This window comes from Solidesulfovibrio sp. (genome assembly GCF_029978005.1).
In the GTDB taxonomy this organism is placed as follows: Bacteria; Desulfobacterota; Desulfovibrionia; order Desulfovibrionales; family Desulfovibrionaceae; genus Solidesulfovibrio.
Map to the genome: position 1 here is coordinate 1 of NZ_JARKOZ010000021.1, position 57,157 is coordinate 57,157.

Here is a 57,157-nt window from a genome sequence, read left to right on the forward strand (position 1 = left end):
ATGACGGCCCGGCACAGGGTGTAGACGTCCTTCCACTCCTGGTCCGGCAGGTCCAGGAACACGTTCACGCGGTCCGCGCGGTAGTCGGCATAGGCCGTGGCCGCGGGCTTGGCCGCGGGCATGGGCGGGGCCGTGGGCGGCACGAGCATGAGGGAGGCGATGAGCCCCACGCCGAGCAGGCCGCACACCGGCGGCGGCAGCGGCTCCAGGATGAGCCCCAGGATGACCGCCATGAAGATGGCGAAGTATTCCCAGGCATTGGCGCTCAGGCCTTGGGGCACGGGCAGTACCCAGATGATGAGGCCGACCAACAAGGGGATGATGTACCTCAGAGACTTCTTCATGATCCGGCTCCGTTGGGAATGTCGTAGGTTGACTCTCCGTGCGACGCGGAAGGCGAGACCAAGGCAGTGCGATTCTCATGAAGGCCGTCTTGTCGGCCCGGGCCTGCGGACGGGCATGGCCGGGCGCAGCTTCTCCTTTCGGCGCGGCATGTTCGCGCGGCGCTCTCAGCGTTGGTGCACGGCCACCTCGAGGCCGTAGCCCTGGAGCAGCTCGGCGGCCAGGGTGGCGTCTGATCCCGCCAGGTCCCCCAGGGGATAGTCGCGGCCCAGGGCCGCGTACTTGGAGCGCCCGTAGGCGTGGTAGGGCATGATCTCCACCAGGGGGAAACGCAGCCCGCGCAGGAAGGTTCCGAGCCCCTCGAGGCTCTGCGCGTCGTCGTTGACGCCCGGGACGAGCGGCACCCGGATGATCGTCGGAAAGCCCCGGGCGCTGAGCCTCGCGGCGTTGTCCAGGATCACGGCGTTGTCCACGCCGGTGGCCTTCCGGTGGGCGGCGGCGTCCACCTGCTTGATGTCCAGGAGGATCAGGTCGAGGTGCGGCAGCAGGGCCTCCAGGGTCGCCCAGGGGGCGAAGCCGCTGGTGTCCAGGCAGGTGTGGTAGCCCAGGCCGTCGTGGAGCACGTAGAGCAAGGCGCCGAGGAATTCCGGCTGGGCCAGGGCCTCGCCCCCGCCCACGGTGATCCCCCCGCCGCTTTGGGCGTAGATGCGCCAGTCCTCCTGCACGATCCGGCAGACCGCGTCCACGGTCATGACCTCGCCGCTGCGGATCCGGGCCTCGTACAGGCAGGCGGCGACGCAGGTCCCGCAGGCCCGGCAAAGGTCTTGCCGCACGACCAGGGCGTCTTTTTCCAGAGCCAGCGCCCCTTCGGGACAGGCCTCCAGACACGCGCCGCATTGGCGGCACAGATCCCGGAAATACAGGATCTGCGGCCTGGGGTCCTGGGACTCCGGGTTGCTGCACCAGGCGCAGGACAAAGGGCAGCCCTTCAGGAAAACCGTGGAGCGCACCCCGGGGCCGTCGTGCACGCAGTAGCGCTGGATGTCGAAGACCCGGCCCGTGGTCGCGGACTCCGCCTGCGACGCCGTCATCTCAGGCCCCGCCTTTCCCGGGGCGCACCACGATGCCGGTCTCGCCGCAGTCGATGACGAGCTCACCGAGGCGCTTTCGCAGCAACGGGTCGATGAGCACCTCGATGCCGTCCACGTGCACGACTTCCTCGCCGGGTTCGGCCTCCTCGGCCAGGCTCACGCCGAGCTGGATCTTGGCGCTGCAGCAGCCGCCGAGCGACAGCTGGGCGACGCGCAGCTTGTCCTCGCCGGAACTTTCCATGAAGGCGACTATCTTCTCTCGGGCCTGGGGAGTGATGATCATGGCGCATCCTTTTGCATCGGCCGGGACCGTCGGCGTTTCGCCCTGGCCCCGGCCGGTCGGGGGTCGTTACATGGCGTGTTCGGTACGGGCGATGATCTCGTCCTGCACGCCCTTGTGCAGGCGGGTGTAGTAGGCGCTGAATCCCGCCACGCGCACGGTGAGGCCCTTGTGGTCCTCGGGCTTGGCCTGGGCCTCGCGCAGGGTGTTGGAGCTGACCACGTTGAACTGGATGTGGGAGCCGTCCATGTCCATGTAGGACTTGATCAGGGACAGCAGCTTGCGCGCCCCGGCGATGCCGGCCACCGAGGACGGGTGGAACTTCATGTTGAAGTGGTTGGAGCCGAAGCGCACGGTGTCGATGGCCTTGGCCGCCGAGCCGAGCAGGGCCATGGGGCCGTTTTTGTCCGTGCCGGGCGTGGCCGAGACGCTGCCGTCGGTGAGCGGCGTGCCCTTCTTGTGGCCATTGGGCAGCGCGCCGGTGAGCATGCCGAAGTAGTTGTGGATGGAGAGGGAGTAGGCTTCGATGTTGGCCATGTGCCTGCCGTAGAAGCTCTCCCCGGAGGCCTGGTACCGGTCCATGGAGGAGTCGTAGACGCGGCGCACCAGCCGGTCCATTTCCGGATCCCCATTGCCGTGCTTGGGAGCGCCGAGGCACAGCTGGCGGATCTCCTCGAAGCCCTCGAAATCGGCGGCCAGGGCCTCACGCAGCCGGGCCATGGTCAAAAGCCCGGCGTCGTAGACGAGGTGCTTGACCGCGGCCAGGGCGTTGGCCGCGTCGATGCCGGCCGTGCTGATGGAATAGTAGAGGTAGAAGCGGGGGCCGCCCTCGTACTCGTGCCGGCCGCTGTCCAGGCAGCCGCCGTACATGGTGGAGCGCAGGGGGCCGGGCACCGTGTCGCCCAGGGCCTTGTTGGAGATGGAGCCGTAGGGCCGGGCCTTGCGGAACATATGGCCGATCTGCGCCTCGAAGGCGGCGTAGAAGTCCTCGAAGGAGGCCATGGCGTCCGGATCGCCGGTGGCCGCGCCCACCCGCTTCTCGGTCATGGGGTCGAAGCCGTCGTTGAGGGCCAGCTCCACCATCTTGGCCAGGTTGAAGGTGCCCACCTCGCGGATGAAGGCCGTCTGGCCGGCCACGCCCGTGCCCACGCAGCTCAGGTTGGCGCAGTTGCGCGCGTCCTTGAGGGTGATGCCGCAGGGGGCGTGTCGGGCGAGCAGGCGTTCCATCACGATGCGGTTATTCAGCCACTGGGGCTGGCCCAGGCCGGTGCGCTCCAGCTCCACGGCCTTGAGCAGGAAGTCCTCCTTGAGCTTGTCGTGGTAGAGGATGGTCAAGGTGGGCTGGATGTTGCGCATGTCGATCTGGGTGTCCAGGAGCAGGTAGTCGAGTTCGGCCGTGGCGTCGCCGCCCTGGGCGTCGAGGCCGCCCAGGCTGATGGTGTGCCCGGTGTGGCCGGAGACGATGCGCGCGTAGGAAAGGCCCTGGTAGTAGCCGAATTCCAGGATCTTCACGAACAGGCACTTGAGCCAGGCGATGGCCTCAAGCTTGGTCAGACCGTTTTCGCCCTTGTCCTTCTGGTAGTAGGGTTCCAGGAACTGGCCCAGGCGGCCGGGGGAGGAGCCGCAGCCGGCCTGCTCGATCTGGATGCCGAGGTGCAGGAACCACCAGGCCTGCACCGACTCGCGGAAGTTGCGGGGGGGATTTTCCGGCACGTGGCGGCAGACCGCGGCGATCTCGGCCAACTCGGCGGCCCGGACCGGATCGGCCTCCTTGGCGGCCATGCTCTCGGCCAGGGCGGCGTAGCGGTTGGCCAGGTGCACCAGGGCCCGCATGGAAATCAGCGAGGCCCGGTAGAAATTGATTTTGGAGCTGGTCTCCACGGTCACGGGCGTGGACTTGAGGGTGGCCTCCACCTCGGCGATGACCGCCCCCAGGCCCTTGTCGATGAAGGTGGCGTAGTCCACGTTGCCCGAGCCCACGGTCACGGTGGTGCCGTCCCAGAACAGGCCGGCCTTGATGTCGTCGGCGGGGTCGTAGTCGTGCATCTGGCGGGACAGCGAGCGGGCCTTGAAGGTGGCGCTGCGGGTCTTGAAGAACTTGGCGGCCTCGACCATCAACTTCTGTTCCTCTTCGGAAATGTTCACCTCGCCGAGGTGGCTCATCATGGCCTGGTTCATTTCCTTGAGGATCCACTGCGAATCCCATTCGGGGTAGACGTACACGCCGGCGTGGTGGCCGGTGACCGTGCCCACAATGGGGTTGCTGTCGATGAAGATCTTCTTGTTGCGCAAGAGCTTGTCGAAAAATAGCGCCCGCAGGACGATGGTCGGCTCGTAATCGAACTCCTTGTAGGCCTCGAGGAGATAGGTGAGCCGCTGCGTGTCCACGGTCTGGGGGGCGTTGAGCAAAAACTCCTTCATCTCGGCGGCGGCTGCCAGGCAGCGTTCCATCTGCAACGCGCGGGAAAGCGGCGCGGCATCCGTTCCATTTCCTGCGTCGACGACGGGTCCTGAAGAGGTTTTCTCCTGCAGCGATTCTTCAGCCGTTCCCATGTTTCGCTCCTTGTGTTGGCGCATTTCGTACACGTCGTGCACAGTATTACTTTCTCCATATTGGTCTTATGGATTTTTCCCTGGCTGTGCTTTTCTTCTGGAGTTGCAATGCCTGTGCCACACATTTCATACTTGCAATATATTGATATAATTTACCTTATTCAGAAAAACCTGAGCCGGCCTGGACGAACCATCTCATCCATGAGATTGTTTTCTCGTTCCTGAAATACTGCCCCCAAGGGAGAAAACACATGGCCGAGGCCGCCCGCTGCAAGTTCGCCCTGGTCGTGCACTCCACGGAAGTCGTGCGAAAAGTCCTGGAATGCACCAAGTTCCTCAACGAAACCATCCACACCCGGGTCATCTCCTTCGACGAGGGCGAGCGGGTGGCCAGGGAGCTCCTGGATCGGGGCTACGAGGTCATCCTGTGCCACGGCGGCACCGGCGAGAGCATCCTGCGGGCCATCGGCCACTCGGTGGTCCTCATCCAGAAGACCGACGTGGACGTGATCCGGGCCCTGTCCCGGGCCAGGGCCCTGGCCAGCGAGGTGGCCATCACCGTGCACGCCAACGAGTTCAGGGACCTGGACTTCATGCAGGACATTCTCGGCATGCGCATCCGCGAGATCCGCTACGCCACCAAGGAGGAGCTCATCGACGGGGTCGAGGAGGCCTATCGCCAGGGCATCCGCTGCGTCATCGGCGGCGGCGTGAGCCGGACCTCCATCGAGGCCCGGGGCGGCCGGGGGCTCATCATCGAGCCCAACACCCACAGCATTCTGCAAGCCATCCAGCAGGCCCGGGTCATGGCCCAAGCCAAGCGGGAGGAATCCAAAAACCGCCAGCAGCTCATCGCCATCCTCAAGCTGCTCGGCGAAGGCGTCGTCTTCATCGACACCGACAAGAACATCGTCTTCAGCAACGCCAAGGCCAGGCAGTACCTGCGGCTTTCCCGCAAGGCCCAGGCTCCGGACCAGTTGCCCCGGCACTTCGGGGCTCTGTTCCTCGACGCCGTCCTGGTCGACGGCCAGCCCCGGCTCAACGCCGTGGTGACCGTCAACGGCGCCGAACTGGTGGTCAACGCCCTGCCCGTGTCCATCAACTCCCAGCTGCGCGGGGCGGTGGCCATGTTCCGGGACACGGCCTCGATCTACGACATGAGCAACCTGCTCCACGAGGAGCTGCGCCAGCGCGGCCTCACCTCGAGCCACACCCTGGCGGACATCAAGGGCGAAAGCCCGGCCATGACCAGGCTCGCGGCCCGGATCGAGCGCTTCGCCCGGACCTGCTCCTCCATCCTCATCCACGGCGAGACCGGGGTCGGCAAGGAGCTCGTGGCCCATGCCGTGCACGAACGCAGCGCGCGAAAGGACAAGGCCTTCGTGGCCATCAACTGCTCCGCCCTGCCCGAGACGCTCCTGGAGAGCGAGCTGTTCGGCTACGAGGAAGGCGCCTTCACCGGGGCCAGGCGCGGGGGCAAGGTCGGACTGTTCGAGCTGGCCAACCACGGCACGATCTTTCTGGACGAGATCGGCGACGTCAGCCACGGCCTGCAACTGCGCCTGCTGCGGGTGCTCGAGGCCAAGGAGCTCATGCGCCTGGGCGGGGACAGGATCATCCCCGTGGACGTGCGCATCATCAGCGCCTCCCACCGCGACCTCATGGCCCTGGCCCGGGAGGGGACGTTCCGCATGGACCTCTTCTTCCGCCTGGCCGTGCTGCGCCTGCAGGTGCCGCCCCTGCGCCAGCGCCTGGAGGACATCCCCCTGCTCGTCGCGGACCTGCTGCGGCGAAACGGCCTGGGCCCGGGCGACCTGACCCCGGCCATGCTCGCGGCCATGCGCGGCTACGCCTGGCCCGGGAACATCCGCGAGCTCCTGTCCTTTTTCGAGAGCTACCTGGTGCTGCTGGACGAAAAGCGCGTGGACGAGGAGCTCTTTCTGGAACTTTTCCGGGAACGGGCCATGCCGGCCCCGGGCGGGGACGACCGGGAGCAGGCCGACGGGACCCTGAAGGAGCAACTGCGCCATTGCCAGGAGCGCATCGTCGCCTCGACCCTGGAGCAAAGCGGCATGAACAAGCGGCTGGCCGCCCAACGCCTCGGCGTCAGCTACAACACCCTCTGGCGCTTCCTGTCCGGCAGGGACGCCCCGGACCGGGAGGGCTGACGCCCGCGCCGGCCGCCGCGCCCGGCCGTGGCGGCGTCGCCGCCGCGAGGGACATGCCGGACCGGGCGGGCGCGCGAAGGAAAGGACGCCGGCCCGGCCCCGCAGGCCCTCCCCGAGGCAAGGCCGGGAGGAACTCCGGCCCCACGGCGGCCGGCTACAGGAACAGGCTCGCCCCCACCACCAGGATGAGCATGAGCACGATGTTCCGGAAAAGCGCCGGGTTGACCCGCTTGTTGATGCGGTTGCCGAGGTTGCTGCTCAGGTAGATGACCGGAGCCATGGCCAGGATCAGAAGGTTGGACTCCATGTTCAGGATGCCGAGCTGCATGTAGGCCGCCAGCTTCACCAGGTTGCTGATGGCGAAGAGCAGGATCATGGTCGCCGTGAAGCAGCGCTTGTCCATCTTGCGGCCGGCGAAGTACATGGACCAGACCAACCCGCCCGCGTGGGCCAGCACCGTGGCCACCCCGCCCAGGGCCCCGATGCAGATCGAGGAGGCGATGCCGCCGCCGACCCGGGACTCCCTGGCCGCGGCCAGCAGCCCGGCGTCCCGGAGCAGGTGGTACAGGGCGAAGGCCACGGCGAAGCCGCCGATGCCGAGCTTGAAGATGTCGGCCGGAATGGCCTGGATGCAGTAGCTGCCGAGGGCGATGCCGACGGTCGCGGCCAGGACCACGCGCAGGATCTCCCGCCAGTCGCCCCACTCCCTCCAGTAGTTGCGCAGGCCCATGATGTCCGAGGCCAGCATGGCCGGCGCGCCGAGCCCGAGCGCGATCTTGGGCGGAAAGGCCAGGGCCAGCACGGGCAGCAGGAAGATGCCCGAGCCCACGGCGGCGCTGTTCTTGATGACGGAAGAGGCGGCCACGGCCACGCACAACACGGCGATCTGATACGGTTCCATGCGGTCCTCCCGACAACGGCGAAGGCGACGGCCAACGGCCGGCCGGAGGACCGCCGGGCCTCCCTTTTCGGGGAGGCCCGGCGGCGCCGCCGGCCGGCCGACGGGAGCCCGGACTCAGTGTTCCGGCTTGCCCGATCCTTTCCTGGGTTTGATTTCCACGAGATACAGGGCGACGGTCAGCAGCGCGATGCCGAGGATCACCTCGCCGGGGAAGGCGTAGTCCGCCATCCACTTGAGCTGCTTGAGCCCCGTAAGCGACTGGGGGGAAACGAGCATCCACGCGCCGGCGAGAAAGAGGATCCAGCCGAGGATCTTGCGCATTTACACCACCTCCTTCACAGGCACGGCCATGGGGTGGACGACCTCCTTGGCCGACTCCAGCAGATGCCCGAAGTGGTCCTGGAGGAACGCGCCGATCACGCCGTCGTCGGTGGTATTGCCGGCCGTGCTGAACATCGGGATCAGGCCGCTGAACACGGCCACGAAGGTCGTGACGTAGGTGGCCTGGTCGGGGACGCCCAGGAGCACGGCGATGATGGGCGACATGAAGTAGCCCGCGCCGCCGGGGATGCCCGGCGACTCCAGGCCAAGGATCATGACCGGCGGGATCATCATGATGATCTCGGTCAGGGAGATGGGGATGTTGAGGAGCTGGGACACGATGATGGTCACGATGAGCACGGACATGGTGCTGCAGTTCTTGTTGAGCACCGTGCCGAAGACGATGGAGACCTCGGCGATGTCCTCCTTGAGCCCGAGGTCCTGCTCGGCCGAGATGATGTTCACGGCCAGGGTGTCGTAGGAGCCGCCGGTGCCGAAGCCCGTGGGCCAGACCGCGCCGTAGTAGGACAGGATCTGCTTCCAGGTGCGCTTGGTCAGCAGGCGGCACGCAAACATCATGCACACGACCCAGATGCAGGTGGTGAGCATGACCCAGAGCACGCCCTGGCCGTAGAGCGCCATGCCCTTGGCGCCGAACTTCATGGGGATGCCGATGGCCAGACAGCCGATCATGATCGGGTAGTACCAGAGCAGCTTCTTGAAGAACCACAGGATGCCGTCGCCGATGGCCACGAAGCCGTAGGCGATGCGGTGCAGGCGCTCGAACTTGGCGCTGAGCCAACCCACGAACATGGCCCCGACCAGGGCCTGGAGCAGCGGCTGCTGGGTCAGGATGTTGGCGAAGGTCTCGCCGATCTGGGTGACCCAGGCCAGTGGGCCGGGCACCTCGACCCCGGGCAGGGTGAAGGGCACGGTCGCGAACAGCGCGATCCAGCCCGTGACGTAGAGCAGCGAGATGAGGCCCATGACCAGGTACATGGTGAAGATAAGCCCGAACATCTTGCCGGCCTTGTCCTTGTGAAAGAGCATGAGCTTGGCCATGGCCGCGCTCAGGAGGTTGAAGATCAGGAAGGCGGCGAAGGTGACGATGGTCTTGGGGAAGTAGGTGCCGCTGACGAAAAGCATGTTCACGGCTTCGTGATGCGGGAAGCTGAAGCCGAGCGCCAGGCCGACCACCAGGAATCCGACAACGCGTATGGGCAGTGGTATCTTTCCTAGATAATGCAGGGTGAATGCCATAAGCCCTCCATTTACGGTTGTTGCATTGACGCCTGTGAAGACCACCCCGGCCGCGCAGGGGCGAAGGACGCCCCTGGCCGGGATGCGCGACGCCTCGCGGGGCGGCGCGCGCCCTACACGCCGAGTTTTTCGTAGATCCCGGGAAGACGCGTGAGGGCCTCGACCTTGACCTCTTCGTAGAGGTTGCGGCCATGGCTATCCATGGCCACGGTCAGGGGGCCGAAGTTCTTGACCCTAAACCGGTAGAGGGCCTCGGGGTGGAGGTGCTCCCAGTAGACCTCCTCGATCGCCTCGATCTGCTGGGTTTCCAGGGCCGCCGCCCCGCCGACGATGGCCAGGTAGACCGCGCCGTGCTTTTGCATCGCCTTCAGGCTGCCCTCGAGGAGCCCGCCCTTGCCGATGATGGCGCGCACGCCGTACTTGCCGATCAGATCGGGCGAAAACCGCTCCATGCGCGTGCTGGTGGTGGTGCCGACGCAGATTTTCTCCCAGCGCCCGTCCACCTTGCGCAGGCTCGGGGCGGTGTGGATGCAGGGCGCGCCGGCCAGGCTCACGGGCGGCTCGTGGCCCTGGTCGAACATGTAGATCTGGGTCAGGTCGCGGATGCCGAAGAGCAGGCCGTCGAAGGTGACGATGTCCCCGGCGCGCAACTGGCGGATGTCTTCCTCGGAAAACGGGGAATTGAGGTGGAATGTCGCCATGGCGTGGTTCTCCTTTAGTAGCCGTAGGCGACCGCGCCGTCGGGGCTGATGACGGCCCTGGAGCGGCGGGCCGGCCAGCACTGGGTGTTCACGGCCACGGGGTTCTGGGTGATGTGGGTGTAGGCGGTCTCGATGTGCACGCCGAGGGTGGAGACGTCGCCGCCAAGGCCCATGGGACCGCGGCCGGTGGCGTTTATGGCCTCCTCCAGCTCCTCCTCCATGGCCGCCACCTGGGGATCGGGGTTGCGGCTGCCCACCGGGCGCATGATGGCGTCCTTGGCCAGCTTCATGACCAGGTCCGCCGTGCCGCCGATGCCGACGCCGATGACGCCCGGCGGGCAGGGGTTGGCCCCGGACTCGACCACCGTGTCCAAGACGAACTTCTTGAGGGCCTTGATGCCGTGGGCCGGGTAGAACATCTGCATGCGGCTCATGTTCTCCGAGCCCGACCCCTTGGGAGCCATGAGGATGTCCAGGGTGTCGGTGTCCCCGGCGAAGTCGAAGTAGATGACCGGCAGGCCCGGTCCCACCGAGGTCTGGGGATTGACCCGGGTCAGGGGATGGGTGGAGCTGCTGCGGAAGGGGAATTCCTGGGTGGCCCGCTTGGCCCCTTCGTGGAGCCGGGACTTGATGGCGAAGCCGTCCCAGGCGAATCCCGAGCCGATCTTGACCTTGTAGATGGGCAGGCCGGTATCCTGGCAGATCAGGGTCTTTTCCCGGTCCGCGATGTCGATGGCCTTGAACATGGCCTCGAAGACCGCCTTGGCCGTGGGATTGGTCTCCCGGGCCTGGGCCTTGCGCAGGGCCTGGCGCACGTCTGGGGGCAGGTCGCACAGCGCCCGGATGTAGAGCTGCTTGGCCGCCTCTTCCACGATGGAATAATCGAACTGACGCATCCCTCGTAGCCTCCTTTATTGTTGGGAATTCATCGCGACGGGCTGACGGGCCCCGTTTCGACCGTTGTCGGTCCCCGCCTGGGCGGAACCGCTTTTGAGGACGTCCTGGCCGCTGAGAAGCCGGACCGGGTGCTTGCCGAAGTCCAGGGCCAGGATGAAGTCGGCCAGCGCCCGGAGATCGGCCTCGGGCAGGTCGTATTTGGGCATGATGGACGTGGCGCTCACGGCCTGCGGGTTCTTGACGTAGTCGGCCAGGGAGGCCTGGGTCCGGTGCTTGGCCGTCATGTTGGCCATGTCCGGGCCGGTCCTGTGGCCGCCCTTGCCGTCGATCTGGTGGCAGTAGGCGCACTCCCGGTCGGCATAGAGGAAAAGGCCCCGCTTCTCGGACGCGGTCAGCGCGCGGTCGGGCACGGGGATGACCTTGCCGTAGGGGCGCACGCCCTCGAAGCCCATGAGCGTCAGGTAGACGATGGCGATGACGCAGGTGACGCCGACCCCGGTGCACAGGGGCTGGTTGGCCAGGCCCCGCAGCCGGCCCTTGCCGAGAAACGGCACGACGAAGAGGAGCGTGACGCCGAGAAACGGCACCGCCAGGCTGCCCACGACCTCCCAGGCCCCGGAGAAGTAGGTCAGGAGCTGGAACAGCCACATGTAGTACCACTCGGGCCGGGGCAGATAGGACTCGATGAGGGTGCCGGCGATCTCCTCCTTGACCACCCCGCTGCACACGGACAGGAGAAGGATGACGCAGAACACCCCGGCGAACACCAGGGCGCTGCGGAAGGTGTGCTCGGGATAGAAGCGGTACGGGCCGGCCTGGGCCGGGGCCTTGGCCGCGCCCGGATGCTCGGCCATGCCGTGCAGGCGGATCAGGTAGATGTGGGCCACGACGAGCACGGCCAAAACGGCCGGCAGGAACAGGGTGTGGATGGCGTAGAAGCGCGTCAGCGTCAGGCCCGACACGACCTCGCCGCCGAGCAGCGCCCGGGTGAGGACGTCGCCCACCACCGGAATGTCCCTGGGGATGTTGGAGCTGACCACCGTGGCCCAGTAGGCCTTCATGTCCCAGGGCAGGAGGTAGCCGGTGAAGCCGAGTCCCAGGGTGACCAGGAGCAGGCACACGCCGACGATCCAGGTGCCCTCGCGCGGGGCCTTGTAGGAGCCGGAGAAGAAGCAGTGCGCGAGGTGCAGGCACACGGCCAGGACCATGGCCCCGGCCCCCCAGTGGTGGATGCCGCGCAACAGCGCCCCCATGGGCACGTCGCGCATGATGAAGTCCACGGTCTGGTAGGCCTTGTCCGGGGACGGGTTGTAGTACATGGCCAGGAAGGCCCCGGAGACGACCAGGACCAGGAACAGCAGGGCGCACAGGCTGCCGAGCGTGGCCGACCAGCCCGTGCCGGCCGGCAGTTCCTTGTACAGAAACGGGCGCAGGCGCTCGTTCCAACCGATGCGGTCAAGCACGGTGCGCAACATTTCAGCCCACCTCCACGAAGAGTTGATCGCCCTCCAGGCGGAAGGCGTAGCGGTCCAGGGGGCGCGGCGGCGGACCGGCCACGACGTTGCCGTCGCGATCGAAGGTGCCGCCGTGGCAGGCGCACAGGAACCGGCCCGACAGGGCGTCCCAGCGCACGATGCAGCCGAGGTGCGTGCAGCTCGATTTGAAGCAGACGAGGCTCTCGCCGAGACGGGAGACGAGGACCGGCGCGGCGACCGGCTGGACGTAGGGGCCGGTCTTGAGCTCGTAGCGCAGCATGAGCGTGGTGATTTCGCCCTTGGGGATCTCCGACAGCTTGCCGAGCGGCGCCCACTGTTTCTGGCTTTTGGCCAGGGTCGGGCCCACGGCCACGCCCGTGGCGATGCCGCCGAGGACCAGGGCCGTGCCGAGGCCGATCACGCCCACGCCCACCTGGCGCAGGAAGGTCCGGCGGTCCACGGCCGAGGCGGCGTGGCGGCAAGCCTCGGGAGCGGCCTGGCCGCACGCCCCGGGAGCGGGCTGGGCCGTCGCCGGGGGGGCGTGCCTGGCCGCCGTCGGCGGCGCGGCTTCGTGCTCCCTGGGACTCGGCGCGGGCTTCGGCTCGCTGCGGGCGTGCTTGAGGGCCAGGCGCTGGATGTACTTGATGGCCCGGGTGCCGCTGATGTTTTTGGGGCAGACCTCGGTGCAGTTGAACTCGGTGCGGCAGCTGTAGCAGGAGGCGAGCGCCCGCTCGAGGCGCGGCTCGAACAGGGCGTCGCGGCTGTCGGCCAGCAGGGTGAAGGCCCTATTGAGGGCGGCCGGGCCGGCGTAGCCCTCGTGGTGGCGGCACATGGTGCAGCTCGACACGCAGCAGCCGCAGGCGATGCACTCCGTGGACAGGCCGATGTCCAGGCGTTCCCTGGAGTCCGGCCGGATCTGGGCCGGCTCGGCGTCCGCTCCCTTCGGCTCGAAGAAGGGCAGCGTCTCCTCGAACTTCTTGAAGAAGGCCTCCATGTCCACCACCAGGTCCTTGACGACCGGGAAGTGGTTGAGCGGCCGGATGGTGATCTCCTTGCCCGGGGGCAGCTGGGAGACGTTGGTCTTGCAGGCCAGGCCCTCCACGCCGTTAATGACCATGCCGCAGGAGCCGCACATGTTCACGCGGCAGGCGTAGCGGAAGGCCAGGCTCGGGTCCTGCTCGCGCTGCAGGCGCAGCAGCACGTCCAGGATGGTGGTCGTGGTCTCGTTTTCGATTTGCAGGGAAAATGCGTCGAAGTGCCCGCTGCCGCCCTTTTCGGGGTCGTAGCGGAAGATGCGCACGGTTCTTATGCTCATGGCCGTCCCCCGCTAGTAGGTCGAGAACCAGATGATGCCCATGACCACGAGGCCAAGGCCGGCCAGCCCCCAGACGAGGGCGCGCTGGTATTTGACGTCGACCAGGTTGAAGTCGAGCAGGATGACCCGCAGGCCCAGGGTGGCGTGGAAGGCGACGGCGAGCAGCAGCAGCAGCTGGACGAACGGTTTGTAGGTCAGGGTCATGTGCAGGGCCAGGAACACGATGATGGCCAGGGCCGAGATGCGTTGCCACAACCAGGCCCACATGCCGATTTTCGTGTTCTCGCGGCGGCCGGGATCCAGCTCGCCCCACTGCAACGGCTTGCGGCATTCGATCGACACGTTCCGTTCCATTTGCCTTTCTCCTTTGGATTCCAGACGCTGAAAGCCTCGGCCTTCCGTCCTTATTTCTTGTAGCTCTGGCACGCTTCCACCGACTTGTGCTTGAAGGCCACGGCCGTCTTCTCCATCCGGGGCAGACCGTCCTCCCCGCGACGCAGGAGGATGTTGAACAGGCCGTAGTCGTCGCGCTGCTTGGGGAAATCGGTGCGGAAGTGGGCCCCGCGCGTCTCGTCGCGCTGCCTGGCCGAGGCGGCCACCATGCGGGAGACGTCGATCATGCTGCGCAGGTCCAGGGCGACGGCGAACATCATGTTGTAGGGCCGCCCGCCCGTGACCCGGAGCGCGTCCACGGCTTCGGCCAGGCGCTCGATCTCCGTCGCGGCGGCGTCCAGGTCCTCGGCGTTGCGGGCCACGCCGACCTTGTTCCAGTTGAGTTCCTGGAGCTCCCGGCGCACCTCGAAGGGATTGACGCCCTTGTCGCGCACCAGCGGCCGGGTGAGCCGGTCCACGAGCTCCTCGACCTGGCCGCGCCGGGTCTCCTTGCGGGCAAGCTCGCTTCCGGTCAGGAACGCGCCCACGGACTTGCCGGCTTGCCGGCCGTAGACGCAGGAGTCGCAGATGCCGTTGCCGCCCAGGCGGTTGGCCCCGTGCACGCCGCCCGCGTCCTCGCCGGCCACGAACAGCTTTTCCAGAGAGGCCCGGCAGCCGGTGTCGATCACCGCGCCGCCCATGAAGAAGTGGGCCGAGGGCGAGACCGGCACCCGGGCCCGGGCCAGGTCGTAGTGGAACTGGCGGCAGCGCTCGGCCATGCCCGGGAAGTTTCGCAGCACGAAGTCCGCGCCCAGATGGGAGGCGTCGATGTGCACCCCGCCCTCGGGGCAGGCCCGGCCCTGCATCATCTCCAGGTAGGAGGAGCGGCTGACCACGTCCCGGGTGGCCCGCTCGGCCACGTCGGGCGCGTATTGCAGCATGTAGCGCTCGCCCTTGCCGTTGAAGAGGTGGGCCCCGGCCCCGCGCAGGCCCTCCTCCAGGAGCGCCCCGGCCACCACGCTGCCCGGCACGATGAGCCCGGTGGGGTGGAACTGGAGCATCTCCATGTCCTTCATGAGGGCCCCGGCCCGGTAGAGCATGCCCAGGCCGTCCACGGTCTTCTCCGGGCCGGGGGCATGGAAGCGGTAATGGGTGGGCCCGCCGCCGGTGCCGACCATGGTGGCGGCGGCCTCGGCCACCAGGAACTCGCCCCGCCGGATGTCCAGCAGGAGCGCTCCCGTGACCACCTGGCCGGACGCGTCGAGCAGGAGTTCCAGGGCCCGCACCTCCTCCAGCACCCGGATGCGCCGCTTCATGACCTGCTCGGCCATGCGGCTGACGATCTCGATGCCGGTCAGGTCGCCCTTGTGCACCGTGCGGTCGAAGGACTGGCCGGCGAAGGGCTTCTGGTGGATGGTGCCGTCGGGGTTGCGGTCGAAGAAGCAGCCGGACACGGTCTCCAGTTCCTTGACCGTGGGCGTGGCCTGCTCGACCAGGGTCAGGGCCAGGTCCTGGTCGTTGATGTACTGCCCCCCTTTCAGGGTATCCATGAGGTGTTTTTCGTGCGAATCCTTGGGATTGAGGACGACGTTGAAGCCGCCCTGAACCATGCGGCTGCAACCGCCCTTGCCGGCGATGGCTTTTGTGACGATGAGAATGTCGAGATTAGGGTTCTTGTCGTGGGCGTAGATGGCGCAATTCATTGACGCCGCCCCCATACCTATGATCAGTAAATCCGCCGTTACCTTCTGGACCATGGTTTTTCCTTCCATTGGCGTTCGTCCATCTTGGGGATTTCCCCACTGTCCTGCGTCGTTGCACCGGCGTCTGGGCGTTTAGCAAATGGCATGCCCGGGCATGTCAATGTCAACCTATTGATATTAAAGGATTCATTATTCAAGAAAGGGCTTCCGGCCGGCGCGGCGAATCAATATCCGGCCATCGACCCAATATTGGGCCGTCCCTGGCGACGCGCCCGGAGGCCGGGCCAGCGGCGCTTTCCTTGCTTGCCGGAAAGGAAGCGTCCCGGCGCGGGGCCAGGCGGCCCACAGTTGGGCCCTTGGGCGCGACAGCGTCGGCGCGGCCGGGGGAAAGGCCGGGAAAGGTCTTTTTTTACGCCGGGGTCCGCTCTTTTTTTTCGGCCCCGCAGGCGGGGATCGGCTTCCCGGCAAGCGGCGGGGCCCGGCCCGGAGGCCGGGGCACGGATCGTGCAAAGGTTGGACGCAAAACCAGAAGGGACGCGCCGGCGCGGACGGGACGCGCCCCCGGGCGAGTTGCCTCTAATGATCTTGCCGTGTAGGGATTTTTAAAGAAGATATGATTGTGAATTTCTGCCGGGGAAATCCATGGCGCACAAAGGCATCTCTTCAAGCGGCGACGGCGCGCAAGAACTCCTGGACATCGAGCCGAAGAAAGCGACCTGGGACTCGGAGACCCGCTACAAGCTCCTGCTCGACGTCAACAATTCCATCGTCAACCAGAACACCAGAGAGAAGCTTTTTTGGGGGCTGACCCGGGAATTGCGGCGCATCGTCGACTACGACCGGTTCAGCATCAGCATCTACGATCCGGAAAACAACGTGCTCAACTGGTTCGCCGCCGCCGACGGCATCTCCGTCAAGAGCATGGACGGCAGCTCGCGCTCCATCGACAAGGGGCCGGTGGCCCGCTCGGTCATCACCACCCTGCGGCCGCTGCTCATTCCGGACATGGCCGAATACAGGCACTGGCACACCATCCGCCAGATGATGGCCGAGGGCCTGACCGCCACCATGGCCTTTCCCCTCATCGTGCGAAACGCGCCCGTGGGCTCCATCAACTTCTCCTTCCGGAAAAAGCCGGACAACCTCGCGGAGCTGGCCGGCTTTCTGACCGAGCTTTCGGGCCAGGTCGCCCTGGCCGTGGACAACATGCTCTCCCATTCGCGGCTGGTGGCCCTCAACGCCGACCTGGAGCAGCAGCGCGACTACCTGCTGCGCGACGTGGACCCGCAGTACGACCCGGACAATTTCTACTACTCGAGCCCGGTCATGAGCGAGATCATGCGCCAGGTGGACATCGTGGCCGACAGCGACGTCAGCGTGCTGCTCACCGGCGAGACGGGCACGGGCAAGGACTACATCGCCCGCTACATCCACCACCGCAGCCGCCGCCGCAACGCCATGTTCGTCAAGGTCAACTGCCCGGCCCTGTCGCCGAGCCTGTTCGAAAGCGAGCTCTTCGGCCACGCCAAGGGGGCCTTCACCGGGGCCAACGCCAAGCGCGTGGGCCGCTTCGAGATGGCGAACGGCGGCACCCTGTTCCTCGACGAGATCGGCGAGCTGCCCATGCAGCTGCAAGCCAAGCTGCTGCACGTGCTCCAGGACCGGCGCTTCGAGCGCGTGGGCGAGAGCCAGTCCCTCAAGGTGGACTTCCGGGTCCTGGCCGCCACTAACAGCGAGCTGGAACAGGCCATCCAGACCAGGCATTTCCGCTCCGACCTGTACTACCGGCTCAACACCGTTTCCTTCAACATTCCGCCGCTTCGCGAACGCGCCGAGGAGATCGTGCCCCTGGTGCGCCGCCTCGTCGAGGCCCAGTCCCGGGCGCTGCACCGCGCCCCGCCCATCCTCTCGGCCGAGGTGCTGGCGCTTTTGCGCCGCCACCCCTGGCCCGGCAACGTCCGGGAGCTGCGCAACATCCTCAATCGCATGATCATCATCTACAGCGGCAGGAACGTGACCCGCCGCAACCTGGAGCCCCTGCTCAACGTCAAGCAGCACGAGGTTCCGTCCTCGACCGGGCCCCTCACCATGGCCGAGGTCGAGCGGGCCCACCTGATCAAGGTCCTGACCCTGACCAAGGGGCGGCTCAGCGGCAAGCAAGGAGCCGCCGCCGTCCTCGGCATGCCCAAGTCCACCCTCCAGTACAGGCTGCGCAAACACGGATTGACGCTTCGGGATTATTCCGGCCAGCGCGGCGGCCCCTGAAAGGATGCATATCTTTATAGGAATATGACTATTCCAGGATGGCGCCCGCGAAATTCGTCTGAACGGATGTCGGGAACGCGCCACGGGCCGGCGAACGGGGCCATGGCCCCGGGACAGGGAGGAAGCAGCAATGAGCGGTCGCAATGACGGAATGCCGGGCGACCCCTGGCCCGGACAAGGCCGGTGCCTGGGGGGATTCTGCGTGGATTCGCCGCTGTCGGCCGAACTGGTGGTCGCCGCGGCCGAGGCCGAAGGGACGCCCGTGGCCCTGTGCCTGGGCCCGGACCAGGCCGGACGCCCTCCCCTGCCCGCCGTGCGCCGGATCGTGTTCGAGCTGGCGCGCCAGGCCGCAGTGCCGGCGACGGTCGTGTACACGGGAGTCCGCGACCTGGGCGGGGTCGCGAACTCCCTGGACCTCGGCTGCGCCGCCATCGACTTCGACGGCTCGGCCCTGCCTTTCGAACGCAACGTCTCCCTGACCGCCGAGGCGGTGCGTCTGGCCGCCGGCACCGCCTGCCGGGTCTGGGGAGAGATCGGCGCGTTCGGCGACTTCGGCCGGGACGACCACGGCCACTGCCTCTACTACGACTATGCCGAACGCTTCGTCTGCGACACCGCAGTGGCCGGGCTGTCCATCGCCCTGCCCTCGAGCGACGGCGCGACCTCGGGCCAGGAGCGCCACCGCCTGGCCACGCTTCGGCGTCGCCTGGCCTGCGACCTGTCCCTGCACGACGCCAGCCTGCTTTCCTCCGAGGAGATCAGCGGCTTCGTGGACATCGGCCTGGCCCGGCTCACCTTTTCGCGCGGCCAGGCCCCGCCCTTTACCGGCCGCCCCCTGCCGGGCGCGAGCGCCTACGAGCAGCGCATCAACGCCATCCGTCTCCGGCTGCGCCTTTTAAGCCGGGCCGGCCTCGCCGGCGTCCCGGCCTGTCCAACGCCCGCCGGCCCCGAACGGCCCCGGCGGAAATCCTAAAGGAATCACCCATGCCCTACCCCCTGCGCCTGCTGTCCGAAGCCGGCCAAGCCGTGCTTACGGCCCACGGCGTCCCGTCCGTGGCCGCGGCCTCGGTCATGGACGTCCTGGTCGCGGCCGAAGCCCGCGGCTTTTCCTCCCACGGCCTGCTGCGCCTGCCCAGGATCGTGGCCGGCATCGTCTCCGGAGCCATCGTCCCGGCGGCCGAGCCGTCCATCGACTTCGCCTCCCGCTGCTGCCTGCGCGTAAACGGCAGGCAGGCCCCCGGGCCCTACGCCGCCCGGCTGACCATGAACGCGGTCGTTTCCTGGGCCAAGACCGACGGGCTGTGCCTGGCCTCGGCTTCGGGCATGTCCCACTTCGGCTTCGGCGGCTATTACGCGGACATGGCCGCGGCCGAGGGCCTGGTGGGCCTGGTCCTTTGCAACACCCAGCCCGCGGCCGGCCCCTTCGGCGGGCAAAGCAAAGTGCTGGGCACCAACCCCATCTCCTTTTCCTGCCCGACCGGCGAGCCGGGCGGCGTCCCCCTCAGCCTGGACATGGCCACCACGGCCGCGGCCCGAGGACTCCTCCTGTCCCACAAGCTGCGAAGCGAGCCGCTGCCCCCGGACATCGCCGCCGGCCCGGACGGCGGCATGACCACCGACCCCGACGAGGCCCTGGCGGGCTTCCTGCTGCCCCTTGGCGGAGCCTTCGGCTTCAAGGGCACGGGCCTGGCGCTCATGGTGGACATCCTCAGCGGCGCGCTTTCCGGCGCGGCCACGGGGCTTCGGGTCAAGGGCACCCTCGACGCCGAAACGCCCTGCACCGCCGGCTTCCTGTTTCTGGCCCTGGACCCGGCCTTTTTCTGCGGCAGGGAGCGGTTCCTGGCCGAGGTGGACCGGCTCGTGGCCGACATGCGGGGTGCCGGTCCAGACGTGCGCCTGCCCGGAGAACGGGGCCATGCCCGGGCCAAGCGGGCGGCCCGGGAGGGGGTGGAGCTGCCCCAGGCCCTGGTCGCGCGCCTGCGCGCCCTGGAGGCCGAGGCCGGGGTGTGCGTCCTGTCGCGGTCCGGCGACGCTTCGTGAGGTCTTCATGAGTCTCGGCGCCGTATTGGCCATCCTCGCCGGCTCCCTGGCCGGCGCGTTCGTGTCCGGGGTCTCGGGCTTCGCCTTCGGGCTGGTGGCCCTTTCCTTCTGGGCCTGGCGGCTCGACCCGCTGCTGCTTGGCCCCATGGTCGTCTTCGGCTCCATCGTCACCCAGGCCACCTCGCTTTCGGCCATCTGGGGCCGCCTGGACTGGCCCCGCCTGCGGCCGTTCCTGGTCGGCGGCGTGGCCGGGGTGCCTTGCGGGGTCATGCTGCTCGGGGTCATGGACATCCGGGTCTTCAAGGCGGCGGTGGGCGTGGTGCTCGTGGCCTACAGCGCCTACCTGCTGCTGGCCCGGACCCGGGCGGGCGTCCGTTTCGGCGGCGGGCTGGCCGACGGCGCGGCCGGCTTCGTCGGCGGGGTCATGGGCGGGCTGGCCGGGCTCAACGGCCCCGCGCCCGTTTTGTGGTGCATGGTGCGGGGCTGGGACAAGGACGTGCAGCGCTCCGTGGTCCAGTCCTACATCCTGGCCATCCAGATCGTCACCTTCCTCGGCTACGCCGTGGCCGGCAAGCTCACCCGGCCCACCTTCGAGGCCTTCGGCCTGATGCTGCCGGCGGTGCTGGTTTCGGCCTGGATCGGGGTGCGGGTCTGCGAGCGGATAAGCGAATGCCTTTTCCGGCGGCTGGTCCTCGTGCTGCTCTTCTTCTCCGGCGCGGCCCTGCTGGCGGGGTCCCTGAGCGGCGTCTAGCGCCCGCCTTCCTGTCCTCGGCCAAAAAGAAGGGCCCCGCTTCCGTCCAAGCGGGGCCCTGGGTGCCTACGGTCGCACGGTCGTGGGGCGTGTGTCCGTCAAGCGCTTTCGTAGTGGGGGACGCAGCCCGCCCGGGCCGACGCGCGGCCTTGCCGCAGGCCCCGTCGTCCCGCCTCCTCTTCTCTCACATTCCCCGGCGACCCCAGGGAACACGCCGACGCCTCGGCGCGCCTCCCCCTTAGCAACAGGCATGCCTTTCGATATCTGCTGGCAACTTACTGAAATAAAACATTATTCCAAAAACAGCCCAACCGCCTGAGCCCGTATGGAAACGACTATTGGGCAGGCGGACCACTATTGGGCCGCCGCCCCACGGGGGAGAGGCCGGCGCGCAGCCCTGGCTGGAGCCGCTTCGTCCGGGTCGGGGACGGCGCAAGAACCAATATTGGGCACAATGTTTCCATTGGCCGCGCGCAAACCCCGTCCCGGGGCGGCCGCAAGGCTCCGGCCGAGACGACGGCCGCCGGCCGGGCAAGGGGAACGAACACGCCGGGAGGAAGCAGGGGCGCAGTTCGGGAGTGCGGGCCCTTCCGCCGGACGGCCGCGAATCGCCGCCGCCGGGGAGGCATGGAACAGGAGTTGCTAAACGGCTGGACGCCGTGGAGTGGCCGCAGCGGCATGCCCGCGCCGTTTCTTGCCTGCAAGACACGGCGCGGCGCATCGGAAACGGAAGATCGGCCCGCCTGCGTCCCTTGCACCGCAACGCCCGGAGGAAGCATGAAAAAGCCGTTGCTGCGCAGCATCAACAGCGTCATGACCCTGCTGTTGAGCCTCGTTTTGATCGCGGCCGTCCTCTCCCTGGTCCTCTACGTCTCCCACACTTCCTATGAAGACATGGTCGCCGTCCAGACCCAAAACATGGCCGGCTCCTGCCGCAACGTCATCGAGAACATCAACGAACTCCTAGACGCCAACCTGGCCCTGACCAGGTCCCTGGCCATGGAGGACCGGGTCGTGGCCGCCCTGTCGGGCAAGCCCGCCGACCTGGACGCCTTCGTGGCCGGCCAGTTCAAGGTCCACCCCGGTCTGGACTCCCTGGTCGTCCTCGACGCCGCGGGAGCGCCCGTGGCCGTCGCCGTCAAGGGCAAGGCCGCGGCGGGCAAGGGCCTGCCCGGGGCCGGCTGCCTCAAGGAGGCCCTGGCCGGGCGGGACTGCCTCGGCGAAGAGGTGGAGCGCTCCCCCCTCACCGAGGACTACGTCCTGGCCCTGGCCGCGCCGGTGCGCGACCCGGCCTCGGGCCGAGTCCTCGGCGCGGTGCTGGCGGGCATCGACTGGGACCGCTTCCGGGCCAGGTACATCTCGCCGATCAAGGTCGGGCAGTCGGGCTACGCCTTCCTCTTCGACGCCCACAAGCGGCTCATCGCCCACCCCCAGGCCAAGCTCATGCTCGACGACCGCAGCGACAAGGCCAACGTGCAGGAGGCCTTCGCCAAAAGGCAGGGCGTCTATCGCTACGCCTTCGAGGGTCACGACAAGGTGCAGGTCTACGACAATGTGGCCCGAAACGGCTGGATCATCTGCATCACGGCCGAGGAGGACGAGCTGGCGGCCCTGGCCGTGCGGCAGCGCACGGTGCTGCTGGCCATCGGCCTGGCCGCCTACGTCGCGCTCATGGCCGCCATCCTGTGCTTGGTGCGCTGGGGGGTGCTCGCGCCCCTGCGCTCGATCATGGCCTTCAGCGCCGCCGTGGCCGGCGGGGACTACAACGCCGCCCTGGACGGCCGCTTCCGCTTCGAGTTGCGCGAACTGGCCGAGAACATCCGGAAAATGACCCACGAGCTCAAGCTGCGCCTGGGCTTCGCCGACGGCGTGCTGCGCGGCTTCGCCATGCCGGCCTGCGTCGTGGGCACGGCCGGCGAGCTGCTTTTCGTCAACCGCCAGATGCTGCGGGTCCTGGGGCGGGCCGGCCAGCCCGAGGCGTTTCTGGGCCTGCAGGCGGGACAACTCTTCGGCGGCCAGGGCGGCGCGGCCCTGGCGGACGTCCTGGCCGCCGAGGAGGACAAGACCGTCGAATCCCTGGAAACCCAGCTGCTCCTGCACGACGGCCGATCCCTGGTCGTCTCCCTCGACGCCGCGCCCATCCGCGACCTCGACGGCCGACGCCTCGGGGTCATCGTCACCCTGGTGGACCTGACCGAGGTGCTCGGCCAGAAAAGCCGGATCGAGGCCCAGCGGGACGCCATGGCCAAGGCGGCGGAAGTGGCCGAGACCATTTCCCTGCGTCTGTCCGTGGCCGCGGAACAGCTCTCGGCCCAGGTGGAAGAGGCGAGCCGTGGGGCCGAAAACCAGAAGGAGCGCCTGAGCGAGGCCGCCCTGGCCATCGTGAACCTCAAGGCCTCCATCGGCGACGTGGCCCAAAACGCGGGCAATGCCGCCCGAAACGCCGGCGAGGCCAGGGAAAAGGCCGGCACGGGCGAACAGGCCGTCGGCCACTCCACCCAGGCCTGTCGGCAGGTCGAGACCCACTCCGAGGTCATGAAGCAGCAGATCGAGCACTTAAGCCGCAAGGCCGTGGGCATCGGCTCCATCCTGCAGATCATCGAGGACATCGCCGACCAGACCAACCTGCTGGCGCTTAACGCCGCCATCGAGGCGGCCCGGGCCGGCGACGCCGGCCGGGGCTTCGCGGTCGTGGCCGACGAGGTGCGAAAGCTCGCGGAAAAGACCATGGGCGCGACCCAGGACGTGGGGACCAACATCGCGGACATCCAGGCCTCCATCGCCAAGGCCCTGGACCAGATGGCCGAGTCCGGCGCGCTGGTGTCGCGCACCGGCGCGCTGTCCACCGAATCCGGCCAGGTCCTTGGGGAGATCGTGCGCATCTCCGGCCAAAGCGCGGCGGAGATCCTCTCCATCGCCGCCGCGGCCGAGGAGCAGTCCGCGGCCAGCGAGCAGATCGCCCGCTCGGCCGAGGAAGCCAGCGCCATCGCCTCGCAGACGGCGGACAGCATGGTCCAGTCGGCCCAGGCCGTGGCCAACCTGTCCAGGATGGTCGGCGAGCTCAACGAGCTCATCAAGAGCATGCGGGACTGAGCCGGCTGCGGGCGCTGCCCTGCCCGGCAGGGCAGCGCCTTCGCCCGGGCGGGCAACGCGCCATGGTCGCCGCCCTCGATGCCACGGCGCGGCAGGCCACGGCGAGGCGTCGCCCCCCTCGCGCCCGCCGGCAACGGCCGAATTCCGCCTTTCTGTAATATGCTGAATAAATTAATTAAAATCTGAAACAACAGAACATGCCTCTATTTCCTCTTGCAAATTGTTCCACATACGTGGTGACTTTTGACCCAAAACAGCTTGGAGAGGGGTAAATTTTTCGCAAGGCTCTAACCTTTTGTTATGCCTGATTAGACATAGCAAAAACGACCCAGGCCATGCCCCTTGGTGGGCTCTCCCGGTTCCCTCCTGCCCGACCTGCCGGCTTCCCGCTCGAGGTCTTTCTCCCAACACTCCTGAATTACACACTTTCATTATTTGGATCGATAGTTGCTTTTCTTAACATAGGTCCATCCGGCGTCCGACCCGCCTGGGCTCCGGCCGGAACCAGGCAGGCGAGCCGATAGGGGACGCCTTGCCCAAGGAGGAGGAACGCATGGTCTTGCCGCACGCCCCGGCGGGACGGCCGCGACGCCGGCCGCCCGGCCCCGATCCCCCGATCCCCTTCCCCGGCGTCGCCTGACGCCGGGGCTCTCCGGTCCGCGCGGCGGCGGCCTTCGCGCCCCGGCCGCCGTCCCTTGGCACCGCATCGGCGGTGGGGCTTCGTTTTTGCCCGCGCCGCCCAAACCGCAAAGGAGCATCCGCATGAAACCGCGCCTCGACGAGTCCTACAAGCTCTTCATCGACGGGAGATGGGTCGGCAGCAGCTGCGGCAAGACCTTCACCACGACCAACCCCGCCACTGGCGAGGTCCTGGCCACCTGCGCCAACGCCTGCGGCTCCGACGTGGACATGGCCGTGGACGCCGCCTGGGCGGCCTTCCCGGCCTGGAAGAGGACCAGCCCCCAAGAGCGCGCCGCCATCCTCAACAGGATCGCGGACCTCATCGACGCCAACGCCGAGCACCTGGCCATGGTCGAGACCTGCGACAACGGCAAGCCCCTGCGCGAGACCAGGAACATCGACGTGCCCCTGTCCTCGGACCACTTCCGCTACTTCGCCTCGGTGGTGCGCACCGAGGAAGGCCGGGCGGCCATGATCGACGACCAGACCATGAGCATCATCCTGCGCGAGCCCATCGGCGTGGTCGGCCAGATCATTCCCTGGAACTTCCCCCTGCTCATGGCCGCCTGGAAGATCTCGCCGGCCCTGGCCTCGGGCAACTGCGTCGTCATAAAGCCCTCCATCGAGACGCCGCTGTCGCTTCTCGAGCTGACCAAGCTCATGGCGCAAGTGCTGCCGGCCGGCGTGGTCAACGTCATCACCGGCAAGGGCTCGCTTTCCGGCAACGCCATGCTGGAGCACGGCGGCTTCACCAAACTGGCCTTCACCGGCTCCACCGAGATCGGCTACACCGTGGCCGAATCCGCGGCCAAGCGACTCATCCCCGGCACGCTGGAACTCGGCGGCAAGTCGGCCAACATCTTCTTCCCGGACGCCCCCTGGGAAAAAGCCATCGAGGGCCTGCAGCTCGGCATCCTGCTCAACCAAGGACAGGTCTGCTGCGCCGGCTCCCGGGCCTTCATCCACGAAGACATCTACGACGCCTTCGTGGAAGAGGCGGTCAAGGCCTTCTCCGCCATCAAGGTCGGCCTGCCCTGGGAGGCGGACACGCAAATGGGATCCCAGATCAACGAACGCCAGTTGGAGAAGATCCTGGCCTACGTCCAGGTGGGCAAGGACGAGGGAGCCAAGGTGGCCGTGGGCGGCGAACGCCTCAACGGCAAGCTCGGCAAGGGCGCGTTCATGCGGCCCACGCTGCTCACCGACGTGACCAACGACATGCGCGTGGCCCGGGAGGAGATCTTCGGGCCGGTGGTGTGCGCCATCAAGTTCAAGGACGAGGACGAGGTCGTGGCCCAGGCCAACGACAACGAATACGGCCTCGGCGGCGCGGTCTGGACCAAGGACATCAACCGGGCGCTGCGCGTGGCCCGGGCCGTGGAGACCGGGCGCATGTGGGTCAACACCTACAACATCCTGCCCGCCCACGCCCCCTTCGGCGGCTACAAGAAGTCCGGCATCGGCCGCGAAAACCACCGCATGATGCTCGACCACTACACCCAAAGCAAAAACATCTTCATCAGCCTGTCCGAGGACAAGATCGGCCTGTACTGATCGCCCCCCCCCAAGGGCGGCCGTGTTCGCACGGCCGCCCGGCGCGCGAAGCACGAGGAGGCTTGCGATGATCACCAGGCATACCCCGGCCGAAGCCATCTTGAACATCCCCGGCGTCGTGGCCTACTGCATCGCCAAGGGGGTTTCGCCCTACTCCTGCTCCGGAGACTACGGCTTAAGCCTCGGCAGGCTCCTGACGCTTCGCGAAGTGGACGACCCGGACGGCTTCATCGCCGGGCTCAACAGGCTCGCCGCCAGGCGCAGGCCGCGCTGACGGCCCCTCGCGGGAAGGCTTCCCGCTATCGCCAAGGAGCACGCTTTCCATGACCGACACGATCCTGCGCAACCGTCGGCTCATCCCGGGCCAAACCAGCGGACTGGTCATCGAGGGCCGCACATCGCGGCCAAGGCCCGTCCCGGCAATTTCGTCATCCTGCGGGTGCACCCCCAGGGGGAGCGCATCCCGCTGACCATCGCCGATCGGCTCCTCGCCGGCTGACGCCCCACCCGCGCCAGGGCTTGGCGACGTCCGGCCGCCGCGCAGAAGCGAGGCCCCCCGCAACGTCCGAAGGGACCTCGACGACACGTCGTTTTGCAAGCAATACTTCGGTCGGCCGTTCACCAACCGGCAACACTTGATGGAGCGACTGTGCAAAAAGGCCGGGGTGAGGGAGTGCGGCTTCCACAGGACTGGATGCGTTGTTGGATGGACAATCGGAGGGGCCAAGCTCGAAAGGGCGTAAGCTCCTCCCTGTGGCACAAGACGCCGGTCGATTTGACCTCTTGTCAGGGGGAGGGATATGCACAAGGCACGCACCCCAGCAAAGACCTGCGCAGCTACTGAAGGGCTTGAATTTAATGGCACCATTCAATAAGTTTACCCTCGTTTCTTGCACGATGGTTCCAATGCGAGCACCCAAATAACGCCCATCCGATTTGGAAGGTCAGGATGACCCCCTCCCTCAAGACGAAACTGCATGTTACAACGGACAGTCGGTTTCTGCCCCTGCTTCAAGACAGCGTAAGGATATTGGCAGAGATTGGAGGATTATCCGGGCGAGACATACTCGCGCTTGAGCTGGCGACAGAAGAGGCTTTCTTGAACATTCGCGAGCACGCCTATCCTGACGGCACCGATGGTGGCGTCTTTGTGCATGGCGAAATTGCCGCTGACGAACTCAGACTTTCCTTTGGTGACGAAGGCTTGCCGTTCGATCCCACCCAATTTGAAAAGACGGCGCTTGAAACTGCCCCGGAGTCAACGGAAGGCCTCGGGTTGGGACTCAAGCTTATCCACCACGCGGTTGATGCGGTGCGCTGGATCAATCAGGGGAAACACGGGAAGGAGCTCCGCCTGGTCAAGCGTCTGCCCGGTAGCGGCGCCATCCAAGCCCCGCCCCCCCAGCCGATGGAAATGCCACGGGCCCCCATGCAACGGTACGCGATACGGCCGTTGCAACCGGACGACGCCTTGCCTGTCTCGCGGATGTTCTGGCTGGTCTATGGATACACCTACCGTTTCGAGCAGTTTTACCGGCCTGAAGGCTTGCTCGAACTGGTGCGGGACGGAAAACTCGTCAGCTATGTGGCTGTTGCGGAAAATGGCGAGGTGACGGGACACGCCGGGATGCTGCGTTCCGGCCAGGCGGCCATGGCTGAAATGGTCGCGCTGGCTGTATCGCCCTCCCATCGTGGGCGCGGGCTGCAAGCAGCGTTGACCGACGTCCTGGCTGCCAAGGCCCACGAAATGAACCTGTTCGGGCTGTCGTTCGGGGCCGTCACAAGCCATGCCATCAGCCAGCGGGAGGTGGCGAAGTTCGGCGCGCATCCCTGCGGGCTGGATTTGGCCACCATTTCCCCATTCGGTTTCAAGGGATTGGGGCTTGAGGACATGCCGCCACAACGTGAAACGTTCCTGCACTGTTTCAAGTATCTCGTCGATCCACCCCCTGCCTCCGTTCATGTCCCAGCCAGGCACAGGGAAATCATCGAGCGCATCTACGCGAACCTTCGACGGCCTTTGATCCCGGGCGAACCAGGGCGGCGCGGCATGCCTGGGCGTTATGCGGTTTCCTTCAACAAGATGGACAACAAGGGCATGATATCGGTCCAGGATGCCGACAGCCGACAGTGGCGGGAGATCCTGCGCGCCACCATCGACCTGATCGAAATCGCCGGAGCGGATCTGGTATGCCTCGACCTTCCCTTAATGCAGCCGGAAACCTCCCTGCTTTGTGAACAAGCCGAAAAGGCGGGATACCTTTTTGCAGGCATCTGGCCTCATGAAGCGGAAGATGGCGGCGACCTGCTTCGTCTGACGCGCCTTTCCACAACGATCGACTTTGACAGATTCCAGTTCTTCGACCCGTTTGCCCGTGAGATCGCGAATTATGTCGGCGCGGCAATGGAGCGGACCGGTGATGCCTCATCCGCCCTTTAGCGAACGGTCAGCGTGGTTGTGAACGAGTCCGCACAGACCACGACCCGACACTGCGGCCTCGGCCTCGAACAGACGCGGGACGCCCTGGAAGGGGTCATGGGAAGAAGAGGACCAGGGAAGGTGATCCCGTTCAAAACAAAAGAGGCAGTCGGGTCTAACCGGCTGCCTCCATATCCACCCGCCGTCTCCGACGGGCCAATCTAAGGGTGGGAGTTCGCGACTCCCTGATTTACTTGGCGTCCCCAAGGGGATTTGAACCCCTGTTAGCGGCGTGAGAGGCCGCCGTCCTAGGCCACTAGACGATGGGGACGGACGCTGCTGGTGGGCCGTGCTGGGCTCGAACCAGCGACTCTCTGCTTAAAAGGCAGATACTCTACCGTCTGAGTTAACGGCCCACACGGGAAGAATGCATTTATGCCCTTGCCGCCGTCCTGTCAATTTCTTTTTTAAAAACCGCAAAAAAAACCTCGCTCCCGGGCTTCCCAAACCCCGGGGGCCTGACTATAGCTGCGCCACCATGGACATCGCGCACCTCTGGCACTCCCTGTTGTGGCCCCTGCTCCGCCTGCTCGCTTCCCTGGCCCTGGGCCTGCTCGTGGCCAACCTCATCGAGGCCCTCAACTGGACCCGTTTCCTGGCCAGGCTGGCCGCCCCCGTCATCCGCCTGGGGCATCTCAAGGACGTGGTCGGCGCGAGCTTCTCCATGGCCTTCTTCTCGGGGCTGGCCGCCAACTCGCTCCTTGCCGAGGCCTACGCCGCCGGCAAGCTCACGGACAGGGAACTCGTCCTGGCCAACCTCTTCAACAGCCTGCCCACCTATTTCCTGCACCTGCCGCAGATGTTCTTCATCACCGTGCCCTTCCTCGGCCCGCGGCCTTCCCTCGTCTACGTCGGTCTCACCCTGCTCGCCGCCCTGCTGCGCACCGCCGCCATCCTGTGCTACGGCCGCATGCTTCTGCCGCCCCTGCCCGAGGGTTGCGTGGTCTGCCACCTCAAGGAGGACGGGTTTTCCTGGAAGAAGGCCGTGACCAAGGCGCTTACGCGCTTCAAGCGCCGCATCCGCTCCATGGTGCTTTTCACCGTTCCCATCTACATAGGCATCCACTATCTGGCCGTGCTCGGGGCCTTCGACGTCATGGAGAAGTGGCTTTCCCAGCACCTCTCCTTCCTGTCCTTCATGACGCCGCAGGCCGTGAGCATCGTCATGTTCCAGGTGGTGGCGGAATTCACCGCCGGCCTGGCCGCGGCCGGAGCCATGCTCGGGGCCGGCGACCTGAACACCCGGCAGGTGGTGCTGGCGCTTTTGATCGGCAACATCCTGTCCACGCCCATGCGGGCCTTCCGCCACCAGTTCCCGTATTACGCCGGCATCTTCTCGCCCAAAAACGCCGTGCGGCTCATCGTGCACAACCAGGCCCTGCGGGCGGCGAGCGTCCTGGCCGTGACCGTGGGCTACGGCCTGCTCGGCTGAGACGATGCCGGGATCGCCGCCCGGGGATTTCAGTAAAAAATTCTCTGCCGGCCAGCACATATTGGTTGTGTTTGTATCCCGTCCGTGTAAAATAAGACATTATCATCAACGCGCATGCTTTATTTTCGCCGCTTGGACCTGATGGAAGTCGATCCCCCAACCCGCCGATAAAGACCATGCCAAGACCGGAGCTACAGTACATGTCGAAGAAACTTTATGTTGGCAACCTGTCCTTCTCCTCCACGGAAGACGACGTCCGCGACCATTTCGCCCCCTACGGCGAAGTGATCAGCGTCAACCTCATCACCGACCGGGAAACCGGCCGTCTGCGCGGCTTCGGCTTCGTGGAGATGGATGACGCAGGCGCCAACGCCGCCATCCAGGCTCTGGACGGCAAGGAGCTGGGCGGACGCACCCTGAAGGTCAACGAGGCCCAGGAAAAACCCCGCTCCAGCGGCGGCGGCGGCGGTGGCCGTCGTGGCGGCGGCGGCGGTTACGGCGGCGGCGGCGGCCGCTGGTAGACCCTACTAACATCGGCTGGCGAACCTGACCACGTGCGCCCCGCGCATGCGCGGCACTGGGGTGTCGTGAAAGGATCGTCGTCGACCTCGACCAGCAAAGGCCGGGACTACAGTCCCGGCCTTTTTTCGTGCGGCGCGCCCGAGCCGGGCACAGCCAAGACGAACGCGGCCGCGTCCCCAGCCCAGGGACGCGGCCGCGGCGGGCCCCGCGCGAAATGCCCCGCCCTGGCGGGGCAGCGGAGCTAGAACTTGTAGGACAAGCCGAAGGCGGCCTTCCAGGTGTCCCCGTCACGGGACCGGCTGACCAGGCGATGCCCCCAGACGCTCTGCTGGAACTCGCCGTGAGCCCAGCCTGTCTCCACCACCGCGGCCAAGTTTTGGTAGATCATGTATTTCGTATCGAAGTTGACGCCGATGACGTGCTCGTCGACGGTCAGGTCGCGGCCCATCTGGAAGTAGGGATTGCTGCCCAGGACGTCGTTGAGCGAGCGGATGGCCCGGGCCGAGTTGGTGCCGCCCACGTAGGCGACCGTGAGACGGTGGGTCAGCCTCTCCACGAAGCTCATGTTGTCCAGGCTCGCCCCGAGGCCCCAGGAGCCCACCGGGCTCATGCCCACGTTGGAATCCTTGACCAGTTCCTGGCTGTCGTCGAACAGGAAGCCGTTGCCCGCACCCCAGTTGGGCCGCACCATGGGCATGCGCTCGGAGCCGTTCATGGTGGACTTGTCCTCCCCGGTGGACCACCAGCCGAAGACCTTGGGCGTGAGCACGTCCCAGCCCGTATATTCCGCGCCGAAGTCGAGAAACCAGCCTTCCCGGCGGTTCTTCTTGCGGTCGCTTTGCGCGCCGGCCCCGTAGATCACGTCGGCGTAGAACTTGACCGGATCCAGGGCGCTGACCTCGAAAGCGCCGCCGGCCCACCAGAAGGCGTTCTGGTCGTTTTCCCACAGGGCCGGGGCCAGGAGCGTCCCGGCCGACGCCAGGTTGTCGACATAATAGGACGAACCGTACTGGGAACTCTTGTTGGTGTAGTAGTTGGCGTTGCGGCCGGCCACGGCCACGGCGGCCCAGGGCGTGGCCGCAAAGCCGTCCACGGTCACGGGCAGGGCCAGGAAGTAGGCGTCGAGCTCGTCCGCGACTTGCGTGGTGGTCGGGTCGAAGGTGCGGTTGGTGTCGATGAGCCGCCCGAAGCCGGCCACGACCGAGAGCGTCTTGTCGTAGAGCGGGGACTTGACCACCAGGGCCGCCATGTTGTCGCCGAAGACCGGCGAAGCGTAGAAGAGCTTGCTGTGGGGCAGGTCCACCCGTTGCAGGCCGGCCGTGGCCGTGGCCTGGCAGCCCGGGACCTTGAACTGCAGGAAGGCCTGGTAGGGCATGACCGCCGCGCTCGGGTTGGCGGCGGTGAACGTGCCGTGGCCCCAGGTGTCCTCCACCTTGAGCGCCAGGCGAAACTTCACGGCCTCGCTGGCGATGAAGTCCGTGCGCACGCGGAAACGCTCCCAGATCTGGAAGCTCTCCTCGGTCTTGGTCCCCGCGCCCTTGTAGGCCGGAGAACCGGCCGAGGTCCAGGTGGCTGCGTTCCAGCCCGTGAAATTGCGATTGGAGTAATAGACGCCGTATACCAGGGCGTCGCCCACCATGCGCACTTCCGTGGCGGCGGCGGCCGCGGTGGCCAGCCCAAGGATTCCGACGAAGGCCATTGCCAGGACGAACAGTCTTTTCATGCTTTCTCCCTCACGCGTGTTGCATTGCCAGCCAAGGGCGCGTTGCCGATGCGGGGTCTTGGCTGTCCCCGGGGAGAAAGATTACAAAATGGTCATACTGACAGCAAAGCCGTTTTCCTTTTTGATAGTCAATCAATTCAGCGAACTAGATCTTTGCTTCCTGGCATGGCACGGACACGGCGTTTGCTGAAACCATGCCATGAATGAAATATATCATACTTGACAACCATGAAAAACAGATACTGAACATATCATGTCATTCAATACCTATATAATATGAAATAATGGCGGAGCAGCCTCTCGGAATATCTCAGACGATCCGTATAGGGAGTCTTTTCAACGTTCATTCCTTCTGTACTGAACAACTCAAATTTCTCCACAATACTCACCCCTCCTTTCTCAACACCTTGATCTTTCCCAACCCTTGCACCTCCACCCATGATCATCGACAAGGCTTGCCGCTGGGTCCCCACGGCATCGAACGCCCGCATTTCGGACTTTCCGTGACAGCCACGCCCTGAAAATGTGCTTTCATCCTCCCGGAATAACAGAACAAAGGAAACCACTGTCCCATTGCCCGGCCTCCTTGGATCGCGCTATCCTTTCCGGCATCCCGCGCGGCCAGGCCGCCGGAGCACGCCTCGACCAAGGAAACGCCCATGCGCCAGTCCGTCGTCCGCCTCGCCCTGTTCCTGGCCCTGCTCGCCGCCCTGGGCGTCCCCGGCCGGGCCGAAAGCCGGACCCTCACCGACATGGCCGGCCGCAAGGTCGCCCTGCCAGGCGCGCCGACGCGCGTCTACGCCCTGTCCCCGCCCGACGCCCTGCTCGTCTACGCCATCGATCCCTGCCTGCTGGCCGGCTGGAACTATCCGCCCTACCCGCCCACGGCCGGCTACCTGCCGCCATGCGCCCAAGACCTGCCCGTGCTCGGCGGCTTTTTCGGCAGAAACGAGACTCCGAACAAGGAAGCCATTCTGTCGGCCAAACCCCAGCTCGCGGTCAGCGGCTCCATGGCCAAGCCACACGAGGCCATAAACGCTTTTTTCAAGGAACACCGCATCCCGGTCCTGACCATCCAAAGCGAGACACCCGGGCAGTATCCGGCCGCCCTGCGCCTGCTCGGCGCGGCGCTTCACCGCCGGGAGCGGGCCGAGAAGCTCGCCGCCTGGGCCGACGACGCCCTGGAACAGGTGCGCCGGGGGCTGGCGGCCATCCCCCAGGACAAGCGCCCGACCGTCTACTACGCCGAGGGCGGGGACGGGCTCTACACCGACGGCGCGGACTCCTTCCACACCCTGGTCCTGACCCTGGCCGGCGGCGTCAACGTCCACGCCAGGCCGCAGACCGAGCGCTACGGCATGGACCGGGTGAGCATCGAGACCGTGGTCGGCTACGCGCCGCAGGTCATCCTGGCCCAGGACGCCAAGTGCCGCGACATGATCCTGTCCTCGCCGGCCTGGAGCGAGATCCCGGCGGTCAAGGCCGGCCGGGTGCTGCTTCTGCCGGACGCGCCCTTCGGCTGGTTCGACCGGCCGCCCTCGTTCATGCGGCTGTTGTGCCTCAAATGGCTGGCCAGCGCCCTTTATCCCGAGGTTTTCCCCTACGACATGGTCAAGGAAACCAAGGAGTTCTACAAACTTTTCCTGCAGGTCGAGCTGACAGACGAAGCGGCCGCCGCCCTGCTGCGCGGCGAAAGGCCCGCCGCGCCCTGACCCGCCTTCTCCGGAAGTTCCAAGATCAAGGAGTTGTCATGAGCGAATCGACCTTCGACCGGGAATTCTACGTCTACGACGCCAACCACCGCTTCGCCGCCATGTACCCGCTGCTGGCCCGCCAGATCGTGGAGGACCTGGGCGTTTCCGAAGGCGTGTGCCTGGACGTGGGCACGGGCAGCGCCGCGGTCATCATCGAGCTGGCCAAGATCACGCCCCTGTCCATGATCGGCCTCGACGCCAAGCCCGAGGTGCTGGACCTGGCCCGGGAAAACGTCGCCCTCCACGGCCTGCCCGGGGACCGCTTCCGGTTCCTCGAGGCCGACGTGACGGCCATCCCCCTGGAGACCGCATCCGTGGACCTGCTCATCAGCCGGGGTTCGGTGCCTTTCTGGGACGACCACGTGGTCGCCTTCGCCGAGCTTTACCGCGTGCTGGCCCCGGGCGGGGCGGGCATGGTGGGCTGCGGCTTTAGCCGCTACCAGCCCATCGAGGAGGTGCGCGCCATGCGGCCCAAATGGACCGGCGACGGGGCCAAGGACGCGCGCAACGACTGGAAGGCCGAGGGCTACCTGCCCCGCGTCCTGGCCGAGGCCGGCATCGGCGAGGCCGCCGTGACCAAGGACGCCTACGGCGTGTGGGTGACCATGCGCAAAGCCTGATTCCCCGTTCCCTCTCGCCGCGCCCGCGCAGCCTCTTTCTTCGGTCAGGCAAGCCCGGGTTCCGAACCGATGCCCGTCGCCGGGGATCGGTTCGGCTCCCCGACCGGGCGACCCGACGACTTCACGGCCTCTCCCGAACCTGGACACGGGACTTCGACCCCACTTCCCCCGCGACGGGCATGCGCTCTGCCACCCTTTGCGAAAGATCGTTAATGCACTGAAAAAAAAGAGTAATCTCCGCACAAAATTTCCCTTTCGCGCAGTCTGATTTGTTGTATAGTAACGAGCAGAGCTCGTATCGAGCGCCTGTCGCAACGCTCCCAAAATCGCAACGAGAAGAAACAAGCGAAAAAAGGAATGCCTATGATGGACCGCAAACTCTGGCTGATCGACGCCGGCTACATGTATCGTGGACAATCTATTTATAATCGAGATTACAGCATCGATTACGTCAAACTGAGAAACAAACTGGAAAGCGAAGGTCCTCTTTGGAGAGCGTATTATCTCAATTCCGTGCCGAATCCCACGCCTGACGCCCAAGTCGCCTTCTACAACTGGATGCGCAGCGCTCCGCCGCTCGGCCCGAAAATCATCACCAAGCTCTACGAACTGCGCTCGAGCGAGATCACCGACCTTTACTGCGAACAGTGCCGCCGCAAGGTGCCGGTCACCTGCCCCAACGACCACAAGCACCGCCTGAGCCGCGAACAGCAAAAGGGCGTGGATGTGGGCCTGGCCACCCTGGCGCTGACACACATCGAAAACTACGACACGCTGATCCTCTCCTCCGGCGACAGCGACCTGCTCGACGCCGTGGAGTACCTCACGGAGAAAAACAAGCGCTTCGAGCTGCTGGTCTTCAAAAACGGCGTGTCCACCGACCTGCAATGCCGGGCGGACCGCATCTACTGGATCGACGAATTCGCCCAGGACGTGGCCCGCTAGACTCCAAACCCGCTACGCAAAAGCCCCCGCGACGCCGTCGCGGGGGCTTCGTCGTTTCCGGGGTTTGCCGGCCATTTGACGCTGGCATGACGCGACCACCGCCCTTGCCGGCCGCTTCCGGTCCGAAGCCCCTCCTTCGTTTGGCCTGCCGAGCCCGCGGCCAAGACAGACCGACCTCTCGCGGCGGGTGCGGCCGGCCGGCCCTGTCTTCTCCGCCGGGACCGCCGATGCGGCCGGCCCGTCGCCGTCGCGACAGCGGCTAGACGGGGTCGCGCAACGCCCGTCACTTCGAACGCCGGCGACGCCCTGGTCTCGCACAGCCCGTCCCTGCCGTTTCAGTTGACAACATCAACAGTTGTAGTTACATCTATCCCATGCGCGACCTCTTTTTCGACCCCGAGCAGTCCCTTGGCTTCATGACCATCACCACCAACCGCCTGCTGTGCGCCGCGCTGCGCCGGAAAATGGTCCGAGCGGGCATCGACCTCACGGCCGAGCAGTGGGGCGTCCTGATCCAGCTCTGGAACCGCGACGGCCTCTCCCAGGAGGAACTGGCCCAGGCCGCCTGCGTGGACAAGTCCAGCATGAGCCGCGTCCTGGCCGGCATGGAGCGCAAGGGCCTGATCCGCCGCCGGCCGGACCCCGGCGATTCGCGGCGCAAGATCGTCTCCACCACGGACAAGGCGCAGGCGATCAAGGAAGGCAGCCGGGCCGTGACCCGGGAAGTCCTCGACGCGGCGCTGGCCGACGTGCGCCCGCAGGACCGCGACGTCTGCCTGCGCGTGCTGGCCACGGTCAAGGACACCCTGCTCGGGATCGACACCTGAGTCGCCGACGCGTTTCGCTGTGGGGCGACCGTGCGCCGCGCCCGAAGGAAGCCGCTACACCGATGCAAAGGAGAAACCCGATGGAGACCGTGCAGAAAAAAACGCTGCGCCTGCTGGAGCTTTTGGAACATGAGGAAGGCCCCATGGGCGTTTATTACTCCGACGCCAAGCCCGAGGACGGCTTCGGCCCCAAGCCCGGGGAGCTCTTCAGCCGGGAGCGGGAGGCCGCCGGGGAGATCGACTGGGGACGCGCCTTCGGCGACACGTTCGCCTGCGTCATGGGGAAGGTGTGGCTGGCCCGCAACAAGCGCAAGGCGGCCTGGATCAGCCACGAGGCCTGCGGCTGCATGGGGGGCGGCTATTACACCGGCCTTTACGCCCCCTACATGGAGACCATCGCCCACTACGTCTCCACGGGCATTCCCGGAACCCCTTTCGACGGCGAGCACTACCTGCCCTCCCCGCAGACCATGCGCGCCTTCCTGGAGGACTGCGCCCCGCCGCCGGCCACGGGCAAATACTGCGTGTTCAAGCCGCTGGAGGCCTTCGCCCCGGGCGAGGAGCCCCTGGTGATCGTCTTTTTCGCCCGGCCCGAGGTCATAAACGGCCTGCACTCCCTTACCTGCTACGCGGCCGGCAGCCATCTGGCCGTGGTCTCCCCCTTCAGCGCCGCCTGCGGCAGCATGGTGGCCTGGCCGCTGGTTTACCAGCAGCGCGGCGAGGAGCGCGCCGTGCTCGGCGGCTTCGACCTTTCGGCCCGCAAGTTTCTGAAGACCGACGAAATGCTCTTTTCCATCCCCCTGCCGTTTTACCGCAAGATGCTGGACGTCATGGAGGCGTCGGCCCTGACCCGCCATACCTGGCAAGGCGTGCTCAAGAAGGTGCGCAAGAGCAACCAGACCTGGGCCAGGGACGCCAGGCAGCCGGCCTAGGCCGTCGCACCTCGGGGCGGCGGAGCAGCAGCTCGAAGCGTTACGGCCTGCCGGCGGCCGACCGGCCAGGGGGCGCGGCCTGCCGACGGGCGGCCCGGTGGGCGGCGCGGCCTTCTTGGCGACGGACCTGCGGGATAACGCGGCCTGCCGGGCGGCGCGGTCGTGGAGCGGCGCGGACCGTGGGCCGGACGACCCGTGACGCGACGACAGACCACCGGGAACGCGGCCGATCGCCGGGACGCCGGAGACGAACGCGGTTTCGCCAAACGGAAAGCCCGGGGCGCGCGGTTTCCCGGCGCCCCGGGCTTCTCTATCGGTGAAGGGACTGCCTGGCGGCCCCATCCCGGGACCGTCGCGGGCGCTGCGCGCCCTCCCTTGTCGCGGGAAGCCGGTGAGGAATCGCCATGGCTTTCGCGGGGCCGAGGCCCCCTGGCCGCCGAAGGCATTCCCCTCCCATTCTCCCTGCCGCGTTTTTTTACCGGCCGGCCATCTCGCGCAGGCGGCGGATGCGCTCCTCGGTGGGCGGGTGGGTGGAGAAGAGCGAGGCCATGGACATGCCGGCGAAGGGGTTGACGATGAACATGTTGTCCGTGGCCGGGTTGGCGTTCATGGGAATGCGGTGGGCGTAGTCGTCGAGCTTGCCCAGCGCCCCGGCCAGGGCCAGGGGGGTGCCGGAAAGCTGCGCCCCGGTGGCGTCGGCCAGGTATTCGCGGGATCGCGAGATGGCCATCTGAATGAGGCTCGCGGCGATGGGGGCCAGGATGGCCATGAGCAGGCCGCCGAGGACCCCGGAGCCGCCGCCCTCTTCGTCGTTGCTGCGGCCCATGCCGAAGATGGCGCCCCACTGCAGCATGTTGGCCATCATGACCACGGCTCCGCCGAGCACGGCCGCTATGGACTGCACCAGGATGTCGCGGTTTTTTATGTGCCCGAGTTCGTGGGCCAGCACGCCGCGCAGCTCCTCGGGAGAGAGCAGGCGCATGATGCCCTCGGTGACGCACACCACCCCGTGTTCGGGGTTGCGGCCCGTGGCGAAGGCGTTGGGGGCCTCCTGGGGCACGATCATGACGCGGGGCTTGGGAATGCCGCCGTTTCTGGCCAGCTCCTCCACCATGGCGTGCAGCCCCGGGGCGTCGGCCGGGGAGAGCTCCCGCGCGCTGTACATGGACAGCACGATCTTGTCCGAAAACCAGTAGCTGCCGAGATTCATGACCAGGGCCATGGCGAAGGCGATGACGAGTCCCTGCCGTCCGCCCATGGCCTGTCCGACGATGAGAATGAGCGCGGTCAACAGTCCGAGAAGCAGGGCTGTCTTGATCTGGCTGCTCATGATGCCTGTGGTCCTCCATCTCAGGTTTCGTGAATAAAAAACCTCGCCCGGTCCTTTGTTCGGGCCAGGCGAGGTCGTATCGGTCATGTTGCGCGTTTCGTTACCTTGCTACCGTTGCCCTTCCGTCACGGGCGTGGGACGATTGCGGTCATTGCGGCCGGTCCTAGCCCTGTCGCCGGCGAAGGTGCGGTTGCCCCCGCCCGGCTGGTCCCGGAGAGAACCTCCGGTTCCTCGTCCGCGCGGCGAGTCGTCTCGCCGGGGAAGGTGCTTGCTTCAAGTATTTCTTTTCGCCGTTTCCGGCTCGTTGCGCTTTCGGAGGTTTCCGGAATCCTGAACCTCTGCCCTCGATGAAGCGGTCCTGCGCCGTTTCGGCGCTTTTCCGGCCGCCTCACCCGCGATCGGGGAAGTCCTTTCGCCTTTGCGGCCCTCAGGCGGCCGCCTTTTTCAGGGCGACTCTTCTCGCCGGATATGGAAGTTCAATGCCCGTTGGCAGTGTCCTCCGGCTTCGTGTTCCTTTCGCGTTTTCCGGATCCAGTTTCCCTTTTCGCTCTTTTCGCGCCGTCCCCCGGGCATCTCCGCCCGGGCGGCGCTTCGTTCCCGGCGGGAGTGGAAGGGCTCCCGCGCTTGCGGCCGGCTGTCCGGCCGTCAGGTCAAGGCGACTCGATTCGCCGGATATGGAAGTGCATTGCCCGTTGGCAGTGTCCTCCGGCTGTTGTGCCTTTTGCGTTTTCCGGGTCCTGTTTCCTTGTCCGTTCTTCTTGCGCCGTCCGGCGGTTCCCGCCGGGGAGGGCGCCTCGCTCCGGGCGGGGGTGGAAGGGCCCCCGCGCTTGCGGCCGGCTTCCCGGCCGTCACATCAGGGCGACTCGCTTCGCCGGATATGGACGTTTCTGGCCCATTGGCCCGACCTCCGGCTTGGGTTGTCGTTGGCGTTGTCGAATCCAGGTCCTGTCACCCAACTTGGCTTTGCTGCGGTCCTTTCCGGCCTGTGCGGCCGGACCACTCGCGCTGTCCCTCTGGCGATCGGAAAAGTCCTTTCGCCTTGTTGGCTACGACTTTTGTCGTTTTTCGCCAATTTTCCGGGGCGACTCGCTTCGCCGGGTATGGGAGATGGCATTCGTCGCGGCGGTTCCTCCTGCTGGGGTTTCGCCTCTTTCGAGGTTGCCGTTGATTTTAGATGTAATCGTTCCGCCACATTTGTAAAGCGGAATCTTCAAGAAAAAATCACCAGACCTTCATTCCGGGAATCCCTGGGTTTTCCGCGCCCGCCGGGACGACCGGCCGCGCCATTGACAACGCCGGCCGGCCTGGGCCACCTTGCGCCCGCGCCGCAGCCGCGCGGGTCGGCCTTTTCCGCCTGCCGCGGCCCATGAAAAACCCGCGACCAAGGCCGCCGATGGAGCCCCGACCCCACGCCCCCCAGCGCCCAAGCGCCGCAGACGCCGCCCTGCCCCTGTGCTGTCTGCTCTGCGCCCTGTGGGCCGTCCACGCCCTGCTCGTCGGCAACCTGGCCTTTACCGGCGACGAGGTCCGCTACGCCGCCTACGGCCTGGGACTGTTCCACGGCCAGGGCTTCCATCCCTCCGACGCCGTCTGGCGGGACATGCTGGCGACGTCCGGCGTCTTCTCGCCCCTGGCCGAAAGCCCGGCCGGACACGCCGGCCGACTCATCCACTCGGTGGTCTACCCCGTCCTCGGCTCCCCGGTCCTGTACCTGGCCGGCCTTGGCGGGGCGCGCTGGCTGTCCTTCGCCGTGGGCGCGGCCGGGCTGTGCCTGCTTTATTGCGCCCTGCTGCGCCGCTTCGACCGGGGCGTGGCCGTCACCACCCTGGCCGCCACGGCCTTCGCCATGCCGGTCGTGGCCTACCTGCGCCTTTTTTTCGCCGAAATTCTGCTTTTTTCCGCCAACGCCTTGGTGCTGCTCTTTTTCGTCTCGGGCCGGCACAAGCGCCCGGAAAACGCCTTGCCGGCCGTTTTCTGCCTGTGCCTGCTGCCGTTTCTGCACGTGAAGCTCTCCCTCGAAGCGGCGGTCGCCTGCGCCGTGGTGTTTTTGAGCCTGCGCTCCCGCCTGTCCCGGCCGCGCCAGGCGGCCATGGCCGCCCTCGCCGCCGCCATGGGCGGGCTCTATCTCCTCTACAACTACAGTCTCTTCGGCGCGGCCATCGGCGGCGGCAATCCGGCCTTCCCCGTCAGCCTCCTGGCCGTGCCCGACCGCGTCGTGGTCAACCTCCTGGACATGCGCCACGGACTGTTGCCCAACGCCCCCCACATGCTGCTGGCCCTGGTCGGACTCTGGTTCCTCTGGCGCGACGGCGAGCCGGCCAGCCGCATCGTCCTGGCCCTGCTGGCCGCCTATTTCTGCACCATGCTCTGGGCCAACGGCAGCGAGGCCTACGCCGCGCGCAACTGGACCGCGGCCATGCCCTTCATGGCCTTCGGCCTGGCCCGCTGGCTGGCCGAGCCGGGAACGCGCGAAAAATTCCTGGCTCTGCCCTTCTTTCTGCTGGGGTTTTGCCTGCTGTGCCTGTTCGTGCGCTGGCCGGACGCCTTTCTCGACAGCCGCAATCATTCCGTGCCCTACGACAGGCTCTTCGCCCTGCTGCCGGGCCTTCACCTGGGCTACCTGCTCCCGTACGACTTCCTGGACCACGAGGGCGCGACGCTTAACGCCTCCCTGGGCCTGGGGCTGGCCGTGGCCGCCGTGCTCGGCGTCTTCGCCGCGGGTCAGGCCCTGGCCGTGCGCGCCCGCCGGCCCCTGCCCGGCGTGTGTCTCCAGGCCCTGGCCCTGGCCGCGATCCTTTTTTTCTCCCTGGTGGAAAAGGTCCCGGACGTGGCCGTTTCCATCAGCCATGACGGCGACCGATCCTTCCTCAACTGCGCCCTGGCCGCGCCGTCACGCCTGGCTTTTTTGCGCGTCGAAAACCCGGACGCGGCCATGAAGCCCTACGGATTTTTCACCCTGGCCCTGATCGAAGGGAAGGCGATGGAGGCGCGCCGCGTGCGGGCCTCGACGGTCACGCCCCTGCCGCCCTTCGCCCGCGTGTCGGCGGTCCTGGTCGCCGAGCAGGCCGATGGCCCGGACAAGCGCTGGCTCGACAGCGCCACGGACGCGGCGTTATACCGTCGCCTGCTGCCCCTGCCGTTCCTCGGCCGTTAGCAACGGGGCGGCTTTACGCACAGCCCCAGGAGGTCGTCATGGGCGAGCGCCCCAAGGTCGTGGTGACGCGGCGGATTCCCGAGGCCGGACTGGCCCTTTTGCGCCGGTCGTGCCAGGTGTGGGTCAACCCCGAGGACAGGCCGCTTACGCGCGAGGAGCTCCTCGCCCGGGCCGCCGACGCCGACGGGGCCGTCGGGCTGCTCACCGACCGCATCGACGCCGGTTTCTTCGACGCCGCCCCGCGGCTTCGCGGTTACGCCAACTACGCCGTGGGCTACGACAACATCGACGTGCCCGAGGCCACCCGGCGGGGCCTTCCCGTGTCCAACACCCCGGACGTGCTCACCGTCGCCACGGCCGAGCTCGCCTGGGCGCTCGTCCTGGCCGTGGCCCGCCACGTCGTGCCCTCGGACGCGGTCATGCGCTCGGGCAAATGGCCGGGCTGGGGGCCGCTGCAGTTCATCGGCCAGGAGATCACCGGCAAGACGCTCGGCATCTTCGGGCCGGGCCGCATCGGCACGGCCATGGCCCGCATGTCGCGCGGGTTCTCCATGCCCGTGGTCTACACCGGCGGCCGGCGGCGAAACGCCGCCCTGGACGAGGAGTTCGGGGCCCAAAAGCTCCCCTTCGAGGAATTTCTGGCCACCGCCGACGTGGTGAGCATCCACGCGCCGCTCACCCCCGAAACGCGCCACGCCTTCGACGCCGCCGCGTTTGCCCGCATGAAGCCCACGGCCATCCTCGTCAACACCGGCCGCGGCCCCATCATCGACGAGGCCGCCCTGGTCGCGGCCCTGAAAGAGGGCCGCCTGGCCGGCGCGGGCCTGGACGTCTACGAATTCGAGCCGCGCCTGGCCGAGGGCCTGGCCGCCCTGCAAAACGTCGTCGTCACCCCCCACACCGGCTCGGCCACGCAGACGGCCCGCGACGGCATGGCCGTGCTGGCGGCGCGAAACCTGCTCGCCATGCTGGCCGGGGACACGCCTCCCACCTGCCTCAACCCCGAGGTGCTGGCGGCCGAGGCTACGCCGCGGCCGTGACGGTCCGGCCGGTCACGAGCTTATCGTCCGCACCCATGCCGCCATCCCGAGGCCCCCACGCCGCCGGCCGCGCCGCATCCCCGCAACGGCCCCACGCCGACCGGTACTTCACGGCCCTGTGTCTGGCCGTCGCGGCCGTCCTCGTCCTTTGGGGCTATCTGCAAGCCGGGCCGGCCACGAGCGACGACCTCTATTACGAACAGCACGTCATCGGCGGCCGCCTGCCCGCGCTGCTCGACGAACTGGCCACGGGCTCGGGCCGTTTCCACCACTACGTCCACGTGGGGCTGACCTCGCTGCCCTACTTCCTGGACGCTCCCGCCGCCCGCAAGGCCCTGTCCCTGCCGGTGTTCCTGGCCGCCCTGGCCGGCTTCTGCCTCGCGGCCGGACGCATGGCCGGCGCACCCGGCCTCGGGGCCCTGGCCACGCTCCTCGCCCTGGTCCTGTACCAGGACAACTGGCACCACAACATCCTCACGGCCTATCCGCTGGTCTTCGACTCCGGGCTCCTCTGCCTGACGCTGGCCGCCTGGTGCCTGTGGCGCTTCGGCCGGGGCGGCCCCAAGGGCTTTCTGGCCGCGGCCGTCATCATCTCCTTCGCCGCCTGCTGCCATTTCGAGGCTTTTCTCGCCTACGCGCCCCTGTGCCTCGCCGCGCTTTGGCTCGCCGGGCGGGGCACGCCCCGCGCCCGGCCAAGCCTTCTCGCCGCCTCCTGCCTGGGCTTCGCCGCCTTCGTCGCCGTCAGCCTGGCCTACCGGGCCCTGCACCCGACCCAGTACGCGGGCAACGCCCTGGCCCTGTCCGACCCGGTCGCCATCGTGCGCACCGTCTGGGCCTACAGCCGGTCCGCCCTGCCCCTGGGGGCCTTTCCCCTGGCCCGCGACGACGTCAACCGCTTCCCGACGGTCGCCGCCGCCCTGGTCCTGGATCTGCCCGCCTACCTGCGGCAACTGGCGGCGCACTGGCCGCGCCTGGCCCCGTCCTGGATCGCCCTGGCCCTGCTCGCCGGCGGCCTGACCTACCGCCTGCTGCGCGGCGGAAGATCGCCGGCCCCGCGCTTGCGCCTTTTCCCGGCGCTCATGGTCGCCTACGCCTTCGTGTGCCCCAACCTCCTCATCGCCCTGTCGGCCAAGTATCAGGAACCGGCCCGAAGCGGGCTCGCCTGGTACGTGACCTCGAGCTTTTCCGGCTACGCCGCGGCCGTGGGACTGGCCGGCCTGGCCCTGCTGGCCTGCGGCCGGCTGGCCGGCCGGCCGGTCCTGCGGGCGATGCTGGCCGGCGGGCTGGCCGTGGCCGTGGCCGGCGCGACCCTGGTGACGGCCTCGGTCAACGCCTCGGTACGGGAAAGCAAGGTTGCGGCGGCCGGGCGTTGGCGCGCCGCCATGCTGGCCGTGCGAAGTCCGGCCTTCGACGCCGTGCCGGACGGGGCGCTGCTCGTCGCGCCCGACCTTTTCGCGGCGGTGCGCGAGGAAAAACCCCGGGAAGGCTACTGGGAGGCCTGGTTTCTCCACCGCACGGGCAAGCGGCTGGACGTGGCCGCCACCGCCCCAGCCCCCCTGCCGGCGGACCGGCCGGTCTTCGCCCTGCGCCGCCTGCCCGCCCCGGACGGCCGGGTCACGGCCGTGCTCCTGGCCCGGGCGGCGCGCCTGGGGCCGCCGCAGGCCGATCCCTACGCCCCGCGCCCGGACGCGCCCACCCTCCTGGCCGACCGGGCGGACCTCGTGCTCGACGCCGGCAACCGATACTACGACGCGCTCTACACGGACGGCGGCCGATTGCGTCTGACCCCGGCCAACACCGTGGGCCGCCGGGGACTGGCCGAAACGGCCCTTGAATCGAGGAGCGGCGGCATCGCCACGGATTGCGTGGCCCTGGTCCCGGCCGGGAGCGTGGCCCCAAGCGAGCCGTCCCGGGCGCTCCTGCGCTTCGGCCCGGGCTTTTCCGCACCCGAGCGGGCCATCACCGGCGACATCGTCTGGGCCGGCGAGGCCGGCGAGCTGCGCCTGCGCCAGGCGGGCGACGCGCCCTTGCCCGTCCGCCTGGCCTTCTCGCTCATCGCCCTTTCCCCGGTGCGCCTGGCCGTGTCCGGGCCGGGCCTTTCCCGGGAGATCGCCTCGGACGGGCCGGACACGCCGGTCGTCCTGGAACTGGCCCTGCCGCCCGGCGAATCCCGCCTGACGTTTCGGGCCCTGCCGCCCCAGGCCGATTCGCCGAAGCGTTTCGGCCTGCTCGGCGCGAGCCTTTCCTCCCTGCCCTGACGCCGCGGGTTCCACGCATCCGGGAACGGCTTCCCCGCATTCCACGATCCGTCGAACGTGGGCTAAGGCGGATTTCACTTCCCCAGTATTTTCATATTGTTGTCGTTACCGTTCCATTTGGCACGGCCCCTGCTTTTCTTTGAATCAAGATCGGCAACGGAAGCAACGACCACCAACATATTTCGAAGGGGAGAAAGACCATGCTGCGCACCATCACCAATTTCGTTCGTGACGAGGAAGGGGCCACCGCCGTCGAATACGGGCTCATGGCCGCGCTCATCGCCGCCGTCATCGTCGGCGTCGTCACCACCCTGGGAAAGACCTTGAGCGACGTGTTCGACAACATCACCACCCAGATTGGCGGCGGGAGCTGAACCACGCGCCTGTCTCGACCGAGCCATCGCGCAACATGCCTGGGCCGCCGCCGGAAACGGAGGCGGCCTTCGCATTTTCCGGGCCCGCCGCGTTGCCCCGCTCCGCCGCTTTTGGCATGGTAGAGGCAAGGAGTTTCCCATGCAGCCAGCCACCCACCTCGGCATCGACCCGAGCCTTTGCGGCCGGCCCGTCTCCCTGTCGCCGAGGCGGGCCCTCGTGCGCCTGCCCCTGATCCCGGCCATGGCCGTGGACGCGCGCGGGCTCGTGCACGGCGGCTTCCTCTTCGGCCTGGCCGATTACGCGGCCATGCTGGCGGTCAACGATCCTCTGGTGGTCCTCGGCGCGGCCGAGGTTCGTTTCCTGGCCCCGGCGACCGTGGGCGAGACCATCGAGGCCGAGGCCGTGGCCGAAACCGATGCCGGCCGCAAACGCCGCGTGAACGTTACCGTCCGCCGGGAGGCAACGACCATCTTTACCGGCGCTTTCACCTGCTTCGTCCTGGACAAGCACGTCCTCGACCAATGACCCGACGCCGGCCCGACGCGGCCCAAGGGGGGAATCCATGGCATTCGCGCTCAAGCAGCCCGCGCCCCTGGCGGCGCAACCGGAATTCGACTGCATCTTCTGCAACGTGGAAGCGCTGCGTTCCTCGGAAGCCGCGAGGTCTGGCGAGGCCGTGACGCTGGAAGTCTTTTGCCGGCGCTGCGGCGCAAGGAAAACCGTCACCGTCAAGCCGTCCGCCGACGGAACGTGCTGGGAAACGGCCTAGTCCGCCCGCCGTCCAGCATTTTCCTCTCTGCAGCCCAGCCCCACGCACCGACAGAGAGCGAGGGGACAAGAGTCGCGCTTCACGAACCCCTCCCGGACAGATGGACATTTCTGCTAAAAAAACGCATCATACTTGCATTGATGCCTGCAAGAGGCGACTCCCCTGATCGCGACCTGCGGCGCTCGCGACCGCAAGCAGGCCACCGCACGCGCAGGCGACGCTACAGACGTTTTTCCCGATCCGCGGACAGAGATATGACCATGTCTTCCCCTTTCTCGTTCATGCGGCAACCATACCGCGTTTCATGTTTCAACCCGCTCCATCCATGACGCAGCCGACCTGCAGCGACGTGGCCGACTCGCCGGGCTCGCCTCTCGGCCGCGACGTCGCCGCCGCTTCCGCAACCAGCCTGCGCCTTGCCCTCACCTGCATCGTCGGCATCGCCGCCTGCCTGCGGCTGTACGATCTGGGCGTGCCCTCCATGTGGTGGGACGAGGCGCTCGTGCCCATGACGGCCCGGCTGCCTTTCGACACCATCGTGGAGAGGTCCCTGACCCTCGACATCCACCCGCCGCTTTTCTATCTGGTCATCAAGGGCGTCCTGGCCGTTTCCCGGGCAGACTGGGCGCTTCGCCTGATCCCGGCTTTGGCCGGCATCGCCGGCGTCGCCCTGCTGTACAAGGTCGGCAAGGACTGCATCTCGCGAAGCGCCGGGCTTTTCGCGGCCGTGCTGCTGACCGTCAACCCCCTGCACCTGCTGCTCTCGCGCCAGGTGCGGCCCTACACCCTGGTCTTCGACCTGGCCCTGCTGTCGCTTTGGGCCTTCGTCGCCCTGACCCGGGGCGCGGGCTGGTGGGCCATGCTCGGGCTTTGCCTGGCCAACCTGGCGCTTTCCCTGCTCCATTTCACGGCGCTTCTCGTCATCGGCGCGGAAGGGGCCATGCTGCTCGTCCTGGCCTGCCTGCGGCGGCGCGGCCGGGACGTGGGCAATCTGGCGCTGTTCACCCTGGGCGCGGCGGCCGCCGTCGGCGCGACCTGCCCGTTTTTGAGCGGCGCGTTAGGGGCCAATCTCAACACGTCAGGCGGCGTCCAGTCCCTGGCCGCCATGGCCGCCATCTCCTCGGCCCGGCTCGGGGAAACCTTCTGGTATCTGCCCAACATGGCCTCGCGCGTGACCGTCACGCTGCTCACCCTGGTCGGCGCGGCCAGGCTGTACCGCACCGACCGGAAGACCTGCCTGGTCCTGGCCGGTTTCGCGCTGCTGCCCATCGGCGCGGTGATCGCGACGCGGTTCACCACCTATTTCAATCCCTGGCATCTGACGGTGCTGCTGCCGGCCTCCCTGATCCTGGCCGCCAACGGCCTGGCCCTGTTCCTGCCCTTGGTGACGCGACAACCGCTGGTCGCGGCCGTGCTGTGCCTGGCCCTGGCCCTGCCCTACCCCGTCTTCCTGCACCAGCGCTTCTACGCCGTGGGCAGCCATAGCGGCCCCTACAAGTCCCTGGCCGGCCTGCTGGCCCGTATCGTGGAGCCCGGCGACTGCGTGGTCTTCTCCGACCAGGGCCTGGCCAACGCCGTGCTCTGGTACGCCGAGGGTCTGGGGAACGCCGCCGAACGCCTCCGCCGGCCGAGCCTCACGCCGGACGCCGCCAAGGCCTCGCTCCATTTCGTGGCCGGCGACGGCTACGGCCACATGGCCAAGGACGAAGGCGAATTCCTGCGCCAGATGGGCGAACCCTCTGCCATCGCCGAGGTCATCGGCACGCGGACCTACTCTTTCGAGTTCAAGCGCCAACCCGTGCAGCCTCTGGGGCCGCTGCCGGCCAGACGCCTGGTCAGGCTGGATCCGGCGTCGCTGTACGCCGAGGCCTACGCCCTGGAGAACGTGGCGAGCCTGCCCCTGTGGGGCGGCGGGCTCACGGCCACGGCCAACGACCTGCCCGGGCGGGCGGAGTTCGTCTTTGCCAACACGGAGGCGGTCCCCCAGCGCATCGGCATCTTTCTGGGATTCGCCGACACCGCCCAGGGCAACCGCCTGGGCGTGTCCTACGCCTTCGACGAGGGGCCGTGGCAGGAGGCGTTCCTTCTGGACAAGCCCCTCGGCGAGGGAGACGCCTGCTTCTTCATCGATCGCCGCGAACCCTACGCCCGGCTGCGCCTGCGCTTCACGCTCCATTGCGGCTCGCGCACGCCCATGTACCCGGGCGGCAACCTGGAGAGCCTGCGGCTTAAGGACTTCACGCTCCACGTCGATCCCCTGGACGCGGCTGCGAACCCATAAATCCCTGGCGGCGGACGCCGGAGGCGGCCCCCGCGGCCTGCCGTTTCGCGCCGCTTCAGCGCAGCATGCCCCATTTGCGCACGGTATGCCGTTCGATGGTGCGAAACAGCAGCGCGTCGACCAGCAGCCCGATCAGGATGACCGTGCTCAACCCGGCGAATACGCTGGCTGTTTCCAGGCGGTTCTTGTTCTCGAAGATGTACCAGCCCAGGCCGCCGGAACGCGAACTGACGCCGAACACCAGTTCGGCGGCGATCAAGGTGCGCCAGGCGAAGGCCCAGCCGACCTTGAGCCCGGTCAGGATGGCCGGGAAGGCGGCGGGAATCAGGATATGGACGATGTAGGGCAGGCCCTTGAGCCCGGCGTTGCGCCCGGCCATGCGCAGGATGTCGCTCACCCCGGAAAATCCGGCATGGGCGTTGAGCGCCAGCGGCCAGAGCACCGCATGGACCATGACGAAGAGGATCGACGGCGTGCCCAGCCCGAACCAGAGCAGGGCCAGGGGCAGGAGCGCGATGGCCGGCAGCGGATTGAGCATGGCGGTGAGCGTCGACAGCAGATCGTCGCCCAGGCGGGCGGTCATGGCCAGCCCGGCCATGAGGGCGGCGAGGCCGACGGCGATGCCGTATCCCAGGCACAGCACGCGAAGCGAGTTCCCGGTCTTGGCGATCAGGACGCCCGAAACGGCGTCCGCCCACAGGGCCTGGACCGTTTCGACGAAGCTCGGAAACATCAAGGGATTGTCGGCCCAGGCGGCATAGCCCTGCCAGAGGCCGGCCAGCGCCAGCAGGATCAACGCGCGCCGCAACGCGCCGTTGGCGGCCAATCGAACGGCGAGAGGCAGGGGGCGCTGCACGACCTTCCATTCTTCCGGCTGCGGCGCCGCGGCGATTCCGTCCACATCGTAGCCCATCAGATGCCCGCTCCTTCCTGCATGAGGCTTTCGCCGAACAGGATTTCCTCGATCGCGTCATGCAAGGCCCGGAATTCCTCGGAAGACGCCTCGCCGCCCCGGTCGCGCCCGGTTTCCCAAAGCGCCCGGACGCGGCCGGGATGGGGGGAAAGCACGAGGATGCGGCTGCCGAGCAGAATGGCCTCCTCGATGGAATGGGTGACGAAGACGATGGTGCAGCGCACCTGACGCCAGATCGCGAGCAGTTCGTCCTGCATCTTCCGTCTGGTGAGGGCGTCCAGGGAGGCGAAGGGTTCGTCCATCAGGAGGATGTCCGGCTCCATGGCCATGGCACGGGCGATGGCGACCCGCTGCTTCATTCCCCCGGACAGCTGGTGCGGGTAGGAGGCGGCGAACTTCCCCAGGTTGACCAGGTCGATGTAGCGCTTCGCCCGCTCGTGGGCCTCGCGCCGGCCGAACTTGCGGCTGGAGAGCATGGGGAAGGCGACGTTGTCGCGCACGGTCTTCCAGGGAAGCAGCTGGTCGAACTCCTGAAAGACCATCATGCGGTCCGGTCCCGGCCGGTCGACCGGCCGGCCATGCAGGAAAATGCCGCCCTCCACCGGCTTGACGAAGCCGGCGATGGCCTTGAGGAGGGTCGACTTGCCGCAGCCCGAGGGCCCCAGGAGAATGAAGCGGTCGGCGGCGAAGACGTCGAATCCCACGCGATAGGTCGCGGTCACCAGATGCCGGTGCGTCCTGTACTGCAGCGTGGCCCCCTCGACGTGGAGCAACGGCGGCTTACGGCCCGCATCCACGGTCCCGAAGGGCGTTCCCGTCGGCATGGCTTCCATCTCAGCTCCCGGGCTCCCCGTGGATCTCGGGGAAGAAAGCGTCCTTCCAGCTCTGGGCGGATGTCTTGACGGCGTTGGTCTTCTTCATGAAGTCGACATACTTCATGATGTTTATCGGAGTGGTGGTGAATTTCGCCTCCGGGCTGGTGATGAGCTTGCGCACGAAGGCGGGATCCAGCTTGAGATCGTCCTCGGCCAGGTAGATGTCCGCCGCCGCGTCCGGGCGCTCGTTGATCAGGGCGACGGCCTGGCGCAGGGCGGCGAGGAAGGCGGCGTACACCTTGGGGTTGGCGTCATGGAACGCCTGGGTCGTCCAGACGAGATTGAACGTCGTGGGCCCGTCCAGGACGTCGTAGGAGTTGACCAGGAGGCGCATGCCCGGCTGGGCCAGTTCCTGCTCCTGGTACGGGGGAGCTCCGAAATGCCCGGTGATCTCGGACTTGCCGGAAACCAGCGCCGCGTAGGCATCGGGATGGCGCAAGGTGACCGTCCATTGGTCGAGGGCGTCGTGCTTGCCCTCTCCGAAAGTCTGCTCCGCCGCCATCTGGAGGGTGACGGCCTGGATCGATACCTTGATGGCCGGCAGGGCGATCTTGTCCTTGTCCGAAAGATCGCGCAGGGACGCGACCTTCGGGTTGTTGGTGACCAGGTAGATGGGCAGGGCGTCAAGGGCGGCCACGCCCTTGACGTTCAGGTTGCCGCGCGTCTTGGCCCACAGCGTGACGAAAGCCGCGACGCCGCCCGAGACGAAATCGAGGCTGCCGGAGAGCAGCGCCTCGTTGGCCGCGGCGCCGCCGGCCAGATTGACCCAGCCGACCTTCAGATCGTCGATGCCCAGGCGCGCCGCCTCTTTTTCGAGGAGCCGCTCGTGCTTCATCACATGGAACGGCAGATAGCCGATGCCGAACTGCTGGGCGATCCTGACTTCCGAGACCTCGGCCCGCGAAGGGGGGACCGCCAGGATCGTCAGCAGGAAGACGATGCCGATCGTGGCGAGCAAGAAGCGGGGGACGATTGGCAGGGAGGGGAATCCTTGGCTGCGCATTTTTAACCTCACTAACTCGACCTTTTAAGTATGGTATCAAACGTCATATGGATGCGCAAGTCGCGCCGGGGCTGTGCTTAAAAAATAAAAATAGTATTATATTGGATGGATAGCACGCCATCGCTCCGACTGGCCGACCAAGGAACGAAAAAAGCGAAAAGAAATATCCCGCCGACTCTCCGCCAGCGGGATCCTTTCTCCATGTCTCTTTGGAACGATTTCAGGAGATGCGGCTGCACGTTCCGCGCAGGAACCGGCCTGGCCGCCGGCGCGGCGCACATGACCTGCCGGACCTGGCCGCCGTCACGAGGATCGAGAATCGCGCCGCCTATGGCCGTCTCGAGGAGGATTTCCCAAAGGGGAAGAGAAATCGGGAGGGACAAAAAGAAAGCGGGTCAGCTAAGATTTTTCTTAGCTGACCCGCTGAAATCTTTCTGGTGCCGAAGGGGAGACTCGAACTCCCACCCCCTTGCGAGGACTAGACCCTGAACCTAGCGTGTCTACCAATTCCACCACTTCGGCAGCGCAGAAAAAGGCTTATAAGCGAGGGCCCGGACCTTGGCAAGGAAAAATTGTCGCGACGACGATTTTTCCCGAAATCGCCCCCGGACTCCCCGGTTGAAGCCGCTTCGCATTTGCGCTAGCAAGGATGTCGCGGCGGGCTCCGACCGATTCCCCGCGCACGCCGCGCCAAACTTCCATGATTGTCGTCACCCGCGTCGCGGACATCCACGAAGCCCTTACCGGCGTCTGCCTGACCATCGGCAATTTCGACGGCGTGCACATGGGCCATGCCAAGCTCCTGGCCCGGGTGCGCGACCGGGCAGCCGCCGCCTCCCTGGTCAGCGCCGCCCTGACTTTCGATCCCCATCCCCGCAAGGTGCTGCTCGGCGCGGCCGCCCCGCCGGCCATCACCGGCACCCAGCACAAGCTCGAATGCATGGAGGCGCTGGGCCTGCAGGTGGCCGTGGTGCTGCCCTTCACCCGGGAGCTGGCCGGCCGCGAGCCCGAGGACTTCGTGCGGGAGGTGCTCGTCGAGGGGCTTTGCCTCAAGCACCTCGTCATCGGCTACGACTACGCCTTCGGCAAGGGCAGGCGCGGCAACTTCGAGCTGCTCTCGGCCCTGGGACAGAAATACGGCTTCGGCGTCGAACGCCTGGACCCGGTCATCATCAACGGCGCGGTGGTCTCCTCCACCCGCATCCGCGACATGGTGCTCTCGGGCAACGTCTGGGACGTGCGCCCCCTGCTCGGCCGCTTCCACCAGGTGCGCGGCACCGTGGCCCACGGCCACAAGCGCGGCCGCAAGCTCGGCTTTCCCACCGCCAACCTGGCCTTTCGCGAGGAGCTCGTGCCCGCGACCGGCGTCTACGCCGTCTGGGTCGAGGTCGGAGGCGTGGTGCGGCCGGGCGTGGCCAACATCGGCAAAAACCCCACCTTCGGGGAGTTCGAGATGTCCGTGGAGGCCCACATCCTGGACTTCAAGGGCAAGATCTACGGCGAGCCCATCCGGGTGCACTTCGTGCAGCGCATCCGCTCCGAAAAGAAATTCTCCGGCCCGGACGAACTGGCCGCCCGCATCCGCGAGGACATAGGCCTTGGCCGGATGATCCTGGCCGCCCCGGACGCAAGGCCCTGAGCCCATGAGCCCGGCGCAGCCCACGCGAAGGCAGGCCCCGCCGTTTTTCCGCGGCCCCCGCGTCTTCTGGCTGCGCCTCAAGCGCCGCTTCCTGAGCCTGGGGCTCATGCGCTGGCTGGGCCTGGGCGTGGCGGCCGGGGTCGGCTCCGGCCTCTTGGCCTGCCTGTTCTACCTCGGCCTGGAACACCTCTCCGTGCTGCTCCAGGTGCGCCTGGCCGGCCTGTCCCTGCCCCACCCGGCCGGGGAGTCCCTGGTCCAGGCCGCGCCCGGGGCCTACCGGCCGTGGCTCATCCCGGTCTTCACCACGGCCGTGGGCCTGGTCACGGGCCTGCTCGTCACCCGCTGCATCCCCGAGGCCATGGAAGGGGCCACCGACGGCACCGACGCCATGATCAAGGCCTTCCACAAAAACGCCGGCGTGATCCGGCCGCTCGTGCCGCTGCTCAAGGGCGCGACGGCCATCGCCACCATCGCCTCGGGCGGCAGCGCCGGCCAGGAAGGCCCCATCTCCCAGCTCGGCGCGGGCCTGGGCTCCTTTCTGGCCCAGATGCTCCGCATGACCGCCCGGCAGCGGCGCATCCTGCTGCTGGCCGGCGCGGCCGGGGGCCTTGGCGCGATATTCCGCGCCCCCCTCGGCGGCGCGATCACCGCCGTGGAGGTGCTCTACTCCGAGGATTTCGAGGCCGAGGCGCTGCTGCCGGCCGTGGTTTCGGCCGTGGTGGCCCACACCATCTTCTCGTTCTTCTTCGGCGGCGAGGCCATCCTCGACACGCCGAGCTACGTCTTCGAAAACCCCATGGAGCTGCCCTACTACCTGGCCCTGGCCGTGGTGGTCTCGCTCGGGGCGCGGTTTTTCATCCGCACCTACTTCTTCTTCAAGTTCCAGGTGTTCGGCCGGCTCAAGGCCCGCTTCGGCTACACCCTGCCCATGGTGGTCGGGGGCCTGTGCATGGGGCTTTTCGGCATGCGCTATCCCCAGTTCCTGGGCGGCGGCTACGGCTGGCTGGAGCTTTCCATCAACGGCCAGCTCGGGCTCGGCTTCCTGGCCGGGCTCTTCTTCGGCAAGGTGCTGGCCACTTCGCTCACCGTGGGCTCGGGCCTGTCCGGCGGCATGTTCGCCCCGGCGCTTTTCCTCGGCGGCGCGGCCGGCGGCGTGGTGGGCCAGGTCGGCCACATGCTCTCGCCCGGGGTCGTCACCCAGCCCGGCGGCTACACCCTGGTCGGCATGGCCACCTTCTTCGCCGGCGTGGCCCACGCCCCCATCGGGCCGCTGATCATGGTCAGCGAGATCACCCAGGGCTACGGCCTGCTCGCGCCGCTCATGCTCTGCTCGGCCGTGGCCCTGGTCCTGTGCGACGGCGTCCACCTCTACGAGAACCAGGTCGAAAACAAGTTCGCCTCCCCGGCCCACGTGTCCGACGCCACCAACAACATCCTGGAGGCCGTGCCCGTTTCCAGCGTGTTCACGCCGGGCCGGGCCACCATCCTGGAGGAAAACGTCACCCTGAAGGCCCTGGCCCACATCATCTCGGCCACCAGCGAATTGGTCTTTCCGGTGAAAAACGCCGCCGGCAGGCTCACCGGCATCCTGGCGCTCCAGGACGTGCGCTGCGTGGTCTTCGAGGAGTGTTTGCACGAGCTGGTGCTGGTCAAGGAACTCATGCGGCCGGCCGTGGTGGTGCATCCGGACATGTCGCTCTACGACGCGCTGATGCTCTTCGTCGAAACGGACCTGAGCCAACTGCCCGTGGTGGACGCCGAGCGGCCGGACACGGTGCTCGGCATGCTCGGCCGCCAGCACGTGTTCACGGCCTACTCGGCCACCCTTCGCGATCTGAAGCAGGAAGAGTAGCGCCGCCGCGTCCCCTGGCCCGCGCGACGGCCTGCCAGGCACGGATGGCGCTTTTCGTGAAGGCGGGCCATCGCGGCCGCCTGGGGGGAATCGGCCGGGCCGGCTCCCGTCAGGGCGTGGCCGCGCCCTCCCTGTTTCCCACCAGCAAAGCATAGACGTAGCGCTCGACCACCTCCAGAACCACCACGTCCGGCCGCTCCTTCTCGATGATGTCGGGCGAGAGGGCATGGGTCCACAGGAAGACCGACCGGGAAAAGCGCTCGGCCGCATGGCCCTGCATGGCCCGGGCGAAGGAATCGTGGAGAAACACCGCCCGGGGCCAGTCCTTGCGGCCGGTCTCGTAGGCGGCCCGCTCGCGTTCGGGATGGTCGGCCGGATCGGGATAGTCGCCCGGGGCGGCCGGCCGGGCCAGGCTCGCTCCCAGGGGCCGGGCCGACACGTCGGGTTCGCGCCAGCGGTCGGGCAGAAGCAGCATCTCGGCCAGGTCGCCGCCGGGACGGTCGGTTTCCACGAGTGCATAGGCGGCCGGGTCCAGGGGCTCCAGGGCCGGAAAACGCCCGGCCAGGGCGGCCACCAGGGCCGATGCGCCGAGCAGCCCGCCGTAGCCGTTCCAGTGGGTGTCGGTGAGCATGTAGGCCCGCCCGGCCGCCTTGCCGGCCGTCACGGCCTCACGCAGGTCGAGGACGTCGAGGCCCGCGGCGCGCAGCCGGGGCACGATCCGCGCCAGGCGCGACGCGGCCCCCAAGGGCCGGATGCCCGGCGGCAGGTGCTCGGGATAGACGCGCTCCTTGTTGGGCGCGAAAACGATCAGATAGGCGATGCCGCGCGCGGCCAGCCAGTCGCGCCGCGCCGTCTGGACGCGCACCATCTCCGCCATGTCGCCCTCGGACAGGGGCAGGACGTTGAGGTAGTCGTCCAGGGCCTGCTCCAGGTTGTAATAGAGCCAGCCGTCCCGGCCGACGACCACGCCCGGCACCGGGGATTCCCCGAAAAGGGCCAGGCGCAAGCGGTTGTTGGCCCGGATGAGGTGGTCGCGAAAGGGCGCGGCGTCGCGGAAGCGGGCGGCCAGGTCCGGGCCGAAGCGGCCTGGGGCCTGAACGGCCTCGGCCAGGGGCGGAACCGGGGCCAGGGGCCGGTTCTCCACCGCCAGCCGGCCGCCGGAGACCCCGAGGAGCGGCAGGGCGCAGGGCGCGGCCAGAAAGACGATGACGACAAGGAGCTGCAATTTGTCGGCAAGGGCGGCCATGGCTAGAACCTCGCGTAGATGAAGGGCGCGTAGTCGCCGGCGGCCACAGCCATGGCCGAGGCGGCCAGAAGGCCGGCCAGGGCGGCCAGCCGGCCCCAGGCCGCGACGGCTCCCCCGGCCCGGCCGAAACGGCGGCAAAATCCCGCCCACAGCTCCCCGAGCGGCATGGCGAACACCACCGCCGCGGCCAGCGCGGCCAGGCGCTGGCGGGTGGCCACGACCATCCAGACGTAGTCGAACCCTTCGGCCGAAAACGAGAAAAGCGCCTTGAAATACGCCCCCGACACGGCGAAGTCCGAAGCCCGGAACAGCACCCAGCCGAGCATCACCGCCGCCAGCAGATAGCCGTGGCGTAGCGCGGTCGGAGCGCGATCGAGCAGCGCGCCCAGGCGGGTGCGCTCCAGGGACAGGAACAGGCCGTGCCACAGGCCCCAGACCAGGAAGTTGAGGGTGGCCCCGTGCCACACGCCGCACAGGGCGAAGACCACGACGAGGTTCGCCTGCACGCGCCAGGGAGCCACCCGGCCGCCGCCCAGGGGGATGTAGAGGTAGTCGCGAAACCAGGTGGACAGGGACATGTGCCAGCGCCGCCAGAACTCGCGCACGCTGGCGGCGATGTAGGGATGGTCGAAGTTCTCCGGCAGCCGCGCCCCGAACATGCGCCCGATGCCCACAGCCATGTCCGTGTAGCCGGAAAAGTCGTAGTAGATCTGGGCGGTGTAGCAGACGAGCCCCAGCCAGGCCGTGGCCATGTCCAGGCCGGCGGCCCGGCCGAAGGCGTGGTCGGCCACCGGGGCCAGGGCCCCGGCCACCAGGGTCTTCTTGGCCAGGCCGACGGCCAGCCGCCAGCCGCCTTCCCGAAAATCCTCAAGCCTTGGACGCGGCGCGGCGAGCTCCGGCAGAAGCGGCCCGAACCGGGCGATGGGGCCGGCGGTGATCTTGGGGAAAAAGGCCATGGCCGCGGCGAAGCGCCAGCCGTTCGCCTCGGCGGCGACCCGGCCGCGCCCGACGTCGACCAGATAGGCGATGGCCGAAAAGGTGAAAAACGACACCCCGAGCGGAGCGGTGGACGCGGCGTACTTGTACCAGGCCAGCAGGGCGACGTTGGCGGCCACGCCCACGGCCAGCCAGCGCCGCCGCGCCGGGCCGGCCGCGCCGCCGACGAGGCGGCCGAGCAGGTAGTTGCCAAGCGTCGCCCCGACCAGGGCCGGCAGGCCCGTGGCATCGGCCAGAAAGAAATAGGCCAGGCTTTCCGCCAGCAGCACGCCGCAACGCAGCCCCGCCGGGGACACGTAAAAAAGCGCCAGCGCCGCCGGCAGGAAGCCGTACAGAAAAAGGGGCGAATCCGGTATCACACCCCCTCCTTGCAGTGCAGCATGGCAGGGGGTTTACCCGCAGCCCGCCAAAATGCAAGCCGCCCGGGCG

General features: G+C 67.3%; 45 protein-coding genes, 3 tRNA genes and 1 pseudogene. 26 read left to right on the forward strand and 23 right to left on the reverse strand.

What is annotated here, in order from left to right:
* The 4 genes from Q1K70_RS02150 to Q1K70_RS02165 form a co-directional block, all read right to left on the reverse strand.
* On the reverse strand, positions 1–344 hold a 344-nt coding region (locus tag Q1K70_RS02150; protein ID WP_300155107.1), incomplete at its 3' end, for an anion permease.
* Positions 345–509: 165 nt separating this feature from the next.
* Positions 510–1,433, reverse strand: coding sequence for a glycyl-radical enzyme activating protein (locus tag Q1K70_RS02155; protein WP_300155110.1), 924 nt, complete (start codon positions 1,431–1,433; stop codon positions 510–512).
* A 1-nt stretch (position 1,434) separates the two neighbouring features.
* Positions 1,435–1,716, reverse strand: coding sequence for a hypothetical protein (locus Q1K70_RS02160; protein ID WP_300155113.1), 282 nt, complete (start codon positions 1,714–1,716; stop codon positions 1,435–1,437).
* Between the two features lie 66 nt (positions 1,717–1,782).
* Positions 1,783–4,266 carry a pyruvate formate lyase family protein gene (locus Q1K70_RS02165; protein ID WP_300155116.1) on the reverse strand — a complete coding sequence of 828 codons (2,484 nt, stop codon included), beginning with the start codon at positions 4,264–4,266 and terminating at the stop codon, positions 1,783–1,785.
* A 251-nt stretch (positions 4,267–4,517) separates the two neighbouring features.
* Between Q1K70_RS02165 and Q1K70_RS02170 the strand changes: the two genes are divergently transcribed.
* Complete coding sequence (locus Q1K70_RS02170; protein WP_300155119.1) at positions 4,518–6,434, forward strand: sigma 54-interacting transcriptional regulator; 1,917 nt, start codon at positions 4,518–4,520, stop codon at positions 6,432–6,434.
* A 154-nt stretch (positions 6,435–6,588) separates the two neighbouring features.
* Here Q1K70_RS02170 and Q1K70_RS02175 read toward each other — a convergent pair whose 3' ends face one another.
* From Q1K70_RS02175 to Q1K70_RS02215, 9 genes are all read right to left on the reverse strand, one after another.
* Positions 6,589–7,335: a sulfite exporter TauE/SafE family protein gene (locus tag Q1K70_RS02175; protein WP_300155121.1), complete on the reverse strand. Its 747-nt coding sequence runs from the start codon at positions 7,333–7,335 to the stop codon at positions 6,589–6,591.
* Between the two features lie 114 nt (positions 7,336–7,449).
* Positions 7,450–7,656, reverse strand: a complete 207-nt coding sequence (locus tag Q1K70_RS02180; protein ID WP_300155124.1) for a hypothetical protein — start codon at positions 7,654–7,656, stop codon at positions 7,450–7,452.
* On the reverse strand, positions 7,657–8,916 hold the full coding sequence (locus Q1K70_RS02185) for a cation:dicarboxylase symporter family transporter (protein ID WP_300155126.1): 1,260 nt from the start codon (positions 8,914–8,916) through the stop codon (positions 7,657–7,659).
* Positions 8,917–9,029: 113 nt separating this feature from the next.
* The gene (locus Q1K70_RS02190) at positions 9,030–9,617 is read right to left on the reverse strand and encodes a FumA C-terminus/TtdB family hydratase beta subunit (RefSeq protein WP_300155129.1); all 588 of its coding nucleotides are present in this window, start codon (positions 9,615–9,617) and stop codon (positions 9,030–9,032) included.
* A 14-nt stretch (positions 9,618–9,631) separates the two neighbouring features.
* On the reverse strand, positions 9,632–10,513 hold the full coding sequence (locus Q1K70_RS02195; protein ID WP_300155130.1) for a fumarate hydratase: 882 nt from the start codon (positions 10,511–10,513) through the stop codon (positions 9,632–9,634).
* Positions 10,514–10,528: 15 nt separating this feature from the next.
* A complete protein-coding gene (locus Q1K70_RS02200) occupies positions 10,529–11,989 on the reverse strand; it encodes a cytochrome b N-terminal domain-containing protein (protein ID WP_300155133.1) in 1,461 nt (486 codons plus the stop codon).
* Position 11,990: 1 nt separating this feature from the next.
* Positions 11,991–13,304, reverse strand: a complete 1,314-nt coding sequence (locus Q1K70_RS02205; protein WP_300155136.1) for a 2Fe-2S iron-sulfur cluster-binding protein — start codon at positions 13,302–13,304, stop codon at positions 11,991–11,993.
* Positions 13,305–13,316: 12 nt separating this feature from the next.
* Positions 13,317–13,658 (reverse strand): succinate dehydrogenase, encoded by a 342-nt coding sequence (locus Q1K70_RS02210; RefSeq protein ID WP_300155138.1) that lies wholly within the window; start codon positions 13,656–13,658, stop codon positions 13,317–13,319.
* Positions 13,659–13,708: 50 nt separating this feature from the next.
* Positions 13,709–15,448 (reverse strand): FAD-binding protein, encoded by a 1,740-nt coding sequence (locus Q1K70_RS02215; RefSeq protein ID WP_366521642.1) that lies wholly within the window; start codon positions 15,446–15,448, stop codon positions 13,709–13,711.
* A 573-nt stretch (positions 15,449–16,021) separates the two neighbouring features.
* On the opposite strand from Q1K70_RS02215, the gene Q1K70_RS02220 reads away from it, so the two are divergent.
* From Q1K70_RS02220 to Q1K70_RS02260, 9 genes and pseudogenes are all read left to right on the forward strand, one after another.
* Entirely contained in the window at positions 16,022–17,644 is a 1,623-nt protein-coding gene (locus tag Q1K70_RS02220; protein ID WP_300155143.1) for a sigma 54-interacting transcriptional regulator, read from the forward strand.
* A gap of 130 nt (positions 17,645–17,774) precedes the next feature.
* A complete protein-coding gene (locus tag Q1K70_RS02225; RefSeq protein ID WP_300155146.1) occupies positions 17,775–18,617 on the forward strand; it encodes a class II fructose-bisphosphate aldolase in 843 nt (280 codons plus the stop codon).
* Between the two features lie 11 nt (positions 18,618–18,628).
* Positions 18,629–19,684, forward strand: a complete 1,056-nt coding sequence (locus Q1K70_RS02230; RefSeq protein WP_300155149.1) for an Ldh family oxidoreductase — start codon at positions 18,629–18,631, stop codon at positions 19,682–19,684.
* Between the two features lie 7 nt (positions 19,685–19,691).
* On the forward strand, positions 19,692–20,435 hold the full coding sequence (locus tag Q1K70_RS02235; protein WP_300155152.1) for a sulfite exporter TauE/SafE family protein: 744 nt from the start codon (positions 19,692–19,694) through the stop codon (positions 20,433–20,435).
* Positions 20,436–21,212: 777 nt separating this feature from the next.
* Complete coding sequence (locus Q1K70_RS02240; protein WP_300155155.1) at positions 21,213–23,528, forward strand: methyl-accepting chemotaxis protein; 2,316 nt, start codon at positions 21,213–21,215, stop codon at positions 23,526–23,528.
* Between the two features lie 762 nt (positions 23,529–24,290).
* A complete protein-coding gene (locus Q1K70_RS02245) occupies positions 24,291–25,763 on the forward strand; it encodes an aldehyde dehydrogenase family protein (protein WP_300155158.1) in 1,473 nt (490 codons plus the stop codon).
* Between the two features lie 67 nt (positions 25,764–25,830).
* Positions 25,831–26,037, forward strand: a complete 207-nt coding sequence (locus tag Q1K70_RS02250) for a hypothetical protein (protein ID WP_300155161.1) — start codon at positions 25,831–25,833, stop codon at positions 26,035–26,037.
* Positions 26,038–26,086: 49 nt separating this feature from the next.
* A pseudogene (locus tag Q1K70_RS02255) lies at positions 26,087–26,244 on the forward strand (sulfide/dihydroorotate dehydrogenase-like FAD/NAD-binding protein); the annotation flags it as partial.
* Between the two features lie 468 nt (positions 26,245–26,712).
* Positions 26,713–28,203 carry a GNAT family N-acetyltransferase gene (locus Q1K70_RS02260; protein ID WP_300155164.1) on the forward strand — a complete coding sequence of 497 codons (1,491 nt, stop codon included), beginning with the start codon at positions 26,713–26,715 and terminating at the stop codon, positions 28,201–28,203.
* A gap of 234 nt (positions 28,204–28,437) precedes the next feature.
* Here the strand turns inward: Q1K70_RS02260 and Q1K70_RS02265 are convergent.
* Positions 28,438–28,513, reverse strand: a tRNA-Glu gene (locus Q1K70_RS02265).
* Positions 28,514–28,522: 9 nt separating this feature from the next.
* Positions 28,523–28,598, reverse strand: a tRNA-Lys gene (locus tag Q1K70_RS02270).
* Between the two features lie 122 nt (positions 28,599–28,720).
* Between Q1K70_RS02270 and Q1K70_RS02275 the strand changes: the two genes are divergently transcribed.
* Positions 28,721–29,674, forward strand: a complete 954-nt coding sequence (locus Q1K70_RS02275) for a hypothetical protein (RefSeq protein ID WP_300155167.1) — start codon at positions 28,721–28,723, stop codon at positions 29,672–29,674.
* Positions 29,675–29,874: 200 nt separating this feature from the next.
* Complete coding sequence (locus Q1K70_RS02280; RefSeq protein ID WP_300155171.1) at positions 29,875–30,195, forward strand: RNA-binding protein; 321 nt, start codon at positions 29,875–29,877, stop codon at positions 30,193–30,195.
* A gap of 242 nt (positions 30,196–30,437) precedes the next feature.
* Here the strand turns inward: Q1K70_RS02280 and Q1K70_RS02285 are convergent, their stop codons facing one another.
* The gene (locus Q1K70_RS02285) at positions 30,438–31,919 is read right to left on the reverse strand and encodes an outer membrane homotrimeric porin (protein ID WP_300155174.1); all 1,482 of its coding nucleotides are present in this window, start codon (positions 31,917–31,919) and stop codon (positions 30,438–30,440) included.
* 659 nt (positions 31,920–32,578) lie between these two features.
* Here Q1K70_RS02285 and Q1K70_RS02290 point away from each other — a divergent pair.
* The 5 genes from Q1K70_RS02290 (at position 32,579) to Q1K70_RS02310 (ending at position 36,997) form a co-directional block, all read left to right on the forward strand.
* Complete coding sequence (locus Q1K70_RS02290) at positions 32,579–33,631, forward strand: ABC transporter substrate-binding protein (RefSeq protein ID WP_300155177.1); 1,053 nt, start codon at positions 32,579–32,581, stop codon at positions 33,629–33,631.
* 38 nt (positions 33,632–33,669) lie between these two features.
* A complete protein-coding gene (locus Q1K70_RS02295) occupies positions 33,670–34,293 on the forward strand; it encodes a class I SAM-dependent methyltransferase (protein ID WP_300155180.1) in 624 nt (207 codons plus the stop codon).
* 363 nt (positions 34,294–34,656) lie between these two features.
* The gene (locus Q1K70_RS02300) at positions 34,657–35,238 is read left to right on the forward strand and encodes an NYN domain-containing protein (protein WP_300155182.1); all 582 of its coding nucleotides are present in this window, start codon (positions 34,657–34,659) and stop codon (positions 35,236–35,238) included.
* Positions 35,239–35,612: 374 nt separating this feature from the next.
* Complete coding sequence (locus Q1K70_RS02305; RefSeq protein WP_300155184.1) at positions 35,613–36,065, forward strand: MarR family transcriptional regulator; 453 nt, start codon at positions 35,613–35,615, stop codon at positions 36,063–36,065.
* Positions 36,066–36,145: 80 nt separating this feature from the next.
* Entirely contained in the window at positions 36,146–36,997 is an 852-nt protein-coding gene (locus tag Q1K70_RS02310) for a DUF169 domain-containing protein (RefSeq protein WP_300155187.1), read from the forward strand.
* Between the two features lie 475 nt (positions 36,998–37,472).
* Here the strand turns inward: Q1K70_RS02310 and Q1K70_RS02315 are convergent, their stop codons facing one another.
* Complete coding sequence (locus Q1K70_RS02315; protein WP_300155190.1) at positions 37,473–38,327, reverse strand: zinc metalloprotease HtpX; 855 nt, start codon at positions 38,325–38,327, stop codon at positions 37,473–37,475.
* 1,393 nt (positions 38,328–39,720) lie between these two features.
* Here Q1K70_RS02315 and Q1K70_RS02320 point away from each other — a divergent pair.
* The 7 genes from Q1K70_RS02320 (at position 39,721) to Q1K70_RS02350 (ending at position 48,204) form a co-directional block, all read left to right on the forward strand.
* A complete protein-coding gene (locus Q1K70_RS02320; protein WP_300155193.1) occupies positions 39,721–41,481 on the forward strand; it encodes a hypothetical protein in 1,761 nt (586 codons plus the stop codon).
* A gap of 38 nt (positions 41,482–41,519) precedes the next feature.
* A complete protein-coding gene (locus Q1K70_RS02325) occupies positions 41,520–42,521 on the forward strand; it encodes a D-glycerate dehydrogenase (protein ID WP_300155196.1) in 1,002 nt (333 codons plus the stop codon).
* 35 nt (positions 42,522–42,556) lie between these two features.
* Positions 42,557–44,779 carry a hypothetical protein gene (locus Q1K70_RS02330; RefSeq protein WP_300155199.1) on the forward strand — a complete coding sequence of 741 codons (2,223 nt, stop codon included), beginning with the start codon at positions 42,557–42,559 and terminating at the stop codon, positions 44,777–44,779.
* A gap of 200 nt (positions 44,780–44,979) precedes the next feature.
* Entirely contained in the window at positions 44,980–45,153 is a 174-nt protein-coding gene (locus Q1K70_RS02335; RefSeq protein ID WP_300155202.1) for a Flp family type IVb pilin, read from the forward strand.
* Between the two features lie 139 nt (positions 45,154–45,292).
* Positions 45,293–45,679, forward strand: a complete 387-nt coding sequence (locus Q1K70_RS02340; RefSeq protein WP_300155205.1) for a PaaI family thioesterase — start codon at positions 45,293–45,295, stop codon at positions 45,677–45,679.
* A 37-nt stretch (positions 45,680–45,716) separates the two neighbouring features.
* Positions 45,717–45,923 carry a hypothetical protein gene (locus Q1K70_RS02345; RefSeq protein WP_300155208.1) on the forward strand — a complete coding sequence of 69 codons (207 nt, stop codon included), beginning with the start codon at positions 45,717–45,719 and terminating at the stop codon, positions 45,921–45,923.
* Positions 45,924–46,248: 325 nt separating this feature from the next.
* Complete coding sequence (locus Q1K70_RS02350) at positions 46,249–48,204, forward strand: glycosyltransferase family 39 protein (protein WP_300155211.1); 1,956 nt, start codon at positions 46,249–46,251, stop codon at positions 48,202–48,204.
* A gap of 55 nt (positions 48,205–48,259) precedes the next feature.
* On the opposite strand, the gene Q1K70_RS02355 is transcribed toward Q1K70_RS02350, so the two are convergent.
* The 4 genes from Q1K70_RS02355 to Q1K70_RS02370 all read right to left on the reverse strand — a co-directional run bounded on the left by Q1K70_RS02355 (position 48,260) and on the right by Q1K70_RS02370 (position 51,517).
* Entirely contained in the window at positions 48,260–49,117 is an 858-nt protein-coding gene (locus Q1K70_RS02355; protein ID WP_300155214.1) for an ABC transporter permease subunit, read from the reverse strand.
* Positions 49,117–49,950, reverse strand: a complete 834-nt coding sequence (locus Q1K70_RS02360) for an ABC transporter ATP-binding protein (RefSeq protein ID WP_300155217.1) — start codon at positions 49,948–49,950, stop codon at positions 49,117–49,119. Before Q1K70_RS02360 ends, Q1K70_RS02355 begins: the two co-directional genes overlap by 1 nt.
* Position 49,951: 1 nt before the next feature.
* On the reverse strand, positions 49,952–50,995 hold the full coding sequence (locus Q1K70_RS02365) for an ABC transporter substrate-binding protein (protein WP_300155220.1): 1,044 nt from the start codon (positions 50,993–50,995) through the stop codon (positions 49,952–49,954).
* A gap of 435 nt (positions 50,996–51,430) precedes the next feature.
* A tRNA-Leu gene (locus Q1K70_RS02370) sits at positions 51,431–51,517 on the reverse strand.
* Between the two features lie 178 nt (positions 51,518–51,695).
* Here Q1K70_RS02370 and Q1K70_RS02375 point away from each other — a divergent pair.
* Both Q1K70_RS02375 and Q1K70_RS02380 read left to right on the forward strand, forming a co-directional pair.
* Positions 51,696–52,634 (forward strand): bifunctional riboflavin kinase/FAD synthetase, encoded by a 939-nt coding sequence (locus Q1K70_RS02375; RefSeq protein WP_300155223.1) that lies wholly within the window; start codon positions 51,696–51,698, stop codon positions 52,632–52,634.
* A 4-nt stretch (positions 52,635–52,638) separates the two neighbouring features.
* Positions 52,639–54,486, forward strand: a complete 1,848-nt coding sequence (locus tag Q1K70_RS02380; protein WP_300155226.1) for a chloride channel protein — start codon at positions 52,639–52,641, stop codon at positions 54,484–54,486.
* A gap of 109 nt (positions 54,487–54,595) precedes the next feature.
* Here Q1K70_RS02380 and Q1K70_RS02385 read toward each other — a convergent pair whose 3' ends face one another.
* Positions 54,596–55,732 carry a hypothetical protein gene (locus tag Q1K70_RS02385; protein WP_300155229.1) on the reverse strand — a complete coding sequence of 379 codons (1,137 nt, stop codon included), beginning with the start codon at positions 55,730–55,732 and terminating at the stop codon, positions 54,596–54,598.
* A gap of 2 nt (positions 55,733–55,734) precedes the next feature.
* Entirely contained in the window at positions 55,735–57,087 is a 1,353-nt protein-coding gene (locus Q1K70_RS02390) for an MBOAT family O-acyltransferase (RefSeq protein ID WP_300155231.1), read from the reverse strand.
* Positions 57,088–57,157 lie beyond the last annotated feature (70 nt).

Bases quoted from the DNA above. Each gene is read 5' to 3' on its own strand.
- Q1K70_RS02160 (WP_300155113.1), bottom strand. From the start codon at position 1,716: ATGATCATCACTCCCCAGGCCCGAGAGAAGATAGTCGCCTTCATGGAA.
- Q1K70_RS02300 (WP_300155182.1), top strand. From the start codon at position 34,657: ATGATGGACCGCAAACTCTGGCTGATCGACGCCGGCTACATGTATCGT.
- Q1K70_RS02180 (WP_300155124.1), bottom strand. From the start codon at position 7,656: ATGCGCAAGATCCTCGGCTGGATCCTCTTTCTCGCCGGCGCGTGGATG.
- Q1K70_RS02220 (WP_300155143.1), top strand. From the start codon at position 16,022: ATGGCGCACAAAGGCATCTCTTCAAGCGGCGACGGCGCGCAAGAACTC.
- Q1K70_RS02195 (WP_300155130.1), bottom strand. From the start codon at position 10,513: ATGCGTCAGTTCGATTATTCCATCGTGGAAGAGGCGGCCAAGCAGCTC.
- Q1K70_RS02275 (WP_300155167.1), top strand. From the start codon at position 28,721: ATGGACATCGCGCACCTCTGGCACTCCCTGTTGTGGCCCCTGCTCCGC.
- Q1K70_RS02190 (WP_300155129.1), bottom strand. From the start codon at position 9,617: ATGGCGACATTCCACCTCAATTCCCCGTTTTCCGAGGAAGACATCCGC.
- Q1K70_RS02245 (WP_300155158.1), top strand. From the start codon at position 24,291: ATGAAACCGCGCCTCGACGAGTCCTACAAGCTCTTCATCGACGGGAGA.
- Q1K70_RS02290 (WP_300155177.1), top strand. From the start codon at position 32,579: ATGCGCCAGTCCGTCGTCCGCCTCGCCCTGTTCCTGGCCCTGCTCGCC.
- Q1K70_RS02185 (WP_300155126.1), bottom strand. From the start codon at position 8,916: ATGGCATTCACCCTGCATTATCTAGGAAAGATACCACTGCCCATACGC.
- Q1K70_RS02320 (WP_300155193.1), top strand. From the start codon at position 39,721: ATGGAGCCCCGACCCCACGCCCCCCAGCGCCCAAGCGCCGCAGACGCC.
- Q1K70_RS02350 (WP_300155211.1), top strand. From the start codon at position 46,249: ATGACGCAGCCGACCTGCAGCGACGTGGCCGACTCGCCGGGCTCGCCT.
- Q1K70_RS02210 (WP_300155138.1), bottom strand. From the start codon at position 13,658: ATGGAACGGAACGTGTCGATCGAATGCCGCAAGCCGTTGCAGTGGGGC.
- Q1K70_RS02240 (WP_300155155.1), top strand. From the start codon at position 21,213: ATGAAAAAGCCGTTGCTGCGCAGCATCAACAGCGTCATGACCCTGCTG.
- Q1K70_RS02225 (WP_300155146.1), top strand. From the start codon at position 17,775: ATGAGCGGTCGCAATGACGGAATGCCGGGCGACCCCTGGCCCGGACAA.
- Q1K70_RS02340 (WP_300155205.1), top strand. From the start codon at position 45,293: ATGCAGCCAGCCACCCACCTCGGCATCGACCCGAGCCTTTGCGGCCGG.
- Q1K70_RS02345 (WP_300155208.1), top strand. From the start codon at position 45,717: ATGGCATTCGCGCTCAAGCAGCCCGCGCCCCTGGCGGCGCAACCGGAA.
- Q1K70_RS02175 (WP_300155121.1), bottom strand. From the start codon at position 7,335: ATGGAACCGTATCAGATCGCCGTGTTGTGCGTGGCCGTGGCCGCCTCT.
- Q1K70_RS02260 (WP_300155164.1), top strand. From the start codon at position 26,713: ATGACCCCCTCCCTCAAGACGAAACTGCATGTTACAACGGACAGTCGG.
- Q1K70_RS02215 (WP_366521642.1), bottom strand. From the start codon at position 15,448: ATGGAAGGAAAAACCATGGTCCAGAAGGTAACGGCGGATTTACTGATC.
- Q1K70_RS02205 (WP_300155136.1), bottom strand. From the start codon at position 13,304: ATGAGCATAAGAACCGTGCGCATCTTCCGCTACGACCCCGAAAAGGGC.
- Q1K70_RS02385 (WP_300155229.1), bottom strand. From the start codon at position 55,732: ATGGCCGCCCTTGCCGACAAATTGCAGCTCCTTGTCGTCATCGTCTTT.
- Q1K70_RS02200 (WP_300155133.1), bottom strand. From the start codon at position 11,989: ATGTTGCGCACCGTGCTTGACCGCATCGGTTGGAACGAGCGCCTGCGC.
- Q1K70_RS02235 (WP_300155152.1), top strand. From the start codon at position 19,692: ATGAGTCTCGGCGCCGTATTGGCCATCCTCGCCGGCTCCCTGGCCGGC.
- Q1K70_RS02250 (WP_300155161.1), top strand. From the start codon at position 25,831: ATGATCACCAGGCATACCCCGGCCGAAGCCATCTTGAACATCCCCGGC.
- Q1K70_RS02280 (WP_300155171.1), top strand. From the start codon at position 29,875: ATGTCGAAGAAACTTTATGTTGGCAACCTGTCCTTCTCCTCCACGGAA.
- Q1K70_RS02165 (WP_300155116.1), bottom strand. From the start codon at position 4,266: ATGGGAACGGCTGAAGAATCGCTGCAGGAGAAAACCTCTTCAGGACCC.
- Q1K70_RS02335 (WP_300155202.1), top strand. From the start codon at position 44,980: ATGCTGCGCACCATCACCAATTTCGTTCGTGACGAGGAAGGGGCCACC.
- Q1K70_RS02315 (WP_300155190.1), bottom strand. From the start codon at position 38,327: ATGAGCAGCCAGATCAAGACAGCCCTGCTTCTCGGACTGTTGACCGCG.
- Q1K70_RS02355 (WP_300155214.1), bottom strand. From the start codon at position 49,117: ATGGGCTACGATGTGGACGGAATCGCCGCGGCGCCGCAGCCGGAAGAA.
- Q1K70_RS02305 (WP_300155184.1), top strand. From the start codon at position 35,613: ATGCGCGACCTCTTTTTCGACCCCGAGCAGTCCCTTGGCTTCATGACC.
- Q1K70_RS02155 (WP_300155110.1), bottom strand. From the start codon at position 1,433: ATGACGGCGTCGCAGGCGGAGTCCGCGACCACGGGCCGGGTCTTCGAC.
- Q1K70_RS02365 (WP_300155220.1), bottom strand. From the start codon at position 50,995: ATGCGCAGCCAAGGATTCCCCTCCCTGCCAATCGTCCCCCGCTTCTTG.
- Q1K70_RS02295 (WP_300155180.1), top strand. From the start codon at position 33,670: ATGAGCGAATCGACCTTCGACCGGGAATTCTACGTCTACGACGCCAAC.
- Q1K70_RS02310 (WP_300155187.1), top strand. From the start codon at position 36,146: ATGGAGACCGTGCAGAAAAAAACGCTGCGCCTGCTGGAGCTTTTGGAA.
- Q1K70_RS02325 (WP_300155196.1), top strand. From the start codon at position 41,520: ATGGGCGAGCGCCCCAAGGTCGTGGTGACGCGGCGGATTCCCGAGGCC.
- Q1K70_RS02380 (WP_300155226.1), top strand. From the start codon at position 52,639: ATGAGCCCGGCGCAGCCCACGCGAAGGCAGGCCCCGCCGTTTTTCCGC.
- Q1K70_RS02170 (WP_300155119.1), top strand. From the start codon at position 4,518: ATGGCCGAGGCCGCCCGCTGCAAGTTCGCCCTGGTCGTGCACTCCACG.
- Q1K70_RS02360 (WP_300155217.1), bottom strand. From the start codon at position 49,950: ATGGAAGCCATGCCGACGGGAACGCCCTTCGGGACCGTGGATGCGGGC.
- Q1K70_RS02375 (WP_300155223.1), top strand. From the start codon at position 51,696: ATGATTGTCGTCACCCGCGTCGCGGACATCCACGAAGCCCTTACCGGC.
- Q1K70_RS02230 (WP_300155149.1), top strand. From the start codon at position 18,629: ATGCCCTACCCCCTGCGCCTGCTGTCCGAAGCCGGCCAAGCCGTGCTT.
- Q1K70_RS02285 (WP_300155174.1), bottom strand. From the start codon at position 31,919: ATGAAAAGACTGTTCGTCCTGGCAATGGCCTTCGTCGGAATCCTTGGG.
- Q1K70_RS02330 (WP_300155199.1), top strand. From the start codon at position 42,557: ATGCCGCCATCCCGAGGCCCCCACGCCGCCGGCCGCGCCGCATCCCCG.